Below are 57,671 nucleotides of genomic sequence, written 5' to 3' on the forward strand. Positions count from 1 at the left end.
AATGAATTTAAAAACATAAGTACTCCTAAACAATACGCTTGTTATGCCGGCGTAGCACCTTTTGTGGAAGAATCAGGTATATTCAAAGGGAAAGGCAGAGTATCACACATGGCAAATAAAAAAGTAAAAACACTTTTACATATGTCGGCCATTGTCGCTATACAATACAACCAAGATCTGAAACAATATTATCAGCGAAAAGTAAACGAGCAAAAGAAGAATAAAATGAGTGTGATCAACGCCGTTAGAAACAAACTTATACTAAGAATATTTGCCTGCGTTAATCACAACTCACACTATGAAAATAATTATCAAAATTTACTTGCATAGATCATAGAAATCGAAGTTTTTAAAACTTCATAAATCTTAACTCTTCGCCTCATACAGCAAAACATACTCCATACCATCAACATCATCCATCGCCTCACCAATTTTTGTAAAGCCTAAACGAGTTACCAATTGCATAGATGGTATATTCTCCGGCGATACTGAAGCAACAAATTTGTTAGCGCCAAATTCGGTTTGTGCCCAGGCCATCATAGCTGTTATGGCTTCGGTAGCATAACGGAGTCTTTGGTAACCTTTAAATATCCGGTAGCCTAATTCAGCCGCGTTTCGTACATAAGTATGCAGATATTCCGGATCTGGTCGACTATGGAAACGGATCAGGCCGATCATGACCTGTTCTTCCGGTAAAATAACAGCCCGGGCCGACCAGGGGAAATAATTAGGATCATTATTGAGTTGCCGCTGACCATATTGAAAACTGCTGGTATGCTCCAGCAACTCTTCGGGAATGCTGGCTCCAAGTAATCGCCCGGCACTTCGTAAATTACCCGCTAAGCAAGCTTCAACAACATCAATGCTCATGAGGCGAAGTATCAGTCGCGGAGTAATGATATCATCCAAAGGTGTGTGCATAAACAGGGTAGGGGATTTGGTTATTCCAAAATCAATAGCAGTTCATTCATCTCATCAACCTTTTCTGCCGAGCCTAAATTTTCATAGGCGCTGATCAGGTTACGGATCACCCGGCGGATGATGTCGGTATTGGAGCAGGGTTCATAAAACTGCTTGTCGGGCTTAATATTCAGTTGTTTCAGGAACATATCTACATCCCTGCGGCCAAATATAAACCCCTTGTTAAAGGCGTTAATGTAAAACAGGATACCGCTGTCAAATTCGCTTTGCTGACTTTCGTCGAGATAAGCTAAAATAAAATGTTGGGGCAGGTTTACACCATACACTGGGATATCCAGTTTTTGGGCAATAATGGAATAGATAATAGCCAGAGAGGGCTGGTTACCCTTTTTTGTTTCGAGCACCTGGCTCAAAAAGCTGTTTTGAGGATCGAGGTGATTGGAGGTATTGCCGCTGAAGCCATATATATTATAAAATACGTGGTTAATCAGCTTGATCTGTTCCTTGGGACTGGCCTCGTGCATCATCTGTATCCAGATGTCGCGTTTAATACCTTCTATCTGGTTAATGATCTTTTGCTCATCCAGATCGGGGTATTGGTAGCGGTTAATGATGAGGATGCCTTGCAACAGATCAAACGCCCCGCTCTGATGCCAGAGTTTCAGGTCGTTTTTAAGGGTGATGAACTGAATTTCATGAACCAGGTTGGCTATACGCTCTTGCTGTACAGCATCAAAAGCTTGTTCAAAAGCACTTTCCAGATAGGCGATGGCTTCTGCGCCGTATGATAACAGCTTGTCATGCACATGTTCATATATCTCACTATCAGGATCGTCAAGTAAGCGAATCAGGGAATTTACTTCAGTTGGATTAATCATACGCTGTAATGCTAAAATACTAAACCTTTATTTATTTTTACAGCGATGTTAAATTTTAGGTTTGTTAAGGATTACCTGTTTCACCGTATCCGGGCAAAAAGCAGGCACGGCTTACATTCTCCGTTTGTTTATCAGCTGGTTGATTCAGTTATTTATGATCAATCCGCCCAAAAAACATACCATGAGATCGAAAATATCCGCGAAAAATTACTTGTTGACAATCGTGTGATCACCGTGACCGACCTGGGCGCAGGATCACAGTTGAATAATAACCGCCAAAAGCGGATAGGTGACATTGCCGCCAATGCTTTAAAGCAACCCAAACTGGCGCAATTGCTTTACCGCTTGGCTGCACGTTTTAAGCCACGCAATATCATTGAGTTGGGTACTTGCCTGGGTATCACAACCCTTTACCTGCAGGAAGGAGCCCCCAATGCCCATATTTATACCATGGAGGGCTGCCCACAAACAGCCGGGATAGCTCAGGAAACATTTGCACAGGCTGGTTTTAGAGAGATAGAACTAATCACCGGCAACTTTGATGATAACCTGCCAGCCGTTATCCGCAAACTTGATCAGCTCGACTTTGTGTTTGTAGATGGTAACCATCAAAAAGATGCCACTTTGAAATATTTTGGATGGTGCCTGCCAAAAGTGCATGAAGGTACCCTACTGATATTTGATGATATTTACTGGAGCGAAGGCATGAAGGAAGCCTGGGCGCAGATTAAAGCACATCCGCAGGTTACCGTAACGGTCGATCTGTTTTGGATCGGACTGGTATTCTTCAAATCAGGCAGAGCCGAAAAGGAGCATTTTAAGATTAGATACTAAGATTAGGTTGTACGTATTACGTTTGATGTGATACGTTTTGCCCGATAAAATTAGTATTAGTTACTTAAAACGTACAACGTATCACGTCTAACGTACTACCTTCTTAAAACGCCTGTCCTAATCCCACATAAAAGCCGCTTTGGCGTTTTTCTCCGGCAATTTTTTGACCGATGCCATAGTCGGCGCGTATGCTCAGGCCTTTTTCTATGTCGAAAAAGTAACGGAGGCCGCCACCATAGTTTGGTTTCAGGTCGCTGAAGCTGAAATCTTTGTTAAATACTTCGCCTGTCCCTATGAAGCCTACTACACCAATGCGCTCAGTGAGGCGATAACGCAGCTCGGTTTGGCCAACGGTAAGGTTACGGTCGCGGTAACGGCCATTGTAATAGCCGCGCATAATTTCGTCATTGCCCAGGGTAGGCATCAAAAAGAATGGTGATTGACCGCCAATCAAACTTTGGTCCTGTATATCAATACCCAATACCAGTTTTTTGCTCAGCGAGAAAAATTGGCTGTACTCAATATTAAAAAATCCCCCTTTATAATCAAAATCGGATAAGCCTTTGGTCAACTGCAGCGACGTAGTGATCAGTGCGCCGCGGGTGGTATAGGTGTTATTGTTTCGGCTGTCGAAAATTAGACTTGGCCCTACATAAACACTGGTGCCTCCTTTTCTGAATTGCACACGAGGATCGGTATAAAAAATACTGTTGGGTTGTCCGTCGCTAAAAGTGTAACGATCGCCCCCGGCAACTAAACCCACATAAAAGTTATCAGCTACCTTTTTTTCGGCGGCCAAACTTAGTTTAAGCCTTTTCTGGCCAATACGGTCGGTATTGGCTTTGAGGGTGTTATTGCCAATGCCATAAAAATCAAAAGGAAAGTTAATATAGCCAATTCCGGCTGTAAAATGATATTTGTTTTGAGGAGTCCAGTAACTGGTGCTCAGACTTAACCTGTTTTGCCCCTTGGTTGTTAGGGTGGCATATGCAAAAATATTGGATACCCGGGTATTCCGGCTTACGGTATCGGTATAAAAAGAGTATAGGCCTGCGCCACCGGCTTCAACTCCGGTTTCGGGAGCGGAACTTAATACCGGTAAAATAACGAAGCTGCTTTTTTTAGTGGTGTCTTTATCAAAATACATTTTCCTGATAAACTTGGGCAGGAGATGTGTTTGAGAGAATGCCGACTGGCAACCAAGCAGCAGTATGATGAGGGTAAGAAATTTCTTCATGTAACGTAGATGGCGCGAAGATAGCAAAAAGCGAAAGAATAGTTCACATTTTATCCGGGCGACTTTAACAGTGTAAAAGCTGTTAATAAATTCGCATGCGTTATAGCAAGCCATATGTTTAACAAAAACAGCCCCTAATTTGTTAATTAGAGGCTGTTTTGTTAATATTTAACCATTATAGTTAAAATACTTGTTTTACACGGCTATCGCCTGTGCCATAATAAAAGTTAATTACTTTTTTATCTCCCTTATTAAGACTCAGGAAAGTAGAAGATGTTGTGAAATTACTTGCTGTATTTAGGTTGGCAGAAAAGTTTAAAGAGTATAGTCCTGAATAGCTATCATACGGCAAAGCCCTTAGTATAACTCCTTTAGCATTGGCAACTAATGCGCCGTTATTATCTGTTTTCAGATTTACGTAACTATATTGCCCTTGTGACGAGTAAAAGCCAATTAACTTACCATTTGCATCGGCAGAGGCTGATAGTTTTGGAGCCGACTCTATGATATTTCCGGCTACATCAACCATTTGTACATCAATTTTAGTGTTTGGCGTATATGTATATGCATTCCAATCTACAGGCGTACCATTATAGTAGTTGTTATTTACAGCAAGCTGCTCAACCTGATATTTGCTACCTATAGCTGATACAAGTACCTGGTTATATGGGTAATATCCATTATTACCAGGAATGTACAATACTTTACCTTTGGTATCCGCAGCTACCTTGAAATAATAATAAATGTTAACATTAGGAACCGGTGCATTAAACTGGTTAACATTAAAATAGGTTTTTATAGTTGTTTGTCTTGGTAAACTAGCCGGAAATGTACGAACCTGGTCGTCCTCAGTAGCGTTCACAAAGAGTTTTTGATCGGCTGCAATTTGTTGGAAAGACAGGTTATAGCCATTTGGCGCCGCAGGTAACTTTATATCGTAAGTGCCTGTTGCATCAGTAAAGGTTGGAAAGTAAACTGTGTAAGTACCTGATGGACTAGCGGGGATGTTTGCCGAAGCTGTAACCAAAACCTGTGCGCCTACTTTTTCAGGAGTAAGGTTGGTTAAATCTGTTTCAATATACAGATTACCTGTAATCTCGTTTGTAAGGTCTGTTGTATTCCAAAGTTTTACAGGTCCATATGTTATATTCTGCTGTAATATCTGTGATGCGGCATAGCCGGTTTTTGATATCAGAAAAGCAGATGTAGCATACAGGTTTACCGCGGTAAAGGTCGCTATGCCTTGTGCATTGGTTTTTGTGGTAATTACTTTCCCGTTTGATGATACTGCAACATCAGCATCAGCTATCGGGCTATTTGATACAACGTCAACAACCGTAACGCTATAGTCTTTGGTATTTGCGGCTATAGCCTTTTGCTGAGCCAGGCTGTCATTTAATTTAAGCTGATTAAGCATCGCGGTGTTAATCAAGTCCTGCAAGGCTGTAGCGCCTTTCTGTTTAAGTGTTTCCAAATCAAGCTCATGCTGATATTGTAATTGGAGCAAGTCTTTTTGTGCAGCTATAGCATCACTTTCATTAAAGCTATTTTTAGAGCATCCTGCAAAAAGCGTAACAAATACTATAAAAAGTAAGGTAAGTTTTGAATTCATTTTGGGTTTTATTTTTATCGATTTAAGTTTTAAAAGAACCTGAGGTAGACGTGGTTTACTTGAGGGGCATTACTATACCAATTCTTGATACAAAAGAGTTAGTTCGGACGTTACTACCAAAACCTACTTTTTCCATATATGAATAGTTTGCTCTGGCGGTGGTTAATCCGGTTAAGTATCTAAAGTCAAGCAGTAATTTAAATCTTGAGGTTAATGGCAGTTTTACATTAGCACCTGTTATAAGATTATATCGGGTACTATTAAATAGGCCAGAGACAGTCTGTTTGCCGTTAACGGTAGCTATAATGTCTTCTCCCGGAAGTAAATTTCCTGTTTTTTGATAGCTCTCAGTAACATTAAAAGTGTAGGCGTAACTTGCGCCAATATAAAATGACGGTTTCCAGGATGGCTTGATATTAATGGTATAATTAACCAAAAGCGGAATCTCAATACTATTTAATGTGTAGGAGCTGTTTTTTACATTTTTAGTAGAAAAGCTTTCAGGCAAACCAAGTCTGGTGTCATCTTTAAAAGTAATCATTTGGCCTCCCTGCTGCAGGTAATTGGCCTCCAATTGCAGGCTTAGTTGTTTATATAAGTGATAATTTAAAGAGATACCGGCATTATAGCCCGTATTGAACCCTGTTTGGGGTTGTTCTTTGGTAAATCTGTTTAAATTAAAGCCGCCTGATACACCAATTTCATACCTGGTTTTTAGGGTATCAATAGTTTTATGTTTATAGACATCTTTTTTTTCATTGCGATTCTGCGCTGCTGAAACGTTGGTTAAAAAAGATAAAACTATAACAGTTAAAAAATAAATAGCAGTAGTATTGATATACCGAATGGGTATAGAGCGGTACTTTACGAAGGAGTGCATTAAAATGTGTAATAAGGTTGATTTTAAAAATTGGCCGAAGATAATACATAATTTGAATTGTTTGCAAAAGGAATTGGATTATTTTGATTTGGCATATCCGGGCATCTGAAATCTGCACATCTAATAATCTGCGCATTATAAAAATGTCTACTTTTGCACCGAATTTTATTGATATACTATGAGCATCACAAGAGGACCTATTTCGCAGTTTATTGAAAAAAACTATCTGCATTTTAACGCGGCAGCATTAATGGATGCGGCAAAAGGGTATGAAACACACCTTGACGAAGGCGGCAAAATGATGGTTACCCTTGCCGGTGCCATGAGTACGGCCGAGCTGGGTATTTCGCTGGCCGAAATGATCCGTCAGGATAAAATCGCCATTATTTCCTGTACAGGCGCCAACCTGGAAGAGGATATCATGAACCTGGTAGCGCACTCACACTACAAAAGGGTGCCAAATTATCGCGACCTGAGTCCGCAGGAAGAGTGGGATCTGCTCGAGAACCATTACAACCGTGTTACCGATACTTGTATCCCGGAGGAAGAAGCATTCCGTCGTTTGCAAAAACATATCCACAAAATATGGAAAGATGCTGATGACAGCGGTGAGCGTTATTTTCCGCATGAGTATATGTACAAGATATTATTAAGCGGTGAGTTGGAGCAATACTATGAAATTGATCCGAAAAACTCCTGGATGCTGGCCGCTGCCGAAAAAAACCTGCCTATTGTTGTACCGGGATGGGAAGATAGTACCATGGGTAATATTTTTGCATCATACATTATCAAAGGAGAGTTAAAAGCATCAACCATGAAGAGTGGCATTGAGTATATGGCCTGGCTTGCCGATTGGTATACTAAAAATTCATCGGGTAAAGGAATCGGATTTTTTCAGATAGGCGGTGGTATAGCCGGCGACTTCCCAATATGCGTAGTGCCTATGCTTTATCAGGATATGGAGATGCATGACGTTCCATTCTGGAGCTACTTTTGCCAGATATCAGATTCAACAACCTCGTACGGTTCCTACTCGGGCGCGGTACCTAACGAAAAAATAACCTGGGGCAAGCTGGATATACACACCCCTAAGTTTATTGTGGAAAGCGATGCAACAATTGTTGCACCATTGATATTTGCCTGGATATTAAAACAATAATTAAATTTTCAAATATGCCGGCAATGTAGTTTGATGTTTAAAAAACTGCATTGTTGGCCAAAAAGCCTCCCTGCGTTGTTTAAATGGCTTTTTGTAATTATTTAGAACGATTATAAATTATAGGTTACTGTCATTTATGTGTCAGCGATACTGTAATAAATTTTACTTTTGTGCCTGAAATAATGAGATGGAGCGTACATCTTCTACAGCGGTTTCAAACATTAATATAAAATTATTTAGCATAAATACACTTTATGAGAAATTTCTCATTGATTTTTAAACAATTCTCAAGGTCGGTTCTTCTAATTGCCGGGTTTGCTTTTTGGGGTTTTTCAAATGCTTATGCTCAGGCCGACGCGGCTAAAGGCGAAGCCATCTTTAAATCCAAATGTACTGCCTGTCATAAGATCGATCAGCAATTAATTGGCCCTGCATTGGGTCCGCAGCTTACCGAAGAAACGGACGACAAATATCTGATCCAATGGATCCAGAACAATCAGGCTTTGATCGCTGCCAAAAATCCTAAGGCGTTAGCAATCTATAACAAATTTAACCAGGCTGGGATGACGGTATTTACCGAGCTTTCTGACGCTGATGTAACTAATGTTATAGCCTACGTGCGTACTGAATGGAAAACTGAGCAGGAAAAGCCTAAAACAGCTGCTGCTGATCCAAATGCTCCCGGAGCTGATAAAGGTCCAAGCAGTATGGTTATCTGGGGCTTGATCGCTGTTATCATTATTGCATTCATCGTAATACTGGTATTAAACAGGGTTGTAGCCACATTAGAGCGCCTGTTATTAAAAGGTAAAGGCCTTGTAATTGACGAAGAAGCTGAACCAACTGCCGAAGAAGTAGCTGAGGCTAAGAAAAAAGATCTGATCAAAAGGATCCTGAAAAATAAGAAGCTGGTATTCTTTATTATTCTTTGCGGTACGCTTGCTATGGGTAGCTGGGGATGGGTTACTTTGTGGAATACTAACGTGCACACAGGTTACCAGCCGGTACAGCCTATCAAATACTCACATGAGTTACACGCAGGTACCATGAAAATTGATTGTCAGTATTGCCACACCGGCGCTTACAAATCAAAGAACGCTTCTATTCCTTCGCTTAACGTTTGTATGAACTGCCACAAGGTTGTTAAAACGGAGTCGCCGGAGATACATAAAATATACGATGCTTTGGGTTATGATCCAAAAACTCAAAAGTATGACAGCACACAGGCTAAACCTATCCAATGGATACGCGTTCACAACCTGCCGGATCTGGCTTACTTTAACCACTCACAGCACGTGAAAGTTGGCGGCATCAAATGCCAAACCTGCCATGGTCCGGTTCAAACCATGAAAGAGGTTTACCAGTACTCGCCGTTAACGATGAAATGGTGTATCCAGTGCCACAAACGTACCGAAGTTAACGGTAAAGGAAACGCTTACTACGATAGCATACTTGCTGCTCACGATAAGATCAAGAAGGGCGAGAAAGTTACAGCCGCGGTGTTAGGCGGTATCGAGTGCGGCAAGTGCCACTATTAATAAATAAGAATTTTAGCATTACAGTTTATATAACTTAAATGGACAGCAATAAAAAATACTGGAAAGGTTTAGAAGAACTAAACAGAACACCAGAATTTGTTGAGAAAAATAAAAACGAATTTGCCGAGCCTATTCCAATTGAGGAAATACTCAGCGGAGATGGTTTATCTGCTAAAACCCCACGTCGCGACTTTTTAAAAGCGCTTGGGTTTGGTGTAGGCGCGGTTACCCTGGCAGCTTGTCAGCGTGTACCTGTACATAAATCAATTCCTTACCTGATCAAACCTGAAGAGGTTACACCTGGTGTAGCTAACTACTATTCTTCAACTTATGAAGGACAGGCTATATTGGTTAAAACACGTGAAGGTCGCCCTATTAAAGTAGAAGGTAACCCAAATGATATTTTTTCAAAAGGCGGCTTAAGCGCACAAGCCCAGGCTTCTGTTCTGGATTTGTATGATGTAAACCGTTTAAAAGATCCTAAACTGAAAGGCGAGGAAGCCGGATGGTCAGAGATCGATGCTTTTGTGATCAAAGAATTGGCCGCTATTAAAGCAGCTGGAAAAAACATTCGTTTGGTAACATCCAGCATCAACAGCCCTTCTACTTTAGCTGTAATTGCTGATTTTATTAAGCAATACCCAACAGCTAAGCATGTTACTTATGATGCGGTATCTTATACCGGTATTATACAAGCCAACCAAAATAGCTTTGGTAAAGCTGTAATACCGCACTATAACTTTGATAAAGCCGATATCATTGTAAGCTTTGGCGCTGATTTCCTGGGAACCTGGATCTCTGGCGAAGAGTTTACCCGTCAGTACGTATCAAACCGTAACAACAAATCGCTTGAAAGCAAAAAGATGTCACGTCACATCCAGTTTGAAAGCGGAATGAGCCTTACCGGTACCAATGCTGATAACCGTTTAGCGATTAAACCATCAGAAGAAGGTATCGCTATCATCAACTTATACAATGCTATTTCTGGCACCACTTTACCTGGTTCTAAAAAATTAAGCAGCAAAGCAGCTGAAAACGCGATCACTATTGCCGCTAAAGAATTGGTTGCAGCTAAAGGAAAAGCTTTAGTAGTAGCCGGTTCAAATGATGTAGCTACACAGGTTTTAGTAAATGCCATTAACTCCCTGCTGGGCAGCTACGGCACTACTATCGATCTGGATAACCCATCAAAACAATATACCGGTAACGACGCTGAGTTTGTTGAGTTTGTAAATGAATTAGGTCGTGGTGAAGTTGCAGGTGTATTATTCCTGAATGTTAACCCCGCTTACGATTATTTTAAAGCAAAAGAATTTAAAGACGCGCTGGCTAAAGCACGCCTGAGAGTATCCTTCGCAGACCATGATGATGAAACAGCTTTATTATCAAATGTAATAGCGCCAAACCACCATTACCTGGAGTCATGGGGAGATGCTAACGCGGTTGAAGGTTACTACACCGTTGTACAGCCAACTATCAACCCGGTATATAACACCCGCCAGGCTGAGCACAGCTTACTGGTATGGGCACAAAATCCGGTTAAAGATTACTATACCTTCGTTCGCAACACCTGGAACGAGAACCTGCTTGCTAAAGGTGGTTTATCTGGTCAAAAAGGCTGGGAAACCCTGCTGCAAACCGGTATGATTAAAACTACGCCAAACACTTCAGGTACTTACACCTTTAACCGTGACCTGAACGCTGTAGCACAAACTATCCTTACTCACAGCGCTTCAATTGCAGCCGGTGATGGCAAGTTTGAATTACAGGTTTATCAGTCACCTGCAATAGGCGATGGTAAACGTGCCAACAACCCATGGTTACAGGAATTGCCAGATCCGGTTTCGAAAGTTACCTGGGATAACTTTGTAGCTGTTTCTGTTGCCGATATCAAAAGATTAAAACTAAGCGAAGGCGATGTGATTAAAATCACAGCCAATGGTTATACTGTTGAACTACCTGTACTGGCACAACCAGGCCAGGCGCAAGGCACTTTATCCATAGCTGTTGGTTATGGCCGTACAAATGCTGGTCCGGTAGGTGATAACGTAGGTAAAAACGCGTTCCCTTTCTACAGCTTCCGTAACGGAACTTTCCAAACCACAGCAGTAGTTACCGAATTTACGCCAACAGGTATCAAATCGCCGCTGGCGCAAACACAAACGCACCACTCTTACGAGGGCCGTAGTGTAATTCGCGAAGCTAAATTTGCCGAATACAAAAAGAATCCTGCTGTTCATAGCGGTAACGAAAAAGGCCATAAGAACTACGACGAGGAAAGCTTATGGGATGTACCAAGTCACGATCGCCCGGTTTATGACTGGGTTATGGCTATCGACTTAAACGCTTGTACCGGTTGCGGTGCCTGTGTGGTTGCTTGTAACGCAGAGAATAACATTCCTGTAGTTGGTAAAGACGAGGTACGTCGCCGTCGCGAAATGCACTGGATCCGTATAGATCGTTATTACAGCTACGAAGAAAAAGGCGAAAGCATTACTGAAGAGTACGAGATTGATAAATTGAAAGACGATGCTTTTGATAAAGTAACCGTTGTGCATCAGCCCATGCTTTGCCAGCACTGTGACCACGCACCTTGCGAAACAGTTTGCCCGGTATTAGCAACCGTTCACTCATCAGAAGGTTTAAACCAGATGGCTTACAACCGTTGTGTAGGTACCCGTTATTGCGCAAATAACTGCCCTTACAAAGTACGCCGCTTTAACTGGTTTAACTACTGGAACGATTCACGTTTTGATAACTACCTGAACAATGAGCATACTCAACTGGTGTTAAACCCGGATGTTGTTACCCGTTTCCGCGGTGTAATGGAAAAATGCTCTATGTGTGTTCAACGTATACAAGCTGGTAAACTGAAAGCTAAAATTGAAAAACGCCCGTTGAAAGACGGCGAGGTTAAAATGGCTTGTCAGCAAACATGCTCTGCAAACGCTATCGTTTTCGGTAACCGGAATGATCCTAATTCGGAAGTTTCAAAAGCACTGAAGAGCGAAAGAACTTACTACGTGCTGGAAGAATTAAACGTACAGCCAGGTATAGGTTACCAGGTAAAAGTTAGAAACGCAATTGAATTAGAGGCTTAAAATTTTTATATACAGAGATTAAAATATATGGCATCTCATAGTGAATCAATAATAAGGGAACCGTTAATAACGGGTAATAACATTACCTATGGTCAGATCACTGACGATATATTACGTCCCGTAGAAAATATGCCAAGTAAAGCTTGGTGGATCGGTTTTACAGTAGCCTCGCTCGGAGCATTACTTTGGGTTGTTTCTATCAGCTACACCTTCTGGTACGGAATTGGATCATGGGGACTAAATAAAACAGTAGGATGGGCCTGGGATATCACCGGTTTCGTGTGGTGGGTAGGTATCGGTCACGCCGGTACGCTGATCTCGGCCGTATTATTACTGTTCCGTCAAAACTGGCGTAACTCTATTAACCGCTCGGCCGAGGCGATGACCATCTTCGCGGTAATTTGCGCTGCCACCTATATCGGTGCTCACATGGGTCGCCCATGGATGGCGCTTTATTCATTGCCTTTACCAAACCAGTACGGCTCACTTTGGGTTAACTTTAACTCACCGCTTATCTGGGACGTATTCGCGATATCAACTTATTTTTCGGTTTCACTGGTGTTCTGGTACACAGGTTTATTGCCAGATATGGCTTCTATCCGTGACCGTGCAACAGGCTTACGCCGCCGCATTTATTCGGTAGCTTCATTCGGCTGGACTGGTTCAGTTAAAACCTGGCAGCGTTTTGAAACTGTATCCTTAATATTAGCAGGTTTATCAACACCACTGGTACTTTCGGTACACACCATTGTATCCATGGACTTTGCAACCTCGCTTGAGCCGGGATGGCACACCACCATTTTCCCTCCTTACTTCGTTGCGGGAGCTATCTTCTCGGGTTTTGCCATGGTGCAAACACTATTATTGGTAACCCGTAAAGTATTAGGTCTGGAAAACTACATCACCATGTTCCACATCGAATCGATGAACAAGATTATCCTGGTAACCGGTTCGGTGGTAGGTGTGGCTTACATCACAGAGTTCTTTATCGCTTACTATTCTGGTGGCGAATACGAGCAATACACCTTCTTAAACAGGTTTATCGGTCCGTACTGGTGGGCTGCCTGTATGATGTATGGCTGTAACGTATTGATGACCCAGATGATGTGGTCTAAGAAAGTTAGAACCAATATCCCAATTTCATGGGTACTATCTATCATTGTAAATATAGGTATGTGGTTTGAGCGTTTTGTGATCATTGTTACTTCATTACACCGTGATTACATTCCTTCAAGCTGGGCCATGTTTTACCCAACCTGGGTTGACGTAGGTGTGTTTGTTGGATCTATCGGTATATTCTTTACCATGTTCCTGTTGTTCATCAGGGTAATGCCTTCTGTAGCTATTGCCGAAGTAAAATTACTGCTGAAGAGCGCAAGTGAGCAGGCTAAGAAGAAACAGATTGCCGAAGGCCACCTTGATCCGGCTCACGTAGAGTTCTATAAAGATAACCTGATCAAGTTTGATAGTATTGACCATTCTGAATACGAAAAAGCATAATAAAGATGAGTAGCACCAAATATATATTAGGCATTTTTGATGATCCCGATGATCTGATGCACGGGATTGACAAACTACAAAAAAATAGTGTTCCTATTTACGATGTTTACACGCCAATGCCTATCCACGGTATCGACGCTAAACTGGGTATCAAGGATTCCAGACTAGGTTACGCGGCCTTCATGTTCGGCTGTATGGGTGGTACAACCATTTTTACTTTGGTTTATTACTTCCTGGTACATGACTGGCCAATGGACATCGGTGGTAAAAACTTTTTTGCCATCCCAGATTTTATCCCCGTAACTTTTGAGTGGACGGTATTATTCGCATCATACGGTATGGCATTTACCTTCTTTTTCGCTACGCACCTTTTCCCGGGTCGTGCGCCAAGGGTAATGGACCTGAGAGCTACCAACGACAAGTTTGTGATAGCCATTGACGCCAAAGGAAATATACCGCACGAGGATATCAACACAATATTAAAAGAAGCAGGGGCAAGTGAAGTTAAGCATAACGACAGAAAATATGTTAGCTATGAATAAATTTAGAATATTAGGAACAATAGTTATCATTATCGCTGCTTCGATTGTAGTAACGTCGTGCAAAGATAAAAGGAGTACCGGATGGGAGTACGCCCCTAATATGTATGAGCATATCGCATACGATCCGGATCAAAAGAACCCGAATTTTAAGGATGGCAAAACCGCGCAGGTACCGCCAGCCGGAACTATACCGGTAGGTTTTACCAAGTTTGATTATCCAAATACAAAAGATGGATATGAACTGGCAAGCGTTGAAGTAAAAACAGTACTGGCCCAAACCCAGGCAAATTATGCCGATGGCAAAATTTTGTTCGAACACTTCTGCTCTCCATGTCATGGTGTTAATGGTCAGGGTGATGGTTTGGTAACACAACATGGTTATCCGCCGCCGCCATCATATTCAAAAGGCCAGTCATCACGTGGTGGTGCCATGAAAGACTTAACAGACGGTAAAATATATCATACCATTACTTATGGCGTAAATGCAATGGGTTCATACGCTTCGCAGCTGGCCCCTGAAGAACGCTGGAAAGTAATCATGTATGTTCACCATTTACAAACTTTATAAGAATTAGAACTGAATGAATACTCATAATAGTTTAGACGAGCAATTTGTTTTTACCGGTCGGGTAAAAACGATAAGCCTGGCAGCCATAGCCGTTGGTGTCTTGGCCATAGCCATTGGTTTTTTAACTAACCAGGGTGAGCGTACATTTGCCAACTTATTGCTCATGGGTTATTACTTTACCTGTGTTTGTGCAGCTGGCGTATTTTTCTGCGCTTTGCAATACGTAGCACAGGCGGGCTGGTCGGCTTCACTGCTGCGGGTGCCTCAGGCATTTGCCAGGGTACTGCCTATAGCTTCAGTGATCTTACTGGTTATTATTATAGCCGGTTTAAATCTGACACATCATACCGAAATTGAAGGTAAAGATGTAGTTGCTCCATACTTATATAAAATATGGCACCAGGCTGGTGTTACCACACCGGGCAGTGAAAATTACGATCCTGTTTTAGCAGGTAAGTCAGGATTTTTGAACATGCCGTTCTTCCTGATCCGTATCGTGGTATTCTTAGGTGCTTACGCAATATTCGGTTGGTTACTGGCTAAATATTCTGAAACTGAAGACGAATTGGGTGGATTATTCTACTACAAAAAGAGCTTTACCATTTCGGCAGCTTTCCTGGTGATCTTCGGATTTACTCAACCGGTATTTTCTTTTGACGTGATCATGTCATTAGAGGCGCATTGGTTCTCAACCATGTTTGGTTGGTACAACTTTGCTGCCATGTGGGTAAGCTGTTTATCAGTGATCACCTTAACCATTATATTATTAAGATCTGCAGGATATATGCAATGGGTTACACAGGATCACCTGCATAACCTGGGCCAGTTAATGTTTGGTTTCTCTATATTCTGGACTTATGTGTGGTTTGCACAGTTCCTGTTGATTTACTATGCTAACATCCCTGAGGAAAGTGTTTACTTCCTGAAAAGATGGGAGCCTGAATTTAAACCATGGTTCTGGTTAAATATTGTGATCAACTTTTTAGCTCCTTTATTGATCATCATGGCTCGTGATTCAAAACGCAGTACCAGCATATTGAAAGCAACCTGTATCATCCTGATCCTGGGTCACTGGCTGGATTACTTTATCATGATCATGCCAGGTACTGTTGGTGACAAAGTAGGATTTTTCTATATCGAAATTGGTGTAGCCGTAGGATTTGCTGGATTGTTTACTTATCTGATGTTGAATGCTTTAAGTAAATTCAAATCGCTTGTTCCTAAAAAACATCCGTTCCTGCAGGAGAGTCTTCATCATCACATATAATAATTGTTATTTTTGCAACAAAATACAGAATACCAAACTGACATTAAAATGGGATTCAGAAAATTTATAAATTCTAAAACATTACTATCGTTTATCACAGCGTTTATGCTTTTGGGCACAAACCTGCTGATGGCGCAAACAGAAGCAGCGGCAACTACCGGAGGGCAAACTGATGCCCCACAGGTTGATTGGACTGGTGTTGCGTACTATGTGCTTTTATTTTTCCTGGTATGCCTTGGCGTAGCTGTAATAGGTAAAATTCTGAAGATATACGACCTTACACTTAAAATACAAGGTAAAAAAGGAATGAAATGGAACACAGTAATGGCAGTAATTTGCCTGGTGTTCTTATTAGCAGGCATATATGGTGCATACTGGTCGTTCACGGTTCAGGGTAGCATGACCCTGCCTGAGGCTGCATCTGAGCATGGTGTTAAAATTGATGAGATGTTTACCGTCACTACGGTTTTAACCATGATTGTGTTTTTTATTACCCAGATATTGTTGTTTGGATTCTTATTCCAATACAGGCATTCTGACAAGCGCAGGGCTCACTTCCTGCCGCATAACAACACCATTGAAAAGATTTGGACAATTGCACCAGCCATCGTATTAACGGTCTTGGTTGTATTTGGCTTTTTCACCTGGCAAAAAATAATGAATACTACAGATACCAAAGGCGATATCAATATTGATATTACCGGTCACCAGTTTGCATGGGAGCTTCGCTACCCGGGTAAAGACGGTGTGTTGGGTCCTAAGGATTTCAGAATGGTATCTGCCGCTAACAAATTAGGTGTTAACTTCAAAAAACGCAGCAGCTTTGATGACTTACAGGTTGATACCATGTACTTACCGGTAAACAAATCAATCAGGTTAAATATCCAGGCATTAGATGTAATTCACTCTGTTTATATGCCTCATTTTAGGGTTCAGCTTAATGCGGTTCCGGGATTACCAACCTTCTTTAAGTTTACCCCAACCATTACTACCGCGCAAATGCGCACCCAGCTTGACGATCCTAAATTTGAATACCTGGTTTATTGCAATAAAATATGCGGTGGCGGTCACTATAACATGCAAAAAGTTGTACGTGTGGTTACCGAAGCCGAATACCAGGCCTGGCTGTCAAGACAAAAACCTTACTTAAACGATGCTTTAAGAAAAGAATTGCATTTTGCCGCTGCGGATCAGCCAAAAACAGAGTCACAAAATAGGTTAGCGTTAAATAATTAATATAGAAAGAGAAGCGATATGTCAACATTAGCAGTTCACGACCACGGAGTAGCACATCACGACGATCACGGTCACGAACATCATCATAACCAATCGTTCCTATCTAAATACGTATTTAGTATGGATCATAAAATGATTGCCAAGCAATTCCTGATCACAGGGATCACCATGGCAGTTATTGCAATGATATTGTCTATTTTGTTCAGGATCCAGTTAGCTTATCCTGATAAAACTTTCCCATTGTTAACCACATTGTTAGGTCGTTTTGCACCTAACGGTCGTATAAGTGCCGATTTTTACCTGTCGCTGGTTACCATTCACGGTACCATCATGGTATTCTTTGTGTTAACAGCCGGCTTGAGCGGTACTTTTGCCAACTTGCTGATACCGCTTCAGGTAGGTGCACGTGATATGGCATCGCCGTTCATGAACATGCTGTCCTACTGGTTCTTCTTTATGGCCAGTGTGGTGATGTTATCATCGTTCCTGGTTCAAAAAGGCCCTGCCAGCGGTGGCTGGACAATTTACCCACCACTGTCAGCACTGCCAAAAGCGATGCCGGGCTCGGGCGAGGGTATGACCCTTTGGCTCATCAGTATGGTGATGTTCGTAGCATCCTCATTAATGGGTGGTATCAACTACGTAAGTACCGTATTAAATATGCGTACAAAAGGTATGGATCTTTGGAAAATGCCTTTAACTATCTGGGCTTTATTCCTTACTGCTATATTAGGTATCCTGGCATTCCCTGTGTTAGTTGCAGGTGTGGTGTTATTGATATTTGACCGTAGCTTTGGTACCAGCTTCTATCTGTCAGACATTGTGTTGAATGGTGTACAACAGCCTTATGAAGGTGGTAGCCCAATCTTGTTCCAGCACTTGTTCTGGTTCCTGGGTCACCCGGAGGTTTATATCGTAATTATGCCGGCGATGGGTATCTCATCAGAAGTAATGTCTGTAAACTCACGTAAACCGATCTTCGGTTACCACGCGATGGTTTACTCTCTTATAGGTATCACCGTATTATCATTTATCGTATGGGGGCACCACATGTTTGTGACCGGTATGAATCCGTTCCTGGGTGGTGTGTTCATGATCACTACGCTGATCATCGCGGTACCATCGGCGGTAAAAACATTTAACTGGCTGGCCACCTTATGGCGCGGTAATATTAGGTTTACGCCTGCTATGCTGTTCGCTATTGGTATGGTGTCATTCTTTATATCAGGCGGTTTAACAGGTATATTCCTGGGTAACGCTGCATTGGATATTAACCTGCACGATACTTACTTTGTGGTAGCTCACTTCCACCTGGTAATGGGTTCGGCGGCTATATTTGGTATGCTTGCCGGTGTTTACCACTGGTTCCCTAAAATGTTCGGAAAAATGATGGACGAGAAATTGGGCTATCTGCACTTCTGGTTAACTTTTATTGGTGCTTACCTGGTGTTTTTTCCAATGCACTTTATGGGTCTTGATGGTGTACCACGTCGTTACTATGCCTTTACCGAGTTTGTAAGCATGCAGCGTTGGTTAACCGTAAATACCTTTATTACATGGGCGGCTATCATGGCGGCTTGTGCTCAGGTAGCATTTTTGTATAACTTCATCACTTCTATATTCATTGGAAAAAAAGCTACCCAGAATCCATGGGAGGCAAATACCCTGGAATGGACAACTCCTGTTGAACATTTACACGGTAACTGGCCTGGCGAAATACCAACCGTTTACCGTTGGCCATATGATTACAGCAAGCCAGGTGCCGAAGAGGATTACATCCCGCAAACAGTTCCTTTCTCACAAACGATGAGCTCAAACCAAGCTCATGACTTTGAAGATAACCCTAAAGGTTTAGAAGAACTGAACAAGTTTAACAGCACGTTGAAAGCAAACGAACAAGTAAAATAATTTTAGTGGTAAGTAGTGAGTGGTGAGTTTGAGTTATGAGTTTTTAATCGGGAACTCACCACTCAAACTCACCACTCACTGTTAACTACTCACCATTCATGAGTATATCCGCATCTAAAATTCGGTTCCAGAAAGTCACTCTCTTAACAATCATCATACTTTTTGTTTTGATACTGGCCGGTGGAGTTGTGCGTAGCTCAGGTTCAGGAATGGGTTGCCCCGATTGGCCAAAATGCTTTGGCAGGTATATTCCGCCTACCAGCAGCGCCGATCTTCCCAAGGATTACAAGCAAAAATATGTGGATCTGCGTTTGGCCAAAAATCAACGCTTTGCCAAAACACTAGATGTATTCGGTTACAGCGACCTGGCCAAAAGGATCCGTGAGGATAAGTCTATCTTACTTCCGGAAGAATTTAACGCTGAAAAAACCTGGACAGAATATATCAATCGCCTTATAGGTGCTATATCCGGCGTGTTCTTGTTTTTATCGGCCGTATACGCCTTCAGTTACTGGAGCAGCAGCAAGCGAATAGCTCTTTTAAGCCTGTTTAATTTTGTGTTGGTAGGCTTTCAGGCATGGTTAGGATCTATCGTGGTATCAACTAACCTGGTATCCTGGATTGTTACAGTACATATGCTATTGGCATTGGCTATATTAGCTATATTGATATATACCTATCACCGTGCTAAGGTGCTTGGCAACAATAAATTAAATACCGGTATGCTGGTATATATTATCACATGGCTTGCTTTACTGGCCAGTATTTTCCAGATAGCTTTTGGTACCGAGGTACGCGATCAAATTGATGCCGTGGCTGCTCATTTTCAGGGTGGGTACCGCAATAACTGGATCAGTAGTGTGGGTGAAATATTTACACAGCACCGCGATATGGCCGTATTGGTACTGGTGCTCAACGTAATGCTGTATGCTTTAATACGCAAAAACTTTGCTCGTCATTCTGTACATCAGCAATTGATGAGCTTTACTTTTTTAATGATCATGCTGCAAATAGTAACCGGTATATTATTATCCTACTGGGCCTTGCCACCGGCTGCGCAAGCTTCGCATATTGTGCTGGCGAGTCTTATTTTCGGGGCACAGTTCTATTTGCTTTTAAATTTATATAAACCAGTTAGTGTTAGGGGGATAAGCCGATGAAGTGGAGTGATTTTTCAAAACTGGTAAAAATGCGACTCACCCTTTTGGTGGTGTTTTCGGCATCTATATCCTTTTTAATAGGAAGTAAAGCGAATGGTCATATCGACTGGATTAACTGGATTAAATTAATCGTAGGCGGCTTTTTGGTAACCTCGGCGGCAAATTGCTTTAATGAGATCATCGAAAAGGACCTGGATAAACTGATGAAGCGTACCATGGATCGCCCGATTCCATCCGGAAAAATGAATACCGGTCAAGCGCTTGTTTTGGGTTTGGGTATGGGCATGGCTGGTACCTATTTGTTGGGTAGCCTTAACCTGTTAACCGGTTTGCTATCTGTATTTTCTATTTTGTTATACGCCTTTGCTTACACACCATTAAAACGTAAATCGCCTATAGCCGTTTTTGTAGGCGCTATACCCGGGGCATTGCCACCGCTTATTGGTTACGTAGCTGCGCACGAAAGAATTGATGAGATTGCTTTGATCCTGTTCGGAATACAGTTTGTATGGCAGTTTGTGCATTTTTGGGCCATTGCCTGGGTGCTGGATGATGATTATAAACTGGCTGGCTTCAGGCTATTGCCAACCGGTAACCGTAATGCCGGAAGTGCCATAATTACCTTTATATTTGCAATCATATTGCTGCCAGTAAGTTTACTGCCAACCATTTACGGTTACGGTGGTTACTATGTAGGCGGAGTTTCTTTAGTTTGCAGTTTAATATTCTTATACCAGGCATTTGGCCTGTTACGCGCACAGTCGGTAGAGGCCGCCCGCAAATTAATGTTTGGCTCCTTTATGTATTTGCCTGTAGTGCAGTTAATGTTTTTATTTGATTTTATAGGAAAAGTGAAATGATGGCTCAGATTCAAAAAAATAACGACAGGCTTGATCTGGCTCCCAAAAAATTCAACATGTGGATATTTATATTCACCTCGTTTATGTTTTTTGCGGCTTTAACCAGCGGGTTCATCGTTTATAGTGGTGGGAGGGGGCATGGCCTTAATGTAATTATGCCCGATGCTTTTAAATACAGCACCGCCGTAATTATCATCAGCAGTATTACCTTATTTTTAGCCTCCAGGGCAGCCAAACAATTACAATTTGCCAAACAGCGACTATTTTTGTGGCTTACCTTTGCGCTGGGCGTAGCGTTTTTTGCCATACAGGTTTATGCCTGGTATGTATTAACGTACAAAATGAATGTGTATCTTACAGATCCTAACGCATCCCGCTCATTTGTTTATATCTTTACAGGGATGCACTTATTACACATAATTGCAGCTATATTGTTACTATTGAATACCCTTGCAGGTACATATAAGAACATTCCGCAGGTGCGGAACCTGTTTAAAATGGAAATGACCTCTATTTTTTGGCATTTTCTCGGAATTATATGGATTTATCTGTATGTTTTTTTACTTTTGAACCAAAATTAATACACCCATATTTAAGTACAAATGAGTACAGCAGTATCACAAATTGATGAAATAAAAACAACTCCATGGTCTGGAGGGAGATCACCCTTCAATGTGGAGTACGGAAAAATAATGATGTGGTTCTTTCTCCTATCGGATGCATTTACCTTTTCGTCATTATTGATTTCTTATGGTGCATTACGTTTCAGCGCAAGCGTATGGCCGGCGGCTGATAAGGTTTTCCAGTCGGTACCTGGTTTATATGATAGCGGCAAGCCTTTAGTCTTTGTAGGTTTAATGACCTTTATTTTGATCGTTAGCTCGGTTACCATGGTATTAGCTGTGGAAGCGGGTCATCGTAACTCTAAAAAGGAAGTGATAACCTGGATGATTTTAACTGTTGTTTTCGGTTTTATGTTCCTGGGTTGCCAGGCATTAGAGTGGAGCCACCTGCATCATGAAGGTTTTTGGTGGGGAAGCACTCCTAACGCCGAAAAACTGAAGGAGTTTTTTACAGGGGGGACTGAAGTAACGCGTCATTTAACTGCTCAGGAATTTGCTAACTTATTCTTTACCATCACTGGTTTTCATGGTTTCCACGTATTTACCGGGGTTATCATCAATATCATCATTACCGTTAACGTACTGTTGGGTACTTACGAAAAACGCGGTAGCTATTTAATGGTTGAAAAAGTAGGCCTTTACTGGCACTTTGTAGACCTTGTTTGGGTATTCGTATTTACATTCTTTTACTTAGTATAAAAATATTTCATATGTCATCAGATTCAAAAGAAGTTCACCACGAAGAAGGCGATCATCAAACAATGACGAAAGGGAGAATCCTTAAAGTAGCGGGTATTCTGACGTTCATTACTGCTATAGAGTTTATTATAGCTTTATGGATGGTGCCTTCGGGTACTTTACCAATACAGTATGCAAACCCTGTATACATTGTTTTAACCTTGTTTAAAGCGTTTTACATTGTGGCTTTCTTCATGCACTTAAAGTTTGAGAAAATGGGTTTAGCCCTGTCTATCATCGTGCCGATACTATTCATTATAGGTTTAATCCTGGTATTGACTAACGAAAGCCATCACTGGATTACACTGAGGGGATAATGGCCGCAATAGCGAAAAAAATTGTAATCCTGGTGCTCATATTAGCAGTGCCAGGATTTTTGTATTATTTACTCACCGCTAAAGGTAAAAACAGGTATAAACCACTGGCCATTTACGGGCAAAAAATAGTGGCCAAAACCGGGCACCAATTTCACGGTAAGTACATACCTGATACTATTTATCACCAACTGCCTGCCTTTAAGCTTACCGCGCAGGATGGCAAACCAGTAAGCGATTCTACCTTTAAGGGTAAAATCATGGTGACCGGATTTTTTTACACGCATTGCCCAGCGGTATGCAGTACCATTAACCGTAACATGAGTTATTTGGTAGATACTTATCGCAAAAACAAGATGGTGTATTTTACATCCATTACGGTCGATCCGCAGCGCGATTCTGTATCGGTATTAAAAAAATATGCGGATAGCTTTAAGCCTGCATCAAACCGTTGGTTGTTTTTAACAGGCGATACCACGTCGATCTACAGCTTAGCCCGCCAAGGTTTCCTGGTTAATGCCATAAAGGAAAGCGACGACGATTTTATTTACAGCGATAACCTGGTACTGATTGATTCTGAAAAACGCATTCGCGGTTATTATAAAGGTGCCAATACCAATGATATTAACCGCCTTACCGACGAGATCAAAGTATTAATTGCCGAAGAGTTACGCAAAGTTGATAAACCGCTTTATTGATTTCGGATTTCGGAATTTCGATTTCGGATTTTTGCCAGTGTTAAAGAAGCCTTCGTCGTTTAGGATTTAGTGCTTAGAGTTTAGTTCTTAGGATTTAGAATTTACTTTTATACAATATGACTGATAAATTTATATTCCGTTTTGTGACGGTTATTACCATAGTAGTGATAGGGCTGGTAATTTTGCTCAACAGGCATTTGATACCGGGCCCTGCTGTCGCGCCGGCTTTTACGCCTTATTTGCCTATGCTTAACGCTGTATTGAATGGCACCTGCACCATACTGTTACTGGTGTCGTTGTACTTTATCAGGCAGGGTAATATCAAGGTGCATAAAAATTTGAATATCCTTACTTTTACCTTGTCGGCATTGTTCCTGGTATCGTATGTGTTGTTTCATTACCTCATGCGTAACGAGATAGTATATGGCGATATCAATGGCGATGGCATACTATCTGATTCAGAACGCAATGCTGCCGGTGGCATGCGTACTTTATACCTGAGCATCCTTACTCCGCACATTATATTGGCTGCAGGTGTATTGCCGCTTATATTACTCAGCTTTCACCGCGGCTTGCAAATGCAGGTGGCTAAACACAAAAAACTGGTACGCTGGACGTTCCCGATATGGTTATATGTAACCGCATCGGGCGTTATCGTTTACCTGATGATACGACCGTACTATCATTTTTAAAAAGAGCATGTCATTTCGACCGGAGGGAGAAATCTTCTGCGGTGTGCTATCTCCGCTTGTCTCGTGAAGAAGATTTCTCCTTGTACCTCGTTCGAAATGACATATTTGGTTTCAGTTTTATTTATACTGCACATTTTTAATTAAATTTGCCCTTATGAAAACAGGCTTCAAAATTATATTGTTTGTATTTGCCCTGGGCCTTATGGTTTGCAGCAGGCAACCTGTAAAAGCCCAATGCGCACAGTGTGCCGCCACGGTTGAAACCAATGCCAAAAATGGTGGCGATGCCGCCAAAGGTTTAAATAATGGTATTTTATTTTTATTGGGTGCACCCTACCTGGCAGCCGGTGTTGTTGGCTTTATCTGGTATAAAAAATATCGCCGTAAAAACGTCGACCTCAACATACGTAAAGAAAAACTGCACCTCAATTAAGGTGCGCGGTTTGTGTTGCCGGGGTCGTGTGTAATGTTTACTGTTATCCCGAACCTCGTTCCTCGAACCCCGACCCATACAAAACATAACCAAAAATGCCGCCAACTCCCAAGTCATGGGCTATGCTTCATTGCAAGTGTCCGCGTTGCCGCAGAGGGAATATGTTTCAGGGAGGCGCTTATAGCTTTTCTAATAAAATAAACCTCAACTGTCCGCATTGTAATTTGTATTTTGAAATTGAGCCGGGATATTTTTATGCCGCTATGTATGTGAGTTATGCTTTAAATGTAGGTGAGGCATTGGGCCTGGCCTGGCTCACTTTTCTTATCTCCCATAATGCGGACTCGCCCTGGTTGTATCTAAGTGTCATAATTTTGGGATGCTTTGCATTGGCGCCTATAAATTTCAGATATTCGCGTGTACTATTGTTATATTGGTTATCACCCAAGATACATTACCAGCCATATTTAGATACCGATGATAAACCAGGAAAGTCTTGAATTTTTAAAGGATCTCGCAGCAAACAATAACCGGGAATGGTTTTCAGAGAACAAAGGGCGTTATGAAAAAGCCCGTGAAAATGTAATTGAGTTCACCTCCGAGCTACTGGGCGAAATGCACCAGGTAGATCCGGCCATCGACGAAGCGCTCGATCCCAAAAAATGCGTGATGCGTATTTATCGCGATATCCGTTTCCGGAAAGATAAAACACCTTATAAGATCAACTTTGGCATCAGCCTGCCCACACAAGGGATAAGATTGGGCGGAGCCGAATATTATTTACAGATACAGCCCGATGGTAACTCCTTTATTGCCGGCGGCTACTGGATGCCCGAAGCCACGCATTTAAAAGCCATACGCCAGGAAATTGATTACAACGCGCATGATCTGAAACAGATTATCGATGCCCCGGAATTTGTTAGGCTGTTTGGCAATTTCAGAGCGCAGGAGCAACTCAAAACTGTTCCGCAGGGATATAGTGCTGAAAACGAAAATATCGACCTGCTGAAGCTTAAAAGTTTTATAGCCTGGCATAAGATAAGTGATAAGGATATCGTTAAGAAGAACGCGGCGAAGCAAATAGCCCAGGAATGCAAGCTCATTTACCCGCTCAACGTTTTTTTAAGGAATGCAATGGCATAATTAGTTGGTTTTAAATTTTAAATTCTAAATTAAAATAAATCCGAAATCGAACATCCGAAATCCGAAATAAAAATAATCACAATGAAGATCACCTACTACCTGTTGGCCCTGGCTTTGACTCTTACCCTTTATTCCTCCTGTAAGATCATGTCGCCGAAGGCTTACAAAGCTTTGATTGCCGAGCGCGATTCCTTAACTACCCGTACCGAAACATTGGAAACCCAGGTTTTTCAACTCAAGGCCGATACCATGCGCCTGCACCGCGAGCTAGCCGATTTGAGTAATAACAACAGTGCCCTGAACAGCAACCTGAACACCAGTTCGTCGAAATTAAGACGTCTGGCCGCCGACCTGGAAAAACGCGAGGCCCGTTTAAAAGAGGTAGAAGATATTTTGCGTAAACGCGATGAAGCCGCCAACGCGCTCAAAAATAAATTGCAGCAGGCCTTGCTGGGTTTTCAGCAGAGTGGTTTAACGGTTGATATCCGTAACGGCAAAGTTTATGTATCCCTGGCTGATAAGCTGCTGTTCCCATCGGGCAGTATTGTTATTGACGATAAAGGTAAAGCTGCCCTGAAACAACTGGCCGTAGTGCTGAACAAAGAACCTGATATTAACGTGGCCATTGAAGGGCATACCGATGATAAAAAGGTACTTAACCTAGGCCAGATCAAAGATAACTGGGACCTGAGCGTGCTGCGTGCCACCTCGGTAACCCGCTATTTAACTGAAGTTGAAAAGGTTGATCCGCACCGGTTAACAGCCACGGGCAAAAGTGAGTTTCAGCCCATCGACACGGCTCCAACCAATGAGGCCCGCGCCAAAAACCGCCGCATTGAAATTGTGCTCACCCCACGATTGGATGAGTTGTATAATTTGATAACTAAGTAGAAGCCCCCCAACCCTCTGAAGAGGGGGAACAGGAACACACAAAAATCGTGTCATTGCGAGGAGGAACGACGAAGCAATCTCCTCGCAATGCTATTTTGAACTGCCAGGAAAATTTCGTATATTTATAAAACAAAACAGCCCGGTACTCTACAAATAAGAGTGCCGGGCTGTTTTGTTAAGAGGAAAAACAGTCAAAAAACGACTGTTTTTTATGTAGTTATTTGACAATCAATAAATTAATGCTTTTTAAAGTTTCAAAAGTTGCGTAAAACCGGGTTGAAATTTGTTAAAAAGTGTTAAAATGAGGTTTTTTCGGGCAGTTTTTGAGCGATTTTTACCCGTTTTCAGTCCGAAAAATGTTAAAATTTAAGGTTTAAAAAGTTTAATCCACCTCTTTCATCAGGGTATTGAACATCACAAACTTTTCATCAAACTGCTGCTGATGGATAGCCTGAAACTTGTGCAGGTGATTCATATAAAATTCCTGGAATTGCTCAATGCTATCGGCATTGTACTGGATACAATAGGTAACCCCTTCGTTTGGTGAGTCGATAACCGTTAGTATCTTGTAGGAGTTGAAACAGCCAGTAGCCATTATAGCGGGTATATGAAAAGTCTTGATCCAGTTAAGCCACTCATCGTGAATGGTTTCTTCAATTATTATAGTGTCGTTGTATACAATCATGGTGCTGCAAAAGTAGTTATTTGGTTCATTAGTTCATTGGTTCACTTGTTCATTAGTTGAATGCGTACTGCCCGATGAACTATTTAACGTGAGCCCTGGGTAAGCAGTTCAGGTTATTTAAAGGCTCCCCGAATACTTTGCTTAAAGCTGATCAATGTAAACCCCATTATTTATGGTTTACACTGTAAACCGTTTTTTTTGATATAAAATAAGTTAATTAATTGATTATCAATAATTTGAAACAATGTAAACCATAAAAAGTGTAAACCATGTAAACCCAATTTTAACATAGCAGACATCGGGATCAGGTTTGCATTTCTTATCCCGAACTCGCGTTATTTACTAATAAACTAATGAACCACTCAGGAATCGGCCTTATCGCCCCGTAACAGCCTAAAACGTTTGCGTGCTTCATTGATCCAGAGGCTTCCTGGATAGTCTTTGACGATCTTTTCATACCAGATTTTGGCACTGGCTTTATCATCGAGGCGGTTTTCATAGATATCACCAAGCATAAAAACGGCGTCATCAGCCCATAGATCATTCGGGTGTTCGTCGACTATTTTTTTCAGGAGGGGTACAGCACCGGCATAGTTCTTCTGCTGTATCAGTATCCTTGATTTCGACATCAGGATATCATCGCTCAGGGTGTTGTTCGGGAATTTTTTGTCGATGCTGTCAAGAGTCATCACGGCCTTGTCTGGCTGTTCAGCAAATATCAGGAGATCGGCCCTGGCATATATTTTCAGGGCATTACCTACGCTATCGGCTACGGTATTGTCATTGATCAGCAGCTGTAAATTAAGGGCATCATTAGCAATTAATTGCGATGTGGCGGCTTTGAGCACATTAAGCTGGCCTTTGGCCCAGGTAAAGTCGCCGGTGTAGTAAGCCAGTTTGGCGTTCCTGAATTTGGCATCCTGGTTAATATCTGTATTGGGAAAATCTTTTTCTACCTGGCTATACAGTAAAGTAGCTTCCCAGGGTTGCTTATTAATAAGGTATATATCGCCCAGGTCAAGCTTACACGAAGCCAGCAGTTCGGGCCTGATATTAGGAATGCTTATTGCGTCCTCGAGTAACTTTTGGGCATCATTTAGCTTATGCAGCTTAAAAGCTTGCAGATTAGCCAGTTTCTGCATGGCAAAAACGGTGCTGTTGTTACGACCGAATTCGGTAACCAAGTCGTTATAATCCTGTTCCAGGCCGGTCAGGTCGGCAGGTAGGTATTTGCCCGAGGTTACTTTTAAATTTTTAGTATTGATAAGCTCGATCTTAGCTGGGATATACATAGGTGACGTTTTTCCCTTGCTAATGATATACTCATACCCACGGATAGCGGCATCATAAGCTTCATTCGAGTTGAGGGTACGGCAGAGCTCAAAAATATTGGTGCCATCGTCATTTTGCCGGCGACTTAAGGCCAGCGCCTGGTTAAGGGCCAGGTCAAATTCCTTTTGCTGCATAAATTGCCAGCTAAGCAGTTCGGCATATATCGTTTGCTGCGGATCTTTTTGTATGCGCCGCAGCAGGTTCGATTTCAGCATATTATAATCGGGTTCACCTTCATAAATGGTTGAGAAAGCGTTTTCGGCCTGGGAAATAAAATTGGGATTTGCCGGTAAAAAGTTCAGGTATTCTTCGGTAAGGTTTACCTTATCCCGTTTAAAGCGATAAAGATTGATCAGTTCATAGGTAAACGCCTCATTATTATTGAGCGTTTTGCGGCCCTGCTGAAATATCTTTATCGCATAATCCAAATTAGCGCTCTGGTAAAATTGCCCGGCCAGCATCGCTATTTCATTACGGTCGGCAGGCAGGTTTTTGATTAAATTATCATAAATGGCATCGGCCTTGCTTAGGTTACCCTGTTGCGTGTACACAGTGCCCAGCGTGATCTGGTACTGATTTTCGTTAGGGTGTTTACGTACCAGCTTTTTGACCACGCTTTCGGCCTCATCAAATTTTTTAAGACTAAGCAGGGTGTTAACGTAGTAGGAATAAAAGCCTTCGTTGTCCTGTTTGTATAGTTTTTGGTATATATCCAGTGCTTTTTGAGACTCGCCACTAGCGGCATATTGCTTGGCTAATTGCAGATCATTATCCTGAGCAAAAAGCCGGGTGAACATCACCAAAACAATAATAACAGTATTTATTAAAGCCCTCATCTGCTCAAAAATAGTCAATTAATAATTACCACGTTTCGGCGAGATTATTTTAATATCATATAACGTTATACGTGGGTAAAATTGTAGTGACATTTTGATAACATTAAGTTATTTAGCTAATTTGACCAGAATAATAAAATTGGGGTGATTACCATGTTGGGCCGATTAAGACATCTATTGTTAATTGTTTTTATACTAACCTTATATTCCTGTAAGAATAAAGTAAGGCAAATTCCTATTGCCGATTTTTTTAGGGCTCCTGAAAAGATGTTTTATAAACTATCACCCGATGGCAAGTATGTATCTTATTTGAAATCATACAGGGAGAAGAGAAATCTTTTTATACAGTCGCTTAGTGATGGTAAAGAGCAGATGGTGACCTCTTTTGATCATTTTTCCGTACGCCCGGATTATTTCTGGACTTATAATGACCAACTGGTTTTTAGTCACGAAGGGAGGGACTTTGACAGCTATAAGATGTATGCGATTGATGTGGACTCTTTGAAGCTACGTACCGTGTTGAGCTTGAATAAGGTAAAGGTTGCCATGCTTAACCGCAGTAAGAGCGAGCCTGATGTGATCACTATTAAAATGAACCAGCGTGATCCTGCTAATTTTGATATCTATCGCCTTAATATAAAAACAGGTGAATTGAAGCCTTATCTTATTAATCCGGGTAATATAACAGAATGGTTTCCTGATGCTGACGGCAAAATACGCCTGGTTAAATCATCCGATGGTGTAAATGAAACCATTTCATACCGGTCAGATGACGATGCTCCTTTTAAACCTATTATTGAAAATAACTTTAAAAATTCGGTAAAACCAATTGCTTTTACGGGTGTAAAAAACTATTTCTACGCCCTGTCTAACGTTAACCGCGATAAAACAGCCCTGGTTGAGATCGATGCCGAAGATGGTAAAGAGCAAAAAACTATTTTTAGCTGTAATAAGGCTGATATATTGAATGTAGAGTATTCGAGGAACAAACATCAGGCTGAGTTTGCCACATGGGAGGATTCAATACCGCATAAGCACTTTCTGATACCTGCTGTTGAGCAAATATATAACAACCTGCTGCAACGACCAGAGCTGGCGGGGAATGACATAAAGGTGATAGATAGAGATAGCGCCGAAAACAAGTTTATCCTGAATACTTATACCGATCGAAATCCAGGGTCTTTTTATCTGTATGAAAAAAGCACAGATAAACTGACCAAACTAGGCGATGTTAACCCCAATTTAACACCTGATAAGCTTTGCGCGATGCAGCCTATCTCCTACAAGGCTCACGACGGTTTGTTGCTAAATGGATATTTGACTTTGCCGCAAGGCAGTAAACATACTAATTTACCTGTGGTAGTTATACCGCATGATGAGCTGTGGCGTAACCGGGACTCCTGGGGTTATGATGAGCGTGTACAGTTTTTAGCGAACAGGGGATATGCTGTTTTCCAGGTAAACTATCGTGGTTCAACTGGATATGGGAAAGCCTTCAGGAGTGCTGGATTTAAGCAGGTTGGTGGTAAAATACAAGACGATATAACTGATGGGGTACATTGGCTTATAGCGCAAAAGATAGCCAATCCCAAAAAAATAGCCATCTTTGGTAATGGCTTTGGTGGTTTTTCGGCGTTATATGGTATATCATTTCATCCCGAGCTTTATAATTGTGCCGTGGTACAAAACGGGCTCATTAACTTTTTTACTTTTATTAAGGATGCACCGCCGTTTTTGAAACCTTATTTAAAAATGATATATGAAATGGTTGGTAATCCCGAAACAGATGCCGATCAGCTTAGGGCTATTTCGCCGGTGTTTCATACAGATAAGATAAAAGCTCCTTTAATTATTTTCCAGGGGGCTAAAGATCAACGGGCCAATATCAGTGAGCTTAACCAGTTTGTGCGCGAACTACGTAAGCGAAATGTTGATGTAAAATACTTTTTAAAACCCAATGAACGGGCTTTTTTCAGAAATGAGCATAACCGCATGGAAATGTACGCCGAGATAGAAAAATTCCTGGATTACAACATGCGGGTTAAACCATAATACCCCTTATGCCTGTACATAGAAATGCTTACCGCAAAAGTTTTTTGCTGATCATCATATTTTTGGTGCTTATATCGGTAACTTTTGTAGTAGCACTTTTTGTATCATATAACCTTACAGCAAAATATGTAGAGAATGAGTTTGGTTCAAAAAAAATTGATGTATTGGAGCAAACTATAAAACCATATAATGATTTTTTTCAGAATAAGATACCCGAGATCACCTCATACCAGGGCTTTTTAGATTCTGCCTCGGCGGCCAAATATGCGGCATCAGTTTTTCATGACTATGCCTTTGTAAGAAGCATCGTTTTTTATGATGTATTGATAGGTAGTAAAGCCCCTATCACTATCCGCAGGAACAATCTGGACATATCCGTCAGATCGATATATCAGTATTGGTATAAAAAAGGGAAGGTATTTGGGGCTAAAAGGATCAGTCCGTCTGATGAGTCGGACTTTAAAGAGATGGCGGTAAAACTCAATAATTATATCGCTTTTTCTGATACAAGTCGTGTATCCAGCCAGGATGAGCTGTTTAAAACATTTTGGAATGTAAAACCCAATAAGATCAGTTATACCAATATATTAAGGCGTGAGGATATTAAAATATACCGCGATCTGCAACAGCGCAATACCGTTAAGGCGTCGTACAAACAAAACATGATGACTTTTCATCTCGATCCGTACCAGTTAAAGATAAAAAATACACATCATGAGTTGTATCAAAATGTATCTATACAACCCGTTGTTTATGATCCTGTTGATAGCGAAGGCGATAAACTGATAACCGAAGTTTCGTTCCCCGGGTCGTTTTCTGATTATAAGTTATATTTTAGTTCAGAGCATGGTTACCTGGCCAACGAAATTAATAAGCGTTTTATGCCTATTGGCGCAGTGGTTTTATTAATATCGCTTTTTTTGGTGCTTATCGGCTGGCTCATTTACCGCAATTTAAATGTCAATATCAAGCTGTTTAAACTGCAGTATGACTTTATCAATAATTTTACCCATGAGTTTAAAACACCTGTAAGCGTTATAAAAATTGCAGGGTCAAACCTGCGTGGTGATGGTGAGCTTACCGAAAGGCAACGTAAGCATTATGGCAAAATATTGGATGAAGAGGCCGATAAGCTCAACGACCTGATGAATAAACTATTGTCATTTACCCAGCTTGAAAATAAATCTATTACCCTCAAAAAAGAAGAAATAATGGTGGAGGATTTTGTAAGCCGGTATACGGAAACATTTAAAATAAAATACCCCGATTTTAAATTAAATGCCCAAATAACTGGTGTTCAAACCTTTTATACTGATCCGGTGTTGTTGGGTAGTGTGTTCCAGAATCTGATCGAAAACGCTTATAAGTACTCCCATCCGCAAAAAAAAGAATTGAGTATAAATATTACGCATAAAAAGGGTGATATTGTATTTTCATTTGTTGACAAAGGAATAGGTATACCTAAAGAAGAGGTAAACAATATATTTAAGAAATTTTATAGGATAGAGAATCAGTATAACCAAAACGGGAGTGTGGGCTTGGGTTTGGCATTTTGTAAAGAACTGGTTAATTTTATGGATGGCGAGATAGTTGTTCACAGTAAAGTTAATGAAGGTTCGGAATTTATAGTTACGCTTCCATATGAAAATTAAAATATGAATAAAGAAATCAAAATTGCACTGGTTGAAGACGATGAAAATCTACGTTTCCTGGTAGCAGAACGCTTACAATCTGAAGGATACAAAGTATTGGAAGCCGATAATGGCGACGATGCTGAAACTATTATACTGGATGAACAACCTGATATTGTATTGCTGGATTGGATGTTGCCCGGAAAACCGGGATCGCAGGTATGTGCCAATATCAGAGAAAAAGGGTATGATAAATTGATCATCATGATGACGGCAAAGGCTCAGGATGTTGATAAGATAGAAGCGTATAATTTTGGTGTCTCCGATTATATTACGAAGCCATTTAATATGGATGTGCTGGTGGCTATGATCGACAATAAGATCAAATTCTCGCTCAATAGTGAAAAATCAGAGTCGTATCGTTTTGCCAATATGGAACATTTGCCTAATACCCACTTGTTGATCAGAGATAACCGCAAAATTGAACTGACCATATTGGAGAACCGGATATTGCTTTATTTTCTGAAAAACAAGAACAAGGTGATCAACCGGGAAGAACTGATGATGGAAGTTTGGGGCTACAATGCCGATGTAAATACACGCACCCTGGATATGCACATTGTGCGCCTGCGTAAAAAGATCGAAACCAATGCCGATTCGCCGCAATACCTGCAAACGGTAAGGGGAATAGGGTATAAGTTTGTATATAATCAATAAGGGAAAAATACTAATTATCTTCACGCGTCATTGCTAGGTACGAAACAATGACGCGGTTTTTGTTTTAAAAGTGGGTTTACATGGTTTACATAATTTATGCTTGACATTGATTTAACTGATTGATAATAAGTTAAATAAATTTATTTTCTATCATTTAATGCATTTATATGTAAACCATCTTTTTCCGATACACATTGGCCACAATAAAATCATTAAAAAAAGTTTTTTCATCAACTACAGCATAGCTATTGGCAGTAAAATGAGTCTTTATCTCTGGTAATTTACCAGCCTCAATACCACAGATTAATCTGAAAAAAACAAACATGCTTTTCAGTAAAAACAGCTGCCACCACTTGCCAGTAAGCTGAAAATCAGCATTAAGCCACAAGCTCTGTGGTTTTAATAAATTGTGAATGTGATTAAATACGGTCTTTAGCGTTTGTTCTGTAAAATTATCAAACAGGAAGGGGGTAATCACCACGTCAAAGCCAGGATTGAGGTTTACTTGTTCAATGGCGTTTTGGATATAAGCTATCTTGTTACCTCCGGTGTTTCTTTTTTTTGATAGCTCCATCATTCCTGCTGCGACTTCCACATAGGTGATATGCAGACCTAATGGGTAAAGTTTTGTGAGTTCTTCTAATATCCAGCCGGTACCGCCGCCAACAATAAGTATATTAGAGTTGGGTTTAATAAAGCCAAGAAGATATAACTGGGCATTTACCAATGCACGACCATAAACCAGACGGGAAAGGCGGTCATAAAACCAGGCTGAATTGTTAAAGTTAGCAGCCATACGTATTTAATGACCAATAAGCAATCGGAATACCACTAGTACTATATATTGTAATATGAGCACACCGTCCATAAAAAAGAAATAGTAATACTCATTTTTTTTCCATGCCGACTTAAATATGAGCCAGCCAGTTAAAATAACGGTAACGGTTAAGGCCCAAAAATCGGTACTGAAACCATTGCCCCTGAACAGAAACAACAAAACAACATAGCCAGCAAGTAAAATCTGGCAAAATAAATAGGCATTTTTTTCGCCCCAGGCTACGGGGATGGTTTTAAGTCCCTGTTGGCGGTCGTCAAACAGATCGCGGATATCAAAGGGGATAGTAAGCGCGCCAATAAATAGAAAGCGTTTGGCTATCAGTATGGTAATATCATGCATGGAGATATCATTGGTATGCAGGTGGAGTACCTCTAGTACCGGGAACAATACACAACTCAATGTCCATACCAATGTGATCAGGAATGGCTTTAAACCGGGTATATTGCGCAAGCCAAATTTATGATCACCAATAGTAAAGAGGGGCAGCCCATAGCTAAAGGATAAACACCCTAAAAAAATGAGCAGTATCTTTGATTCGGTAGTGATCAAAAAAAACAGCGGGATGAGGGATAATAGAGAAACAATAGTAAAGGTTACCATGAGCCTGTAATGGCCAAAAAACCATCGTACCCGTTTATAGGGTGATGACTCGGGGTTTTTGGGTCGCGTAATAAGGATACAAAAATTGTAAATACCCAGGGTTGACGAAAATAGCAACCCTAAAACAGGAAACATCGGTTTTGCACCGATTAACTGGAAGGTAAGCAAGGCCTGCGCGACAGCGCAAAGCGACATGAAAATATTACTGAAAAGCAGAAAATCAAAAACAGGTTGAAATATTTTTTTCATTTGTTATGAATATCCGCCTGCATTTTGATCTGTTAAGATCGGTATCCCAAAGGGTCCTGGCCGGCTTTTAATGTAAATATCGTAATCTCCGGTAATATTCCAACTCTGCCTGCTAAACCAACAAAGCCATATCCCACGTTCACATATAATTGCTGTTTACCTTCCTGGTAATGACCGGCCCACTCTTTGTAAACATACTCGATAGGGCTCCATTGAAAGTGTTTGGTGCGAACGCCAAACTGCATACCGTGAGTATGACCCGAAAACATGGCATCTATTTGTGGGTATTGAGGCAATATTTCTCCGCGCCAATGCGACGGATCATGAGATAACAATAGTTTTACCGGGAGATCATCCGTGTTTTTAGTGGTCAGATCCATACGGCCATATTTGGGAAACATACTTAGCTCACCCCAGTTTTCGACGCCCAATATGCCTATCTCTTCGCCATTAACTTTTAAGCGCCGATGCTCATTGAGCAGCAGGTCCCAACCCATATTTTTATGGGTGGCTATCAGATTTTCATGATCTTTCTTTTTATCAGCCATGGATGGCCAGGTGCCATAATCGCCATAATCATGATTGCCTAATGAGCTATAAACTCCGAGTGGGGCTTTTACTTTAGAGAAGATGTCCTGGTAGTCGCTCATCTCGGAGGATTGACCATTTACCAGGTCACCAGTGAAAAATATAAAATCGGGCTTTTCTTTAAGCAGCATCTCAACGCCGCCAAGTACTGCTTTTTTGTTGTAAAAGCTGCCCGAGTGTATATCTGATATTTGTCCCAGTTTGATGCCGTCAAAGGCTTTGGGCAAATTGGGCAGGTACATGGTTTGATATTTTACATGATAATCATACAAACCCTTAGGCATACTGATTTTGATAGCTGCCAATGGTACAGCACCTGCAAGTAGACCTGCCTTCATCAAAAACTCCGAACGGGGTATGGCGTGTTCCTGCGGGGGGATGCTGATGTCTTCGGGTTTTCTTTTTAACCGGTTGCGCCGTAATACCAGCATTCGCCTCAGATCATCAATCATCAGGAAAGGTAGAAACGATATTTTACCTAAAAAGATCAGGAAAAAGGCCATGAGTACAGCCGCCCTTATCCCTACACCTAGATTAATATAAACAGCCAATAGTAACCCGGCTATCAATAAAATAGAAATAAACCAGTAAAAAAAAGTAAAGTCGCCCGAGTGGGGCAACTTCCATTTTTTAAATGCGCCGCGTATGCCATGCAATACATACAGGTCAATAAGCAGCAGTATAGTAACAATCAGTGTTATGTTGAGTGCCTGTTCCCTCATTTATATTTTTAGTATCGAATGATTGGTATCAAGTAGTTAGTATCAAGTATCGAGACTTTTGATTGGTTTATGAAAAACTGTAGCTATCGTGATACTAACTACTTGATACCTAACCTTTGTTCAAATTAATAACGATCATCATCTAAATCAAGATCGTCTTCGTCATCAGGCTGCAAATTAAACAAACTGTTGAACATATCTGAGAATGCGAATCCATTATCTAAGAAACCTTTGTTGAGTTGTGAAAACTCAGACAGGCCATGAAGCACAAATTCCATCAACAATAATTGTTGGTTTTCAGTCAAGCGTGGATGCGTTTTTTTAACCAAGTCTTTTAATCCCGCCACCTCATTAAGGGCTTTTTTATAGTCCAAAAGTGGCATATCATCAACCAGGGCCAGGTTGTTGCCTTCACCAAACCAATTAATGATGCTGGCATATGGGTTTACACCTTTGGCCTTTTTTGCCTTTTCGGGATCCGGGAAAAACTCCAGTAGGGATGATTTAATGGCTTTGCCTATCAGTATATTGGCCACTTTACCCGGGCCTTCCAGTTCGCCTTCGTATACCAACTCGATCTTGCCGGTAATGGCGGGTATTACGCCTAAAAAATCGGTTATGCGTACAAAGGTGCTGGTTTCGTTATTAATGATCATGCGGCGCTCTGCATTGCTGATCAAATTTTCATATGCGGAGATGGTTAAACGTGCCGATACTCCCGATTTTTTATCGATATATTCAGAATTACGCGCTTCAAAAGCAATCTGCTCTACCAGGTTTTTTACCAGGCTGTCAGCTTCAATATTAGCACGTTGATCATCGGTAAGGGAAGCTTCCTGCTGGGTGATCTTACGGGAAATTTCAACGGTGCGGGGATAATGTGTTAATATCTGGCTTTCGATACGGTCTTTTAAAGGCGTAACGATGGAACCGCGGTTGGTATAATCCTCTGGATTGGCTGTAAATACAAACTGGATATCCAGTGGTAAGCGCAGTTTAAAACCACGGATCTGTATATCTCTTTCCTGGAGGATATTAAATAATGACACTTGTATACGTGCCTGCAGATCGGGAAGCTCATTGATCACAAAGATACCGCGGTGTGCCCGGGGGATCAATCCGAAATGGATAACCCGTTCGTCAGAATAGGTTAGTTTTAAAGTAGCGGCCTTGATAGGGTCAACATCACCAATCAAATCTGCAACGGTAACATCAGGCGTGGCCAGTTTTTCGGTATAACGCTCCGAACGATGGATCCAGCCTATGGGCGTGGCATCGCCTAATTGAGTTACCGCGTTATGGCCATACCATGATATGGGATTATACGGATCATCAAACAGGTCGGAGCCTTCAATGTAAGGGATGTACTCGTCAAGTAGATTAACCAGCAGGCGTGCAATACGCGTTTTGGCCTGACCACGTAAGCCCAACAATAATATATTGTGCCTTGATAGGATAGCAGTTTGCAGATCGGGTATAACAGTATCTTCAAAACCAACAATACCTTCAAAACCGCCTTCGCGTTTTTTTAGTTGAGTAATCAGGTTGGCACGTAATTCATCCTTTACCGATCGGCTTTTGTAATCAGTTTTTTTTAACTCACCGAGCGTTTTTATATCGAGTAATTTATTCATCTAAATGCTTTGTTATAGGTAATTACTAACCTCAATCAGGTTTTGATCAGGGTCGCGGAAATAGATCGACCGTATTTTGCCGGTGGCGCCAGTACGTTCAAATATCCCCTGTGTTTGTATGTTCTTATTTTCGAGTTCTGCTTTAAGCTGTTCAATATTGTCTGTTGTGATAAAGCAAATATCAATAGCTCCGGGAGTGGGCGTATATGCCTTTGGTTCAAATTCCTTACCCTTTTGATGCAGGTTGAGTTTTTGATTGCCAAATTTCAAAGCTTTTCTGCCCTCACCAAATGTTTCTAATTCCATGCCCAGTATGCTGGTGTAGAATGTGCAAGTGGCATCTATATCCTTTACTGTTAAAACCAGATGATCTATACGGTCAATTTTCATTTCTTTGATTTCACTGATGCTTTTTTGATTTCACCGATTGTCTTTGTCCTGATTCTTGACTCTAACTTCTTGTATCTGATCTTACCTTACCGATTTTCTTCTGTTTCTGGCATAATCCTCAAAAATATACTCCCCTAAATTATTTAAAGAACTATAAAAAGCCTTTCCACCATTGGTTTCCGTAAATTTACGAACAAACTGCTGCAGGTAAGGATCTTTAGCTATCATAAAGGTAGTAATGGGTATTTTTAAGCGTTTGCACTGGGCAGCCATATTCAGCGTTTTGTTAACCACTTTCCTGTCGAGCCCGATGCTGTTTTTATAATACCGGGTACCTTCCTTTAAACAAGTAGGCTTACCATCGGTGATCATAAAGATCTGTTTATTATGCGTTTTGCGCCGGCGGAGCAGGTCGGTAGCCAGTTCCAACCCCGCATAAGTATTGGTATGATATGGGCCAACCTGTAAATAGGGGAGATCCTGTAAGGTAATAGGCCAGGCATCGTTACCAAAAACCACAATATCTAAGGTGTCTTTTGGGTATTTAGTGCGGATCAATTCGGCAAGGGCCATTGCCACTTTTTTGGCAGGAGTTATCCTGTCTTCACCATATAAGATCATGGAGTGTGAGATATCGATCATCAGCACGGTAGAAGTAAGGGTTTTATAATCCATTTCCTCTACTTCCAGATCGCGCTCGGTCATCATAAAATCGCCTATGCCATGATTCACCTGTGCATTATGGATAGATTGGGTCATATCTATCTGATCCAGACTGTCGCCAAACTCAAATTCGCGGCGTTCCGCATTTTTTTCATCACCTTGACCCGATTGTGGGCTACGGTGATTGCCTTTGCCTGATTTTTTTAGTTTACCAAATATTTCTTCCAGTGCGGATTGCCTGATGCTTTGTTCTGTTTTGGCGGTGATGTTAAAACCACCGTTCTGACGGTCTTCATCCAGGTAGCCCTTTTGTTTCAGCTCGTCGATAAAATCACCCATACCATAATCATCGTTGGTGAGGTTGTATTGTTTATCGAGTTCGTTAAGCCAGGCTAAAGCTTCGCCTGCATCGCCCGAAGTATAGTTGAGCAATTCCAGAAATAATTTTAATAATTCGTCAAATCCACCTTTGGGGATCTGGTTTGGCTTAAATTTGGAAAATCCAAAACCGCGCATATCGTGTCCTTTCTTATATAAAGAAACGGATTATTATTCTTAAAAGTTTGGTTTGCCATATACTAAAGCAAATTGTTAGGTAAGTATGACAAAAGGTAGATGTGCAGATGTGCGGATTTCAGATGTGCAGATGAAACGAACTAAAATGAAGGGTCATTGCGAAAATTATAAAATATGTCATTGCGATAGCGTGGCAATCCCCTCATATGTTGGCTAATTAGAATAGCTACGAGATTATTAATGTTGTATTTGTTTTTAACGGTATTAATGAACTCCCTACGGTCGGTTGTCTTCGTCGTTCCTCCTTACAGCAATGACATATAAAAAAAGCATTTAGAGTTTTAAAGAGTTTACAAATACGCTAAACTATTCAATAATTCTGCCGGGTAAACGGGATTAGCGCCACGCTGGCTGGCCACAAAAGCACCCACAGAGCATGCTTTATCAACAATAGTTTGCATGGGGTGTTTGGCCAGTATACCTGCTACAAAAGTGGCCAGGAAAGCATCGCCGGCACCTACGGAGTCGCTTACTTTTACCGGGCAGCCGGGGCTTTCATAAAATTCATGATCATGCCAAACAATAGCACCGTTTTCGCCACGCGTTACGCAAATGGTTTGGTTATGATATTTGGAGCGGAACTCTGTGATCTGGTCGCGCAGTGAATCGCTGCTTCCACCTATTAAAAGGGTTGCTTCCTCTTCATTCATTTTTACTACATGTGCACGGGCGGCAAGCGTTTCGATGGTAGACAGTGTATAATGAGGGGGGCGGAGATTTACATCAAATATTTTGAGTGCCGGTGTTTCGTCAAGAAGGTTTAACAGTGTTTCGCGGGTGGTTGTATCGCGGCAGGCCAGACTGCCATAAACAATGGCTGATGCCTTTTTGCCTGCCTCGGTTAATTCATCCGTGGTTTGAATATTATCCCAGGATACGGGTTTAGGAATAATGTAGGTAGCCTGGTTGTTTTCATCGAGCTGTACCGTTACTTCGCAGGTGGGCAAATCATCATCGCGCTGAATTAGTGGTGAATTAAGACCGCTTTTTTGCAAAAAATTTATCAGGGCATCACCACTGTTATCCATTCCTATAGAACTGGCAAAGGCAACATTAACCCCTTGCTGCACTAAATGCCTTGCTACATTCATGGGAGCCCCACCGGCTTTTTTACCATCGCCAAAAGCATCCCATAAAACTTCGCCGAAGCTTAATACCTGATTTTTCATAAAGCTGATTGTAAAGGTGGTGTAGTATAGTCCAAATATAACAGGATTTAAAGATTAATGAGAGGATTTACAGGATTTTGAAGGTCTATGAGTTTTTTAACTAATCTTGGTAATCCTTTTAATCCTGAAAATCGTGTTTATATTAGGGGATGAAAAAGTACATATTATCTTGCCTCTTGATCTTTGCTTCTTACCTCTCTCATGCACAAGACAGGCAGGCCATACTCAAAGTGATGCATGATCAGGAATTGGCCTGGAATAAGGGCGATATTGATGGCTTTATGCAGGGCTACTGGAAATCAGATTCGCTATTGTTTGTAAGCAAAGCAGTGCCTAATTATGGATGGCAAACCGCCCTTGATCATTATAAAAAAGGCTATCCGGATAAAGCGGCTATGGGACAACTTATTTTTACCATTCTGCAGGTAAAAATATTGGATGCTACTAATGCCTTTTTGTTTGGTGGCTGGAAGTTGAAGCGTGAAAAAGATGCACCGGGGGGCTATTATACTTTATGGTTCAGAAAAATAAAAGGCGAGTGGAAGATTGTGTGCGATCATACATCATAGGGATATGAGATATTAGATTTGAGATGGAAAAGCTTCAACAAAAATAGCGATGAGTGTAGCTCTTCGCTATTTAATAACTTATGACTTCAAACTTAGAACTTACAACTTAAAACGGTTTCCCGGCAGCTAATTCACGGTTGGCCCATTTTACAGCCAGTTCTTCGCGGAATTTGGCATATTTTTCTTTGAAAGCCATTTTTAATACGCTGTCGACCCCGCCTTTGATAGCCAAGTTATATAAACTTGCTGCTTTACGGCTGATAGACGCGTCCCAGGCACGCAGGCTCAGGGAGTACGATCCGTCGATATATTTCATCCAATGCCAGTAGCCTGTAGGCATAAACAGGGTATCGCCATGCTCTAAAAATACCTCAATTCCTTCTACACCATCCAGTGCCGGGAATTTTTTGATATCGGGGTTTTGCACATCATAATCCTCTAAAGCATAAGTAGCGTTCGGTATGCAGTATAAACGACGTTTCCATTTGTTTTCAAACAAGATCACATGTTTGCGGCCACCAAAATGGGTATGGAAAATGTGCGGCAGATCGATATCGTAATGTAAAAAGGTAACCGAATTGGAGCCGCCGAAAAACATGGCGGGCATACTTTCTAAAAAGCCACCCATCAAATCTTTGGGTAATACAATATCATCCAAAAGCTGCGGGGCCTGTTTAAAGATGTTAAAAAAGAAAATCCTCAACTCGGTAGGCTGGCTGCGGATCATATCCATATATTCATCAAAAGGCATTTCGGTTGCCGATGAGTTGATGGGTTTTGAAGGATCGGCTTTTGAATTATCGTATAAAGGCACCACCTTTTTGCCAACTACCTGCTTTAAATATTCCGGCGTCCATTTTTCACGGGCGGGCCAGTTTTTGGTCAAACCTTTTATAACCAGCGGTCGGCGGGGATCTAAATAGTTCTTCTTAAAATCTTCAGGAGAAATATTTTCAACAGTATCAATCGGGTGGAGGATAAAACTCATATTGTAATTACGTTTCGGCTGTTTTATTTAAACTAATTTAACTTAAATACCGAAAAGCAAACAAAATAACGAAATAAAACCCCAAAAGGTATAAGCTTTTATGTTAAAAAATGTAATTAATGCTAAGGTTTGCCAGCCGTTAATGCATTTTGCGCGCGTTTGATGGCCAGTTTTTCCTTCCAGTCCATATAGTCTTTCTTAAACCGGGCTTTCATCATATTGTCAAACTTACGTTGTATGGTTAAATTATACAGGCTTTTGGCTTTTATGGCCCATGATTTATCCCAGGCACGCAAGGAAATAGAGAATGACCCATCCAGGTATTTCATCCAGTGCCAGTATCCTGTAGGCATAAATAAGGTATCGCCATGCTCCAATACGGCTGCGTGGCCTTCAATACCATCCAGGGCAGGGAATTTTTCAAAGTCGGGGTTCTCAATATCATAATCCTCCAGTGCATAAGTGGCAAAGGGGATACAATACAAGCGCTCGCTCCATTTATAGTCAAACAAGATCACTTTTTTGCGACCGTTAAAATGGGTGTGGAAGATATGGGCAAGATCAATATCGTAATGTAAAAACGTAACAGAGCCAGCTCCTCCAAAAAACATATTGGGATATTTATCCAGAAAACCACCCATCAGATCGGTTGGTGAACGGTAATCATCTAGTAATTTTGGCGCATGTTTTATAGGATCGAATAAAAATATACGAAGATCAGTAGGTTGTTTTTGTATCAGGTCGATATAATCGGCAAATTTCATTTCACTTGCCGATGCATTGATAGCCTTTGACGGGTCGGCCTTGGAGCTATCATATAATGGTACGGTTTGGTCGCCAACGATTTCCTTTAAATAATCAAAGGTCCATTTTTGCAAAGCGGGCCAACTTTGTGTTGCTTTACGAATAATAAGCGGTTTACGCGGATTTAAGTAATTGTTAACAAAATCCGCTCTGCTTATATTATCAACGGTATCTATGGGTGTTAGGTGCAAACTCATATTCACAATTAATTAACATGCAAAATTAATTAATTGAAAAAAACACCCAATTGTTTAGCTTTTTTTTGAAATTTTTCTGACAAAAAGAAACCCGACATTTGCCGGGTTTCTTTTTGTGGTTTGTATTTTAAAACAGTTAATTGACAGCTTTTTCAATCGGCTTACAAACTGCGAATTGATTGCTGCAGACTGCTTAATTAGGCATTAGTACAGCGTTAACTACGTGTATTACACCATTGCTTTGATTAACATCGGCTATAGTGATCCATGATTTGCCACCTTTTTCGTCAACCAGGTATAACTTTTTACCTTGTGCCATAACAGTTAAAGTGCCACCACTTACAGTGCTTAGTTCGGCTTTGCCATTTCCGTCTTTTACTTTCGACCAAAGATCGGCTGCGCTTAATTTACCGGCAACAACGTGATAAGTTAAAATTTTGGTTAAAGTAGCTTTATTTGCAGGTTTAACCAGGTTATCAACAGTACCTGCGGGCAATTTGTCAAATGCTTCGTTAGTAGGCGCAAATACGGTGAAAGGGCCTGCTGATGATAATGTTTCCACCAAACCGGCAGCTTTAACAGCCGCTACCAGAGTGGTGTGGTCTTTTGAATTTACCGCATTTTCAATAATGTTTTTTGTTGGATACATGGCCGCGCCACCTACCATTTTAGTTTGTGCATTGGCATTAGGCGATATTGCAAAAGCTGCTAATGCTAATACTGCTATGATCAGTTTTTTCATGATGTGATTAGTTTATAAATTGTTTTTAATGACACCCAAAGGTGCTTGTTTGTTTTGTTTTTCCATGTAACAAAACTATCACGAGCTCTTGATAGTTTTGTTAAATTTATAATAGACGCTATTTGTAAGGAGATACGGGGAGCACCGCATAACGGTTTTTGTTAACGTGATTAATTCTTACAACTTGCTGATTTAAAAAGCATTAATTGCTTAGAAGAATAAACCTGCTGCAATATTATCGGCATAAAGTTTACCGGTAGGGGTCAAATATAAAACGTTATCTTGTTGTTTTATCCAACCGCTATCAAAATACTGCCCGGCGGCAATGAGTAATGGTGATGCGGAAGCTTTGGCTATGGAATTCAATTTATCCAGATCAAGCCCCCACATGGTGCGAATGGAGGTCATGATATATTCGTTCAATCGGTTTTCCTCGGTAAGTGTTTCGGTTTCGGCAGGCAGCTTGCCGCTTTCAATACTCTGTATGTATTTAGCATTATTGGCGATGTTCCATTGCCGGGCTTCGCTGTTATAGGAATGAGCTGAGGGGCCTATACCCAGGTATTTTACGCCCTGCCAGTAATTGGAATTATGTTTGGAATAATGTCCGGGTTTGCAAAAGTTGGAGATCTCGTAATGATCGAAACCATGGTCAGCCATTGCATCCATCAATACCGTAAATTGTTCCGCACTTTGTTGGTCATTCATAGGCTGCTGCTTTTTTTTATTGATGAAAGCAGCCAGGGCGGTTTGTGGTTCAACCGTCATAGAGTAGGAAGATATGTGAGGGATAGAGAGCTCAAATATCTTATCCAGGTTTTGTTTCCACTTGGTATCTGTTAATAACGGGTATCCGTAGATTAGGTCGGCAGTGATGTTCTCAAAACCGGCATCCTGAACCCTTTTTACCGAAGCTTCGGCATGCCGGCTGCGATGGGCCCGGTTCATCCACAGCAGATCCTCGTCAAAAAATGATTGGATACCAATGCTAAAGCGGTTCACATCGGTTCGGCGTAGTGCTTTTACTTTGGCATCATCTAAGTCGTCGGGATTGGCCTCCAGGGTTATCTCCGCATCCGAGGACACGGTATGCAGTTCTGTAATGGTATTGATCAGCAGGCTGATTGCATCAGCCTCCAATACCGATGGAGTTCCGCCACCAAAGTAAATGGTTTCTACAGTTTCATTATCCAGGTAGCTTTTTTGCAATTTGATTTCCTTTACAAGCGCATGCAGCAGCTCATCTTTATATTTAAGCGATGTGCTAAAATGGAAATCGCAATAATGACATGCCTGTTTGCAAAAAGGAATATGTATGTAGATACCCGCCATGTGGCAAAGTTCATAAATATATTTAGTAAATGATATTAAGTTAAGCGTTGTTTAAATGAAGAGAATTTAATTCGAATAACTTATCAAACGTTTGTGCGGTGTTTTATTACGATGGTCACTATCTGTACGCTATATTTAGAATACTCAAAAAAACTAATGGTTATTGCTAACATGGTCAGACATAGCCTTATACTAAACAATAATTTATCACTAGCTATATACAACCAATTCATGAAGAAATTATTTACCATTGTATTTTTAGCCTCCGGGCTTGCCGTATTTGCTCAAACTCCCAAAAAAGATCCGGCAACAGTTCTTATTTCTCCTCAACAAACCCTTTCTAAAAAAGATACTGATTTTAGAAAGGCAATAGCCAAATGGAGCGATGAAGTATTAAAAAGCACTAATTATAAAAACGTCAAGACACAACCTTCATCAGCCATTTTTCCGGGCGCGGTAAAACCAGGTTATCAATTGATAAGCCGAACTGTAAGTATTCAGCACAAAAAAATAGCCGATGGCCTGGTAGGTATTGTATCCACCTTAGGCTATTCGGGTTATGATCATGATATTATGTACAGCACCGGCTTGTATGCCATAGCAGGGCAATATATAGAGATAGAAGTACCTAAAAATACCAATATCGATGATTTGGAAGCGCAAATTGGCTCCCACACCGATAGGCTGAATGAGTGGGTAGCAGGCACGGAGGATTGGCGCCGTATGCCCATCATTACCAAGACGCAGAAATTGGTGGTTGGCGTAAACAGACTGGCTTCGCCTTTTGGCGGTTTGATTTATATTAACCTAAACCCGAAAAGCCAGAGTAGAAAAATTGATCTTAAAATTAGTCATGCGGTAACTGCCCCGCTTTTTGTATTGGGCAAAACTTCCCAAAGTGACTGGGAGAACCAACTCAAAAACAACAAAGCGCCCTGGGGTGAAATGGCTACCGAAAACGTAATTTTAACCTTGCCCGATAGTGTTTTGCAAACCATTAAAAATCCACAGGAAGTAATGAAGCTGTGGGACCTGATTATTGGGGGCGAAATGGACCTTGCCCAAATGCCCTTGCCATTTTACAGGGCGCAGCGTTTGGTACCCGACGAGCATATTGGCGGTGGTTATATGCACAGTGGTTATCCGATAATGATACATCATTCTCCTACAAAACACATGTTATCCAACGAAATTATGGCCAATCCAGAGCTTTTGATGAAACCCAGTGGTGGTGGAGCCAACTGGGGCTTTTTTCACGAAATAGGCCACAATATGCAAAATCTGAATTGGGTATTTGGAGGTACAACCGAGGTAAGTAACAACTTTTTTTCGTTGTATATGTTTGATCGGTTGATGGGTGGACGGGACAATGCGCACACCGCAATTTCAAACGCCAGTACACAAAAGCAGATGAAGAAGTATTTTGCCGAAGGTGCTAATTACGAGAAATGGAAAAATGACCCGTTTTTGGGTTTAATCATGTTTCGTCAGATGCAGGAAGGTTTTGGTTGGGAAAGCTTTAAAGCTTTTTTCAGAGAATACCAAAAAATTGGCCCTAACATCGGTGAGTTAAACGATCAGCAAAAACGGGATCTATGGGTTAAAACCTACTCCAGCATTGTAAAAAGAAACCTGGCGCCATTTTGGAATACCTGGGGTGTACCCATCAGTGATAATGTAAACAAAGAGCTTTCCGTTTACCCTCAATGGATGCCTTATAATTTTCCACCGCAAAATTAATTAACGCTTGATGTGCTTTATATAAATAAGAACAAACGTTTGTGTGGACAATGCTGCGATCATCAGTGGTTTGTAAAGAGTGTTCGATCCCGGTAATTTTAATCTGCAAATAATAATATTAAAGGTAAATTAGATAACTAATTTAATACCAGTAAAGTATCATTATTATGAAAATCAGCAGCCGGAGAAAGTTTATAGAAGATTCGTTTAAAGTAACTGTAGCAGTTGCAGTGGGAGGTCCGATAATTTTAGATAGTGCAGCCGCCTTTGCCGCTAACCAGGATCATGTTGCCAAAGCAAACGGGGATGATGGTCCCCTGAAATTTGTACAAGCTCCCCTGGGTTTTAGTTATGCATCTCTGGAACCCAATATAGATGCTTTGACTATGGAGATCCATTATACCAAACATCATACGGCCTACATTAAAAATGTAAATGACGCCATTGTTGCCGAAAAGCTCAATTATAGTTCAGAGAAGGAGTTTTTTGATAATGCTTCGAAGCTATCTGCCAAAGCAAGAAATAATGGGGGCGGTGCCTGGAACCATAACTTTTTTTGGGCGAGCTTAAAACCCGGTACATCCAGCGGACCTGACGGGAAAGTTAAAGATACTATTACCAATGCATTTGGCAGTGTAGATAAGTTTAAAGAGCTGTTTACCCAGGCTGCTTTAACCCGTTTTGGTTCGGGTTGGGCATGGTTAGTTAATGATAACGGGACTTTAAAAATAACATCTACAGCAAACCAGGATAATCCTTTATTTGATAAAGCAGAGGTTAAAGGGACGCCATTGCTGGCTTTGGATGTTTGGGAGCATGCCTACTATTTAAAATATCAGAATAAACGTAATGAATACATTGCCAATTGGTGGAATGTGGTTAACTGGGATGAGGTGAATAAACGATTGGGGTAATACCAGTATTTAATGTTTGTACACAGGCCTTTTCTCGCAACCCTTCGACAAGGCCAATTATTATTCATAAAGAATATGTCATTGCGGGCGCAACGTGGCAATCTCATCGAGTTCTCATTGATCAGAATAGCTACGTCATTGCTTCGTCGTTCCTTACAGCAATGATATGAGGGAGAAGTCGACTGAATCTGATTTAAAAATAATAAACAGCGTTTCAGATAGGCTTCACCCTGAATTTTAATATCGGGCTTTTTAACATCCAAAGCGTAATTAGTATAACCAAAAGTTCAATAACCGCACTGCCCCAAAAAATACTGTTAACACCAAAAAACACAGGAAGTATCAGTGTAGCCGGAAGATAAAAAAACAGTTGCCTGAGAATAGCCAGTTGGCTTGCTTTTTTGGCCTGGTTAATAGCCGGGAAATAAGCCAGGGCCATCACAATAACCGGTAAAAATGGTAAAACTGATAAATAAACACGCAAATTTAAAATATGTACCGCCGATAAAACCACATGCGGAACCATCCATCCCCATAACACGTTAGGGAAAAACAGCGCGACGATCCAGAATGGTAAAATGATCACAATACCGGCAGTGATAGCAATGAGCAGTGATTTTTTTGCCCTTAAAATATTTCCGGCACCATAGTTTATACCTGCTACGGGCTGTAGGCCCCGCATTAAGCCAAATAGCGGCGTTAGCAAGAGCAAATAAAAACGATTTACGATGGTGTAAAAAAGCAGATCCTGCTGCGTTCCGTATCTGGAAATGGCCTGTAATATCAGCATGCTTTGTATGACCGACATGATGGAAAACAACATTTCGGGAAAGCCCAGTGATATTATTTTTTTGACTACAATTTTGGTTGGTTTCAAGGAGTACCATTCATTTCGGAAGATGCTTTTATTCCGCGCAAAATAAATGATTCCCATGGCCGAGTAAATAAACATGGCCGTATTGGTTGCCCAGGCCGCTCCGGCTACACCTCCGTGCAGCACGAGGATGAAAATGGGTTTTAACATCATGTCGATCAGGAGTCCGATGCCTATCATACAAGCTGCGGTTTTCATTTTTCCTTCGCCCCGGATGAGCATATTGACAGAAAAACCATGGATCCAGAACACCGAACCAATTAACGTTACTCTGAAATAACTGGCTGCTATGGCAACCAGTTCGCCTTTAGCCCCCATGAGAGCAAGCAGGTTTTCGGCAAAAATATAAGCAGGGATGGCAAATAATGCTGCACAGGTAATGGACAGCACGTTCAAATTTCCAAACAACTGTTTAAGCTTTGCGGAATCATTGGCACCCAGCCAAATACTGAGTGCTGCTGAAGCCCCGGTGCCTATCAATCGGCCAAAACCCATTACAATTTGCGACAGGGGGTAAGCCAATCCAACAGCGGCCAAAGCTTGCGGGCCAACCAGCCGGCCAACCAGCAAGGCATCCAAAAAATTGTTTAAGCCGTACAGCACAATAGCGGCAACAGCCGGCCATGAGGTTTGCCACATTACCTTCCGCAGGTTCATGTTAAGTATGAAATCTTTACGGTTATCCATCTACCTAAACACTAAACTGCTGGAAGGCAATTCGCTGCTCCACCTTATAAATTTCCCGGCCGGCAACCTGGTTAATGATACAGGAATTGCGGTAGGCGCCCATTCCTAAATCGGGGGTTACAAAGCCATGGGTATGCAATTCGGCATTTTGCACAAAAATTTCATCGCCACTGATGTCAATACTGTAGTTACGTTTTACGTCAAAAAGACCATCCTCGTTAACACCAATGCGTTGTTGAATACCATTGATGAACGCCGGGGTATTGTACTTGTATCCAGTCGCTAGTATCACATAATCAGCCTGGTGTGTAAAGGTTTGTTGCTGCTGTACATGGGTAAACTGCAGTTCATTTGAACCGTCTGGATTTACTTTAATATTATCCAGTTGTGAATTTGGGCGCAGCTGCACATTTAATGGCGTATCATCAACACTCATTTCATAAAGTGTATCAAATATTTGGTTGATGAGGTCGAAGTTGATACCCTTGTACAATGGCGGTTGTTTGGCCAATACGGCTTTACGTTTTTCTGCGGGCATGTTATGGAAATAGTCCACATACTCGGGCGAGGTGAGCTCCAGTGTCAATTTTGCATATTCCATCGGGAAAAATCGATCCGGGCGACTAAACCAACTGAGCTGCAAACCATCCTCAGTGTGGGGCAGTAGGTCCTGAAAAACCTCAGCGGCACTTTGTCCGGACCCAATTACGGCTATCGATTTGCCCTGTAAAATGTCGGCTTTTTTATATAGATAATTGGAAGTATGCAAAACGTTTGGCGCTTTAATATCCTTCATAAAATCCGGATAACGCGGCTCGGTACCGGTACCTAACACTATTTTTTCGGCATAGTAAACCTCAGGTTGGTTAGTTAAACTATTGATAACCTTAATCTTGTATTGCTTTGCAGTTTCAATGTATTCAACTGCTTCAACCGATCTGGAAAAGAGACAGTTAGATAGTTGTGCGGCTACCCACTTGCAATAAACATTATACTCTTTACGCAGAATGAAAAAGTTTTCGCGGATAAAGAATTTGTAAAGGCGGTTGGTTTCCTTCAAAAAATTAAGGAAGCTATAACGGCTGGTTGGGTCGGCCATAGTTACCAGGTCGGCCATAAATGGCACCTGTAAAGTAGCATTGCTCAACATTAAGCCAGGATGCCAGTCAAAAGCGGGTGAGCGGTCAAGGAATAAGGTAGTTAGTTCGTCGACCGGCTCTGTTAACGCGGCAAGTCCCAAATTAAACGGGCCAATACCAATACCGATCAGATTGTATATTTTTTTTGTCTTCAATTTTTTATTTTTTTGGAACAAGGATTTGGGGAGCAAGGAATAAGGATTTTGGAAGTAAGGATGCATGATTTCTCACCCCTGAATTTTTTATCCTTGTTCTTTGCTCCTAAAATCCTTACTCCCTCTACAGTTCTATCTTAATTTCCTTCGTGCCTGGATTTTTGTCCCAATACCATTCGCGATATAAAAAGGTGAGGTTGGCGCTTTTATGCGGCATATCTATCACTCTTTGTTGCTGATAACCAATTCTGTTGGCCAGTGCACGCATGGCTCTCGACTCCACAGCTGCTTCGCCAATACATTTGCCAACCTCGGGCTGTGCAAATAAATAGTCTAAGGCTACTTGTAAAGATTGGTATGCAAATTTTTTTTCTTTCTCTATCGGGGCTACCAATAAATGCGTACCGTAATCTGTAGGTAAGCATTCGTAATAGGCACCTACCAGGTCACGGGCAGGCCAGTAAGGCTCAAAAGTAAAATTGGGTACGCCATTTACCTCACCGATAAAACTATGGGTAGCGTCGCTTGGGATGATGGTTCTATAAAACAATTCCAGTCCGCGTATGGGGCCATCCATTTTCCAGACTGGTTTGGCCTGTTCCTGATTAAACCAGTGATGCACCATTTCCAGGTCGCGGTCAATATCAAATGGGCGGATGCTCAGCGTCACATCTTCTTTCGGAAAATAACGGGTATAAACGATGTCTTTCCGTTCCGGTTTAATCAGGTTTTTGCAGAAGAAAAATTTATTGAGCGGATTTGGATGATCTAAATAAACTGCCGGGTACTCTAACGAAACATTAGCCTCGTTCATGTTATGTAAACTGGTGAGCAGGTTACCCTTTACACTCCAGTCGCGACTGTTGATAATATAGCTTACCAACCCCGTTTCGTCTATCGCTTCCAGGCTTTTTAGCTCTTTATAAACAATATCCAGCAGGCGTTTTTCGTCAGCCAGGCCATTCACCCCGAATGCGTTTACTACACCCAGCAGGTTATTCATCATCAGGTAATAGGTGTATTTTGGGGCGATGTATTCTTCATCAATGATAGACTTACTTTCATCGGCAATACCCGGTATCGCAGCTAAAATTTCATCAGCCTTACCCGTACGGAAAAAGAATCCCTGATTATCCCTGAAATAAAGTTTGGCCGGGAACAGATTCTTGTCCAACTCCACCATTACATTCTGTTGGTGAAACTCACAAGCCAAGCCATATTTATTCAAAATAGAAACCATTGGCCTGATACAGATATGCAGGTATTGTTTAAACCAATCTTCGGCCACGCGGGTAACCGGTTTGTTTGATTTTTGGGCAGCGGTTTTAATGATATTGGTTAACCTGGATGGTTCGCCCAAAATGCTGTCCTGGCAAAGTGCGGCTATCAGGGTTACATTTTTATGCTGAGCCTCGTTTTTAAAAGGATTGCGACGGATGCTGATGTTAAAGCCATTGATCACCTCCCCGTTATTATCGGTAACGGCGATGAAGGCAGGGTCAACAATAAAATCAATCTCCGGGAAATCCTTCTGTAGATTTTGCCCCCAGGGAGTTTTCAGCAGGCGAGAAATATCATAACCACGATGCAGCTCAGGGTATAGGTTAATGCGCTCGGAGTTGGTGATCTTTACGTGCAGGGAGAATTTAAACATCCAGTCACATTCCTCATTATAAACCGTACGTACAGAGGAGGTTGGTGTAAACTCAGCTCCCCAGCCACCCAAACTAAACAGCTTGCCATCTTGCTGTAAAGCTAAAACATCGTCCTGTTGCAGTAAATAATTAGCCTCCCAGGGATGCATGGGCACTACGATGAAGGCAGGATGTGTATTTAACAATTCCATCACCCGGGTATCATTAGCCGCAAGGACTAATAACTCCTTTTTTAACTGAACAGATGGCAAAATATCGTCGGCAGTTTTTTCAATTACATTCTCGGCATCTATCAAAAAATAATGTAGCTGGAAGCGGCCAGCTGTTTCGGGGGAGTATTTAAACAGGTCGTCATCGTTAAATCCCTGTTTTGATTTGGGCAGGGGGTGTACACTATGACCTAAAATAAGCGATTGCTCGGCCTGGATAAAACCCATCTCAACGGCATTGGCGTTAAGATCGTGTTTGATGAAATTTTCGAGATATTTCTCCAGGTTTTCAATGCTGTTCACTAAACGATTTTGGGTGATGTCTGCCTCTATCTCCGGATATTGTTCCTGTCCATATTGAACGATGAGCGCTATCATATCAGTAGGAGCCAGTTCTGTAATCTTATCTGTTAATAGATCGCGTTTTACAATCGGGAAATGAAATATATGCCTGCCGCTTTCTGAATAATAGTTCAAGGGAGCGTATACTTCCTGTCCGATAGAAGAAAAATCAATACGGATATGAAAATCATACCCGGTTGACCGGAAATGAGCGGCTAATGCTTCGTCATATTTTGGGATTCCCAGATAACGGCTCCAATTACTAAACTCACGCAGATAACTGTTGAGCATAGCAGTATAATTTACCTGCTCAGCCTCTTCCCTAAGGTTAATTAAACTTAATGAATTCGTTTCCATGTTTTTTAATGTTTAATAGAATGTTTTTAATATGATCGGTAGTGGTAAGCGGGTTTAATAGTGTGAATTTGAGATAGAACTCTCCGTGAACCTTGGTGCCGGCCACCAACGCATCGCCATGTTTTAAAAGCTGTGCTTTAATATATTGGTTCATTTGGGTCAGGTTAGCGGTATGTAAACCCGAGGGATTATACCTGAAAACCAATGCCGATAGGTCCGAATAATTCAACAGGTCAAAATCACGATCAGTACTGATGATATGCGCCACATTTTCGGCTGTTTCAATGATCTTTTCTATGTAACCGCCTAGTTTTTCTTTGCCCATCATACGCAGGGTAAACCAAAGTTTAAGGGCATCAAAACGGCGGGTGGTTTGTATGGATTTGTTCACCTGATTGGGGATCTCGTCTGAGTGCTGATCTTTTGGGTTCAGGTAATCGGCATAATGAGTTATCAATCCAAAATATCGTTTATGGTTTACCAGGAACGCACTGCTGCTAACCGGCTGAAAGAAGGCTTTATGATAATCGGCAGTGACAGAGTTGGCGAGTTCGATTCCGTTTAACAAGTACCGGTGCTTGCTGCTCAATAATAAACCGCAACCATAAGCCGCGTCAACATGGTACCACAACTTATATTTGGCAGCTATATGGCCGATGGCTTCCAGGGGATCAAGATTGCCAAAATCGGTTGTACCTGCAGTGGCTACAACTGCTATAGGGATATTGCCTTGTTTTAATTCACGTTGTATCGCATCTTCCAGCAAAACGGTATTCATCCGGAAGGTGCGATCGGCTTTTATTTTAACTACAGCTTTTTCGCCCAGACCCAATATCGAAGCGTTTTTCTGGATGCTGAAATGCCCGGCTTCGGAAACAAAGATCCGGAAGCGTGATGCTTCTGGTGGTAATCCGTTTTGTTTGATATTATGTTTAAGGTGTTCTATGGAATAATGATCACGGGCTAATAATAAACCCATCATATTACTTTGCGAACCCCCGCTGGTAAATACGCCGTCGGCATTTTTATCAAAACCAATTTCATCGCAGGTCCACTCAATCATTTTTTGCTCTATCAGCGTACCCCCGGCACTTTGATCCCAGGTATCCAGCGAGGAATTGATAGCGCTGATCAGTACTTCGGCAGCTATAGCGGGTATTACTACGGGACAGTTCAAATGTGCCACATATTTGGGATGATGGAAGGTAACCGCGTGTTTGGTGTATAACGATTCTACCTCGCTCATCAGGCTTTCATAATCTGGCAGGGGAGTAGTCAGGTCAACTGATTCAAACTGAGGGCGTAATTGGGCTGCTGTTACACCGCTGAATGGTTTTTTATTATCATGCAAAAAATTAACAACCGACTGACTGGCCAGGCTCATAGCCTTCAGATATTCCTGGGATGAACCTTCGTAAAATATGTCTTCAAAAGAGGTATCGGTGCTTAAGGCCTCTAATATGGCCTCATCCTGATGTGGAACATTGGATTGTGTTATCATAGGTATCGATGTTTTTAATTTTAGTACCAAGTAGCTAGTATCAAGTATCAAAATCTCTGAAACGATATGCTGTTTTAAAAAAGTCGTGATACTTGATACTAGCTACTTGATACTGCTTATATATTAATAACTGATGGTATAGGTTAAAGAAAATGTTCTGCCGCGACCGTAGTATTGGTACAGTTTGGCTGGGGCTCCGTAAAACAGTACCGAGCGCTGTCCCCAGAATGTCAAATACTGCTTATCCCAAAGATTTTGGATACCGGCAGACAGCGTACCCAATGGTAATTTTATGTTACCCACCAAATCAAATGTGGTAAAGCCTTTAAGCTCCAGGTTTTGATAATCTTTCAGGTCAAGCGAGCGCACGGCTTGTAGCCTTACCGAAAAATCCTGACTTTGCCAGCCAGCAAAACCCACAAATTTGGATGGATTGGTAGAGATAATAGAATTGCGCTGATATCCTTTATCAGGTGTTTTGATATCTGAAATAATGAACTGACCAGAAACGCCAACTATTAAACCTTTGGGTTGCTGGCTATAGCTCAGTTCACCTTCAAAACCGTAGTTGCGTACTTTTTGATCGGTAACGGATATGGTAAAATTGCTGGTATTGATGAGGATGGCTTTGTCTGATACAGAATAAAAACCTGCTATCTGGCCTTTAAAGCCACTTTCGTCGCTCAACCTGCCGCCAAGTTCATACTGGTTGGTTTTGATACCGCTTAATGGCGCGTCTTTTACATTGATGCTGTTAACCAGTTTCCAGTTATCCCCATCGCGTACATAAGAACCGGTGCCGTAATATTTGGTTGGATCGGGTACCGAGAAGCCTTGTGAGTAGTTTGCCCATACCTGTGCTTTATTGCTAAACTTATAGATTAGGCTACCATTGAACAGGGCCACATTATAATCGTTTTTACCTCCGGGAATTTTATCTGCCGAAGTACCAATGCCATAGTTTACAGATACTTGCTGCTGAAAGCGAACAAAGTCATCCACGGTTACATTCATATGTTGCTGGCGTATTCCTCCCGATAGAGTAAGGTTATCGACAATTTCCCAGCTGGCCTGCGCAAAGCCTGATATGCCCAGTATGCGATTACCCGGATAACGTTCTAAAGTGCTGGCAGTTTTGTTGATCAGTCCACCTGAGCTATAGCTTAAATTGGTATCAAAGAAGGCTTGCGTTCCTACAAACTTTTCGTGGTCCAGGTCGGCACCATAGGTTACTTTTACCTTGTCCCACTGTTTTGCTAGAACTGCCTTGAAGCCATACACATCGGTGTTTTGGCGCGATGCAGCCAATGGTAAAGGTTTTACATTACCCGGTGCAACGGTAAGATCGCGTGATTGAACAATACCTTCGGGGAAAGAGGGATTAAAATCCAATTTTTCTGACCGGACAAAGGCCTGGAACTGGAAGCTTTGACCTCCCAGTATATTACCAACACGGTATTGACCATTAATAAAAATGCGTTTACTGCGCGGCACCACGTCGGCATCAAAGCCTTTGCGTACATCCAGCAGTGAAGGGTCTGGGGCTACATTATTATTGGCATTGGCTGGTAATGCACCGGCCAGATTATTACCTAAAAATAAGCCATGGTCGCTGTTGTATTTGGAGTTGTAATATTGTGCATCCAAACTGATGGTTTGGTTGTGTTTGAGTTTAAAATCAACATTACCAAACAGATCAATGCTGCGGTTGTATTGTAAGTCGCCTTGTTTGGTATCGATGATGATCTGGTGGCCATCGCCATCATAAGCAGCGCCATTTTGCTGATAAGCAAAACCTAAACGGCCCTTTACAAAGCTATTGCCACCGGCGATGGATTGTGCTACGCGCAAATCATGATCATCGCCATGGCCTAAGCCGCTGCGCCCCCCTACTTCGGTCTGGAAAGCCAGTTTCTCTGATGTTGATTTTTTGGTTACGATGTTGATGATCCCACCAGTGGCATCGCCACCATAAACCGAGCTTGCGCCGGATAGTACTTCGATCTTTTCGATATTGAATGGATCAATAGCATCAAACTGGCGACTGGTAT

General features: G+C 41.5%; 50 protein-coding genes (1 of these 50 running past the window's edge). 27 read left to right on the forward strand and 23 right to left on the reverse strand.

Features of this window, described 5'->3' with window-relative positions:
• A partial coding sequence (locus tag BW976_RS27595) for a transposase (protein ID WP_139332344.1) occupies positions 1–330 on the forward strand: 330 nt, incomplete at its 5' end.
• 36 nt (positions 331–366) lie between these two features.
• On the opposite strand, the gene BW976_RS27600 is transcribed toward BW976_RS27595, so the two are convergent.
• Together BW976_RS27600 and BW976_RS27605 are read right to left on the reverse strand one after the other, a co-directional pair.
• The gene (locus BW976_RS27600) at positions 367–921 is read right to left on the reverse strand and encodes a GNAT family N-acetyltransferase (RefSeq protein ID WP_076378702.1); all 555 of its coding nucleotides are present in this window, start codon (positions 919–921) and stop codon (positions 367–369) included.
• A 20-nt stretch (positions 922–941) separates the two neighbouring features.
• Positions 942–1,799, reverse strand: coding sequence for a transglutaminase family protein (locus tag BW976_RS27605; protein WP_084192375.1), 858 nt, complete (start codon positions 1,797–1,799; stop codon positions 942–944).
• 45 nt (positions 1,800–1,844) lie between these two features.
• Here BW976_RS27605 and BW976_RS27610 point away from each other — a divergent pair, with 45 nt between their 5' ends.
• Positions 1,845–2,633 carry an O-methyltransferase gene (locus BW976_RS27610; protein ID WP_076378704.1) on the forward strand — a complete coding sequence of 263 codons (789 nt, stop codon included), beginning with the start codon at positions 1,845–1,847 and terminating at the stop codon, positions 2,631–2,633.
• 103 nt (positions 2,634–2,736) lie between these two features.
• On the opposite strand, the gene BW976_RS27615 is transcribed toward BW976_RS27610, so the two are convergent.
• From BW976_RS27615 to BW976_RS27625, 3 genes are all read right to left on the reverse strand, one after another.
• Positions 2,737–3,870, reverse strand: a complete 1,134-nt coding sequence (locus BW976_RS27615) for a BamA/TamA family outer membrane protein (protein WP_076378706.1) — start codon at positions 3,868–3,870, stop codon at positions 2,737–2,739.
• A gap of 181 nt (positions 3,871–4,051) precedes the next feature.
• Positions 4,052–5,482 carry a hypothetical protein gene (locus BW976_RS27620; RefSeq protein WP_076378708.1) on the reverse strand — a complete coding sequence of 477 codons (1,431 nt, stop codon included), beginning with the start codon at positions 5,480–5,482 and terminating at the stop codon, positions 4,052–4,054.
• Positions 5,483–5,537: 55 nt separating this feature from the next.
• Positions 5,538–6,362 carry a porin family protein gene (locus BW976_RS27625; protein ID WP_076378710.1) on the reverse strand — a complete coding sequence of 275 codons (825 nt, stop codon included), beginning with the start codon at positions 6,360–6,362 and terminating at the stop codon, positions 5,538–5,540.
• A gap of 178 nt (positions 6,363–6,540) precedes the next feature.
• Here BW976_RS27625 and BW976_RS27630 point away from each other — a divergent pair, with 178 nt between their 5' ends.
• The 19 genes from BW976_RS27630 to BW976_RS27725 all read left to right on the forward strand — a co-directional run bounded on the left by BW976_RS27630 (position 6,541) and on the right by BW976_RS27725 (position 26,733).
• The gene (locus BW976_RS27630) at positions 6,541–7,521 is read left to right on the forward strand and encodes a deoxyhypusine synthase family protein (RefSeq protein ID WP_076378712.1); all 981 of its coding nucleotides are present in this window, start codon (positions 6,541–6,543) and stop codon (positions 7,519–7,521) included.
• A 254-nt stretch (positions 7,522–7,775) separates the two neighbouring features.
• Positions 7,776–9,059, forward strand: a complete 1,284-nt coding sequence (locus BW976_RS27635) for a c-type cytochrome (protein WP_076378714.1) — start codon at positions 7,776–7,778, stop codon at positions 9,057–9,059.
• Positions 9,060–9,097: 38 nt separating this feature from the next.
• Positions 9,098–12,160 (forward strand): TAT-variant-translocated molybdopterin oxidoreductase, encoded by a 3,063-nt coding sequence (locus tag BW976_RS27640; protein WP_076378716.1) that lies wholly within the window; start codon positions 9,098–9,100, stop codon positions 12,158–12,160.
• 27 nt (positions 12,161–12,187) lie between these two features.
• Positions 12,188–13,660, forward strand: a complete 1,473-nt coding sequence (gene nrfD / locus BW976_RS27645) for an NrfD/PsrC family molybdoenzyme membrane anchor subunit (RefSeq protein WP_076378718.1) — start codon at positions 12,188–12,190, stop codon at positions 13,658–13,660.
• Between the two features lie 5 nt (positions 13,661–13,665).
• Positions 13,666–14,202, forward strand: coding sequence for a DUF3341 domain-containing protein (locus BW976_RS27650; RefSeq protein WP_076378720.1), 537 nt, complete (start codon positions 13,666–13,668; stop codon positions 14,200–14,202).
• Positions 14,186–14,770: a c-type cytochrome gene (locus BW976_RS27655; RefSeq protein ID WP_076378722.1), complete on the forward strand. Its 585-nt coding sequence runs from the start codon at positions 14,186–14,188 to the stop codon at positions 14,768–14,770. The genes BW976_RS27650 and BW976_RS27655 overlap by 17 nt, the downstream gene beginning before the upstream one ends.
• Before the next feature lie 13 nt (positions 14,771–14,783).
• Positions 14,784–16,037, forward strand: a complete 1,254-nt coding sequence (locus BW976_RS27660; protein ID WP_076378724.1) for a quinol:cytochrome C oxidoreductase — start codon at positions 14,784–14,786, stop codon at positions 16,035–16,037.
• A 48-nt stretch (positions 16,038–16,085) separates the two neighbouring features.
• Complete coding sequence (locus tag BW976_RS27665; RefSeq protein WP_076378726.1) at positions 16,086–17,273, forward strand: cytochrome c oxidase subunit II; 1,188 nt, start codon at positions 16,086–16,088, stop codon at positions 17,271–17,273.
• An 18-nt stretch (positions 17,274–17,291) separates the two neighbouring features.
• Positions 17,292–19,181, forward strand: coding sequence for a cytochrome c oxidase subunit I (locus BW976_RS27670; RefSeq protein WP_175614198.1), 1,890 nt, complete (start codon positions 17,292–17,294; stop codon positions 19,179–19,181).
• A 98-nt stretch (positions 19,182–19,279) separates the two neighbouring features.
• Positions 19,280–20,341, forward strand: a complete 1,062-nt coding sequence (locus BW976_RS27675) for a COX15/CtaA family protein (protein ID WP_076378730.1) — start codon at positions 19,280–19,282, stop codon at positions 20,339–20,341.
• Positions 20,338–21,201: a heme o synthase gene (gene cyoE, locus BW976_RS27680; protein ID WP_076378732.1), complete on the forward strand. Its 864-nt coding sequence runs from the start codon at positions 20,338–20,340 to the stop codon at positions 21,199–21,201. The genes BW976_RS27675 and cyoE overlap by 4 nt, the downstream gene beginning before the upstream one ends.
• On the forward strand, positions 21,198–21,782 hold the full coding sequence (locus BW976_RS27685) for a cytochrome c oxidase subunit 3 (protein ID WP_076378734.1): 585 nt from the start codon (positions 21,198–21,200) through the stop codon (positions 21,780–21,782). The genes cyoE and BW976_RS27685 overlap by 4 nt, the downstream gene beginning before the upstream one ends.
• Positions 21,783–21,803: 21 nt before the next feature.
• Positions 21,804–22,523: a cytochrome c oxidase subunit 3 gene (locus tag BW976_RS27690; protein WP_076378736.1), complete on the forward strand. Its 720-nt coding sequence runs from the start codon at positions 21,804–21,806 to the stop codon at positions 22,521–22,523.
• An 11-nt stretch (positions 22,524–22,534) separates the two neighbouring features.
• Entirely contained in the window at positions 22,535–22,879 is a 345-nt protein-coding gene (locus tag BW976_RS27695; protein WP_076378738.1) for a cytochrome C oxidase subunit IV family protein, read from the forward strand.
• Positions 22,879–23,574, forward strand: a complete 696-nt coding sequence (locus tag BW976_RS27700; RefSeq protein WP_076378740.1) for an SCO family protein — start codon at positions 22,879–22,881, stop codon at positions 23,572–23,574. Before BW976_RS27695 ends, BW976_RS27700 begins: the two co-directional genes overlap by 1 nt.
• A 116-nt stretch (positions 23,575–23,690) precedes the next feature.
• Positions 23,691–24,266: a DUF420 domain-containing protein gene (locus tag BW976_RS27705; RefSeq protein WP_076378742.1), complete on the forward strand. Its 576-nt coding sequence runs from the start codon at positions 23,691–23,693 to the stop codon at positions 24,264–24,266.
• Positions 24,267–24,420: 154 nt separating this feature from the next.
• Positions 24,421–24,699, forward strand: a complete 279-nt coding sequence (locus BW976_RS27710; protein WP_076378744.1) for a hypothetical protein — start codon at positions 24,421–24,423, stop codon at positions 24,697–24,699.
• Between the two features lie 477 nt (positions 24,700–25,176).
• Positions 25,177–25,842 (forward strand): DUF2461 domain-containing protein, encoded by a 666-nt coding sequence (locus BW976_RS27720; protein WP_076378748.1) that lies wholly within the window; start codon positions 25,177–25,179, stop codon positions 25,840–25,842.
• Between the two features lie 81 nt (positions 25,843–25,923).
• Positions 25,924–26,733 carry an OmpA/MotB family protein gene (locus BW976_RS27725; RefSeq protein ID WP_076378750.1) on the forward strand — a complete coding sequence of 270 codons (810 nt, stop codon included), beginning with the start codon at positions 25,924–25,926 and terminating at the stop codon, positions 26,731–26,733.
• 382 nt (positions 26,734–27,115) lie between these two features.
• On the opposite strand, the gene BW976_RS27730 is transcribed toward BW976_RS27725, so the two are convergent.
• Positions 27,116–27,418, reverse strand: coding sequence for a DUF4286 family protein (locus BW976_RS27730; protein WP_076378752.1), 303 nt, complete (start codon positions 27,416–27,418; stop codon positions 27,116–27,118).
• 362 nt (positions 27,419–27,780) lie between these two features.
• Positions 27,781–29,586 carry a tetratricopeptide repeat protein gene (locus BW976_RS27735; RefSeq protein ID WP_084192376.1) on the reverse strand — a complete coding sequence of 602 codons (1,806 nt, stop codon included), beginning with the start codon at positions 29,584–29,586 and terminating at the stop codon, positions 27,781–27,783.
• 267 nt (positions 29,587–29,853) lie between these two features.
• On the opposite strand from BW976_RS27735, the gene BW976_RS27740 reads away from it, so the two are divergent.
• Genes BW976_RS27740 through BW976_RS27750 form a run of 3 tightly spaced genes read left to right on the forward strand, consistent with a single transcriptional unit; the run spans position 29,854 to position 33,986 of the window.
• Positions 29,854–31,638 carry an alpha/beta hydrolase family protein gene (locus BW976_RS27740; RefSeq protein ID WP_175614199.1) on the forward strand — a complete coding sequence of 595 codons (1,785 nt, stop codon included), beginning with the start codon at positions 29,854–29,856 and terminating at the stop codon, positions 31,636–31,638.
• Between the two features lie 8 nt (positions 31,639–31,646).
• Entirely contained in the window at positions 31,647–33,290 is a 1,644-nt protein-coding gene (locus BW976_RS27745) for a sensor histidine kinase (protein ID WP_076378756.1), read from the forward strand.
• Positions 33,291–33,293: 3 nt separating this feature from the next.
• Entirely contained in the window at positions 33,294–33,986 is a 693-nt protein-coding gene (locus BW976_RS27750) for a response regulator transcription factor (RefSeq protein WP_076378758.1), read from the forward strand.
• A gap of 163 nt (positions 33,987–34,149) precedes the next feature.
• Here the strand turns inward: BW976_RS27750 and BW976_RS27755 are convergent, their stop codons facing one another.
• From BW976_RS27755 to BW976_RS27785, 7 genes are all read right to left on the reverse strand, one after another.
• Positions 34,150–34,782 carry a class I SAM-dependent methyltransferase gene (locus BW976_RS27755; RefSeq protein WP_076378760.1) on the reverse strand — a complete coding sequence of 211 codons (633 nt, stop codon included), beginning with the start codon at positions 34,780–34,782 and terminating at the stop codon, positions 34,150–34,152.
• Between the two features lie 6 nt (positions 34,783–34,788).
• Positions 34,789–35,673: a UbiA prenyltransferase family protein gene (locus tag BW976_RS27760; RefSeq protein ID WP_076378762.1), complete on the reverse strand. Its 885-nt coding sequence runs from the start codon at positions 35,671–35,673 to the stop codon at positions 34,789–34,791.
• A gap of 32 nt (positions 35,674–35,705) precedes the next feature.
• Complete coding sequence (locus BW976_RS27765; RefSeq protein WP_076378764.1) at positions 35,706–36,983, reverse strand: metallophosphoesterase; 1,278 nt, start codon at positions 36,981–36,983, stop codon at positions 35,706–35,708.
• Positions 36,984–37,108: 125 nt separating this feature from the next.
• Positions 37,109–38,617, reverse strand: a complete 1,509-nt coding sequence (locus BW976_RS27770) for a sigma 54-interacting transcriptional regulator (protein WP_076378766.1) — start codon at positions 38,615–38,617, stop codon at positions 37,109–37,111.
• A 12-nt stretch (positions 38,618–38,629) separates the two neighbouring features.
• Complete coding sequence (locus BW976_RS27775) at positions 38,630–39,007, reverse strand: VOC family protein (RefSeq protein ID WP_076378768.1); 378 nt, start codon at positions 39,005–39,007, stop codon at positions 38,630–38,632.
• Between the two features lie 81 nt (positions 39,008–39,088).
• Positions 39,089–40,186, reverse strand: coding sequence for a vWA domain-containing protein (locus BW976_RS27780; RefSeq protein WP_076378770.1), 1,098 nt, complete (start codon positions 40,184–40,186; stop codon positions 39,089–39,091).
• Positions 40,187–40,536: 350 nt separating this feature from the next.
• Positions 40,537–41,415, reverse strand: coding sequence for a carbohydrate kinase family protein (locus BW976_RS27785; RefSeq protein WP_076378772.1), 879 nt, complete (start codon positions 41,413–41,415; stop codon positions 40,537–40,539).
• Positions 41,416–41,564: 149 nt separating this feature from the next.
• On the opposite strand from BW976_RS27785, the gene BW976_RS27790 reads away from it, so the two are divergent.
• Entirely contained in the window at positions 41,565–41,984 is a 420-nt protein-coding gene (locus BW976_RS27790) for a YybH family protein (RefSeq protein ID WP_076378774.1), read from the forward strand.
• A 106-nt stretch (positions 41,985–42,090) separates the two neighbouring features.
• On the opposite strand, the gene BW976_RS27795 is transcribed toward BW976_RS27790, so the two are convergent.
• From BW976_RS27795 to hemW, 4 genes are all read right to left on the reverse strand, one after another.
• Positions 42,091–42,972, reverse strand: a complete 882-nt coding sequence (locus BW976_RS27795; RefSeq protein ID WP_076378776.1) for a cupin-like domain-containing protein — start codon at positions 42,970–42,972, stop codon at positions 42,091–42,093.
• A 122-nt stretch (positions 42,973–43,094) separates the two neighbouring features.
• Entirely contained in the window at positions 43,095–43,973 is an 879-nt protein-coding gene (locus BW976_RS27800; RefSeq protein WP_076378778.1) for a cupin-like domain-containing protein, read from the reverse strand.
• Between the two features lie 193 nt (positions 43,974–44,166).
• Complete coding sequence (locus tag BW976_RS27805; RefSeq protein WP_076378780.1) at positions 44,167–44,715, reverse strand: fasciclin domain-containing protein; 549 nt, start codon at positions 44,713–44,715, stop codon at positions 44,167–44,169.
• Between the two features lie 210 nt (positions 44,716–44,925).
• Complete coding sequence (gene hemW / locus BW976_RS27810; RefSeq protein ID WP_076378782.1) at positions 44,926–46,047, reverse strand: radical SAM family heme chaperone HemW; 1,122 nt, start codon at positions 46,045–46,047, stop codon at positions 44,926–44,928.
• A 231-nt stretch (positions 46,048–46,278) separates the two neighbouring features.
• Between hemW and BW976_RS27815 the strand changes: the two genes are divergently transcribed.
• Positions 46,279–47,787, forward strand: coding sequence for a M60 family metallopeptidase (locus tag BW976_RS27815; protein WP_076378784.1), 1,509 nt, complete (start codon positions 46,279–46,281; stop codon positions 47,785–47,787).
• A 167-nt stretch (positions 47,788–47,954) separates the two neighbouring features.
• On the forward strand, positions 47,955–48,701 hold the full coding sequence (locus tag BW976_RS27820; protein WP_076378786.1) for a superoxide dismutase: 747 nt from the start codon (positions 47,955–47,957) through the stop codon (positions 48,699–48,701).
• A 214-nt stretch (positions 48,702–48,915) separates the two neighbouring features.
• Here BW976_RS27820 and BW976_RS27825 read toward each other — a convergent pair whose 3' ends face one another.
• The 5 genes from BW976_RS27825 to BW976_RS27845 form a co-directional block, all read right to left on the reverse strand.
• Positions 48,916–50,262, reverse strand: coding sequence for an MATE family efflux transporter (locus tag BW976_RS27825; protein ID WP_076378788.1), 1,347 nt, complete (start codon positions 50,260–50,262; stop codon positions 48,916–48,918).
• Between the two features lie 4 nt (positions 50,263–50,266).
• Positions 50,267–51,556, reverse strand: coding sequence for a lysine N(6)-hydroxylase/L-ornithine N(5)-oxygenase family protein (locus BW976_RS27830; RefSeq protein WP_076378807.1), 1,290 nt, complete (start codon positions 51,554–51,556; stop codon positions 50,267–50,269).
• Positions 51,557–51,680: 124 nt separating this feature from the next.
• Entirely contained in the window at positions 51,681–54,119 is a 2,439-nt protein-coding gene (locus tag BW976_RS27835; RefSeq protein WP_076378790.1) for a GNAT family N-acetyltransferase, read from the reverse strand.
• Complete coding sequence (locus BW976_RS27840) at positions 54,091–55,620, reverse strand: pyridoxal phosphate-dependent decarboxylase family protein (RefSeq protein WP_076378792.1); 1,530 nt, start codon at positions 55,618–55,620, stop codon at positions 54,091–54,093. Before BW976_RS27840 ends, BW976_RS27835 begins: the two co-directional genes overlap by 29 nt.
• 123 nt (positions 55,621–55,743) lie before the next feature.
• Positions 55,744–57,671 carry the 3' portion of a TonB-dependent receptor gene (locus tag BW976_RS27845; RefSeq protein WP_217696306.1) on the reverse strand. Its footprint extends 667 nt past the window's final position, so the window shows 1,928 of its 2,595 coding nt (coding positions 668–2,595); its start codon lies beyond the right edge, outside the window; the stop codon is at positions 55,744–55,746.

It is taken from the genome of Mucilaginibacter lappiensis (genome assembly GCF_900155965.1).
Lineage (GTDB): Bacteria > Bacteroidota > Bacteroidia > Sphingobacteriales > Sphingobacteriaceae > Mucilaginibacter > Mucilaginibacter lappiensis.

Bases quoted from the DNA above. Each gene is read 5' to 3' on its own strand.
- BW976_RS27675 (WP_076378730.1), top strand. From the start codon at position 19,280: ATGAGTATATCCGCATCTAAAATTCGGTTCCAGAAAGTCACTCTCTTA.
- BW976_RS27610 (WP_076378704.1), top strand. From the start codon at position 1,845: ATGTTAAATTTTAGGTTTGTTAAGGATTACCTGTTTCACCGTATCCGG.
- BW976_RS27710 (WP_076378744.1), top strand. From the start codon at position 24,421: ATGAAAACAGGCTTCAAAATTATATTGTTTGTATTTGCCCTGGGCCTT.
- BW976_RS27790 (WP_076378774.1), top strand. From the start codon at position 41,565: ATGAAAAAGTACATATTATCTTGCCTCTTGATCTTTGCTTCTTACCTC.
- BW976_RS27770 (WP_076378766.1), bottom strand. From the start codon at position 38,617: ATGAATAAATTACTCGATATAAAAACGCTCGGTGAGTTAAAAAAAACT.
- cyoE (WP_076378732.1), top strand. From the start codon at position 20,338: ATGAAGTGGAGTGATTTTTCAAAACTGGTAAAAATGCGACTCACCCTT.
- BW976_RS27745 (WP_076378756.1), top strand. From the start codon at position 31,647: ATGCCTGTACATAGAAATGCTTACCGCAAAAGTTTTTTGCTGATCATC.
- BW976_RS27625 (WP_076378710.1), bottom strand. From the start codon at position 6,362: ATGCACTCCTTCGTAAAGTACCGCTCTATACCCATTCGGTATATCAAT.
- BW976_RS27740 (WP_175614199.1), top strand. From the start codon at position 29,854: ATGTTTTATAAACTATCACCCGATGGCAAGTATGTATCTTATTTGAAA.
- BW976_RS27700 (WP_076378740.1), top strand. From the start codon at position 22,879: ATGGCCGCAATAGCGAAAAAAATTGTAATCCTGGTGCTCATATTAGCA.
- BW976_RS27640 (WP_076378716.1), top strand. From the start codon at position 9,098: ATGGACAGCAATAAAAAATACTGGAAAGGTTTAGAAGAACTAAACAGA.
- BW976_RS27820 (WP_076378786.1), top strand. From the start codon at position 47,955: ATGAAAATCAGCAGCCGGAGAAAGTTTATAGAAGATTCGTTTAAAGTA.
- BW976_RS27795 (WP_076378776.1), bottom strand. From the start codon at position 42,972: ATGAGTTTTATCCTCCACCCGATTGATACTGTTGAAAATATTTCTCCT.
- BW976_RS27600 (WP_076378702.1), bottom strand. From the start codon at position 921: ATGCACACACCTTTGGATGATATCATTACTCCGCGACTGATACTTCGC.
- BW976_RS27635 (WP_076378714.1), top strand. From the start codon at position 7,776: ATGAGAAATTTCTCATTGATTTTTAAACAATTCTCAAGGTCGGTTCTT.
- BW976_RS27615 (WP_076378706.1), bottom strand. From the start codon at position 3,870: ATGAAGAAATTTCTTACCCTCATCATACTGCTGCTTGGTTGCCAGTCG.
- BW976_RS27690 (WP_076378736.1), top strand. From the start codon at position 21,804: ATGAGTACAGCAGTATCACAAATTGATGAAATAAAAACAACTCCATGG.
- BW976_RS27620 (WP_076378708.1), bottom strand. From the start codon at position 5,482: ATGAATTCAAAACTTACCTTACTTTTTATAGTATTTGTTACGCTTTTT.
- BW976_RS27670 (WP_175614198.1), top strand. From the start codon at position 17,292: ATGTCAACATTAGCAGTTCACGACCACGGAGTAGCACATCACGACGAT.
- BW976_RS27685 (WP_076378734.1), top strand. From the start codon at position 21,198: ATGATGGCTCAGATTCAAAAAAATAACGACAGGCTTGATCTGGCTCCC.
- BW976_RS27720 (WP_076378748.1), top strand. From the start codon at position 25,177: ATGATAAACCAGGAAAGTCTTGAATTTTTAAAGGATCTCGCAGCAAAC.
- nrfD (WP_076378718.1), top strand. From the start codon at position 12,188: ATGGCATCTCATAGTGAATCAATAATAAGGGAACCGTTAATAACGGGT.
- BW976_RS27755 (WP_076378760.1), bottom strand. From the start codon at position 34,782: ATGGCTGCTAACTTTAACAATTCAGCCTGGTTTTATGACCGCCTTTCC.
- BW976_RS27815 (WP_076378784.1), top strand. From the start codon at position 46,279: ATGAAGAAATTATTTACCATTGTATTTTTAGCCTCCGGGCTTGCCGTA.
- BW976_RS27805 (WP_076378780.1), bottom strand. From the start codon at position 44,715: ATGAAAAAACTGATCATAGCAGTATTAGCATTAGCAGCTTTTGCAATA.
- BW976_RS27605 (WP_084192375.1), bottom strand. From the start codon at position 1,799: ATGATTAATCCAACTGAAGTAAATTCCCTGATTCGCTTACTTGACGAT.
- BW976_RS27750 (WP_076378758.1), top strand. From the start codon at position 33,294: ATGAATAAAGAAATCAAAATTGCACTGGTTGAAGACGATGAAAATCTA.
- BW976_RS27775 (WP_076378768.1), bottom strand. From the start codon at position 39,007: ATGAAAATTGACCGTATAGATCATCTGGTTTTAACAGTAAAGGATATA.
- BW976_RS27655 (WP_076378722.1), top strand. From the start codon at position 14,186: ATGTTAGCTATGAATAAATTTAGAATATTAGGAACAATAGTTATCATT.
- BW976_RS27695 (WP_076378738.1), top strand. From the start codon at position 22,535: ATGTCATCAGATTCAAAAGAAGTTCACCACGAAGAAGGCGATCATCAA.
- BW976_RS27730 (WP_076378752.1), bottom strand. From the start codon at position 27,418: ATGATTGTATACAACGACACTATAATAATTGAAGAAACCATTCACGAT.
- BW976_RS27800 (WP_076378778.1), bottom strand. From the start codon at position 43,973: ATGAGTTTGCACCTAACACCCATAGATACCGTTGATAATATAAGCAGA.
- BW976_RS27630 (WP_076378712.1), top strand. From the start codon at position 6,541: ATGAGCATCACAAGAGGACCTATTTCGCAGTTTATTGAAAAAAACTAT.
- BW976_RS27840 (WP_076378792.1), bottom strand. From the start codon at position 55,620: ATGATAACACAATCCAATGTTCCACATCAGGATGAGGCCATATTAGAG.
- BW976_RS27785 (WP_076378772.1), bottom strand. From the start codon at position 41,415: ATGAAAAATCAGGTATTAAGCTTCGGCGAAGTTTTATGGGATGCTTTT.
- BW976_RS27735 (WP_084192376.1), bottom strand. From the start codon at position 29,586: ATGAGGGCTTTAATAAATACTGTTATTATTGTTTTGGTGATGTTCACC.
- hemW (WP_076378782.1), bottom strand. From the start codon at position 46,047: ATGGCGGGTATCTACATACATATTCCTTTTTGCAAACAGGCATGTCAT.
- BW976_RS27835 (WP_076378790.1), bottom strand. From the start codon at position 54,119: ATGGAAACGAATTCATTAAGTTTAATTAACCTTAGGGAAGAGGCTGAG.
- BW976_RS27660 (WP_076378724.1), top strand. From the start codon at position 14,784: ATGAATACTCATAATAGTTTAGACGAGCAATTTGTTTTTACCGGTCGG.
- BW976_RS27725 (WP_076378750.1), top strand. From the start codon at position 25,924: ATGAAGATCACCTACTACCTGTTGGCCCTGGCTTTGACTCTTACCCTT.
- BW976_RS27665 (WP_076378726.1), top strand. From the start codon at position 16,086: ATGGGATTCAGAAAATTTATAAATTCTAAAACATTACTATCGTTTATC.
- BW976_RS27705 (WP_076378742.1), top strand. From the start codon at position 23,691: ATGACTGATAAATTTATATTCCGTTTTGTGACGGTTATTACCATAGTA.
- BW976_RS27765 (WP_076378764.1), bottom strand. From the start codon at position 36,983: ATGAGGGAACAGGCACTCAACATAACACTGATTGTTACTATACTGCTG.
- BW976_RS27825 (WP_076378788.1), bottom strand. From the start codon at position 50,262: ATGGATAACCGTAAAGATTTCATACTTAACATGAACCTGCGGAAGGTA.
- BW976_RS27760 (WP_076378762.1), bottom strand. From the start codon at position 35,673: ATGAAAAAAATATTTCAACCTGTTTTTGATTTTCTGCTTTTCAGTAAT.
- BW976_RS27650 (WP_076378720.1), top strand. From the start codon at position 13,666: ATGAGTAGCACCAAATATATATTAGGCATTTTTGATGATCCCGATGAT.
- BW976_RS27780 (WP_076378770.1), bottom strand. From the start codon at position 40,186: ATGCGCGGTTTTGGATTTTCCAAATTTAAGCCAAACCAGATCCCCAAA.